The sequence below is a fragment of the Desulfallas sp. Bu1-1 genome, from assembly GCF_015594625.1.
In the GTDB taxonomy this organism is placed as follows: domain Bacteria; phylum Bacillota; class Desulfotomaculia; order Desulfotomaculales; family Desulfallaceae; genus JADNRQ01.
Genome location: NZ_JADNRQ010000001.1, coordinates 346,030 through 403,700, shown reverse-complemented (window position 1 = coordinate 403,700; position 57,671 = coordinate 346,030). Strand labels below are relative to the sequence as shown.

Annotated in this window: 57 protein-coding genes and 1 other RNA gene (2 of these 58 only partly in view); 9 read left to right on the top strand and 49 right to left on the bottom strand. The window is 51.9% G+C overall.

What is annotated here, in order from left to right:
- Together IT084_RS01840 and IT084_RS01835 are read left to right on the top strand one after the other, a co-directional pair.
- On the top strand, positions 1-75 hold the end of the coding sequence (locus IT084_RS01840) for a hypothetical protein (protein WP_195710552.1). Its footprint begins 300 nt before the window's first position; the window shows 75 of its 375 coding nt (coding positions 301-375); its start codon lies off the left edge, out of view; it ends in the stop codon at positions 73-75.
- 161 nt (positions 76-236) lie between these two features.
- Positions 237-590: a hypothetical protein gene (locus IT084_RS01835; protein WP_195710550.1), complete on the top strand. Its 354-nt coding sequence runs from the start codon at positions 237-239 to the stop codon at positions 588-590.
- Positions 591-664: 74 nt separating this feature from the next.
- Here IT084_RS01835 and IT084_RS01830 read toward each other — a convergent pair whose 3' ends face one another.
- The 3 genes from IT084_RS01830 to IT084_RS01820 all read right to left on the bottom strand — a co-directional run bounded on the left by IT084_RS01830 (position 665) and on the right by IT084_RS01820 (position 2,126).
- On the bottom strand, positions 665-1,015 hold the full coding sequence (locus tag IT084_RS01830; RefSeq protein ID WP_195710548.1) for a DUF86 domain-containing protein: 351 nt from the start codon (positions 1,013-1,015) through the stop codon (positions 665-667).
- A complete protein-coding gene (locus IT084_RS01825) occupies positions 999-1,301 on the bottom strand; it encodes a nucleotidyltransferase family protein (RefSeq protein ID WP_195710547.1) in 303 nt (100 codons plus the stop codon). The genes IT084_RS01830 and IT084_RS01825 overlap by 17 nt, the downstream gene beginning before the upstream one ends.
- A 570-nt stretch (positions 1,302-1,871) precedes the next feature.
- Positions 1,872-2,126 carry a hypothetical protein gene (locus IT084_RS01820; RefSeq protein WP_195710546.1) on the bottom strand — a complete coding sequence of 85 codons (255 nt, stop codon included), beginning with the start codon at positions 2,124-2,126 and terminating at the stop codon, positions 1,872-1,874.
- Between the two features lie 70 nt (positions 2,127-2,196).
- On the opposite strand from IT084_RS01820, the gene IT084_RS01815 reads away from it, so the two are divergent.
- Positions 2,197-2,364 (top strand): hypothetical protein, encoded by a 168-nt coding sequence (locus tag IT084_RS01815; RefSeq protein WP_195710545.1) that lies wholly within the window; start codon positions 2,197-2,199, stop codon positions 2,362-2,364.
- A 16-nt stretch (positions 2,365-2,380) separates the two neighbouring features.
- On the opposite strand, the gene IT084_RS01810 is transcribed toward IT084_RS01815, so the two are convergent.
- From IT084_RS01810 to IT084_RS01775, 8 genes are all read right to left on the bottom strand, one after another.
- Complete coding sequence (locus tag IT084_RS01810) at positions 2,381-2,725, bottom strand: RusA family crossover junction endodeoxyribonuclease (RefSeq protein ID WP_195710544.1); 345 nt, start codon at positions 2,723-2,725, stop codon at positions 2,381-2,383.
- Positions 2,725-3,111 (bottom strand): hypothetical protein, encoded by a 387-nt coding sequence (locus IT084_RS01805; protein WP_195710543.1) that lies wholly within the window; start codon positions 3,109-3,111, stop codon positions 2,725-2,727. The genes IT084_RS01810 and IT084_RS01805 overlap by 1 nt, the downstream gene beginning before the upstream one ends.
- Positions 3,112-3,127: 16 nt before the next feature.
- Positions 3,128-3,766 carry a hypothetical protein gene (locus IT084_RS01800; RefSeq protein WP_195710542.1) on the bottom strand — a complete coding sequence of 213 codons (639 nt, stop codon included), beginning with the start codon at positions 3,764-3,766 and terminating at the stop codon, positions 3,128-3,130.
- A gap of 79 nt (positions 3,767-3,845) precedes the next feature.
- Positions 3,846-4,205 (bottom strand): hypothetical protein, encoded by a 360-nt coding sequence (locus IT084_RS01795; protein WP_195710541.1) that lies wholly within the window; start codon positions 4,203-4,205, stop codon positions 3,846-3,848.
- Between the two features lie 172 nt (positions 4,206-4,377).
- The gene (locus IT084_RS01790) at positions 4,378-4,722 is read right to left on the bottom strand and encodes a DNA replication protein (RefSeq protein ID WP_195710539.1); all 345 of its coding nucleotides are present in this window, start codon (positions 4,720-4,722) and stop codon (positions 4,378-4,380) included.
- A 150-nt stretch (positions 4,723-4,872) separates the two neighbouring features.
- Positions 4,873-5,475, bottom strand: coding sequence for a hypothetical protein (locus IT084_RS01785; protein ID WP_195710537.1), 603 nt, complete (start codon positions 5,473-5,475; stop codon positions 4,873-4,875).
- Positions 5,400-6,074, bottom strand: a complete 675-nt coding sequence (locus tag IT084_RS17970; protein WP_243276647.1) for a hypothetical protein — start codon at positions 6,072-6,074, stop codon at positions 5,400-5,402. Before IT084_RS17970 ends, IT084_RS01785 begins: the two co-directional genes overlap by 76 nt.
- Positions 6,075-6,115: 41 nt before the next feature.
- Positions 6,116-6,562, bottom strand: coding sequence for a hypothetical protein (locus tag IT084_RS01775; protein ID WP_195710535.1), 447 nt, complete (start codon positions 6,560-6,562; stop codon positions 6,116-6,118).
- 118 nt (positions 6,563-6,680) lie between these two features.
- Here IT084_RS01775 and IT084_RS01770 point away from each other — a divergent pair, with 118 nt between their 5' ends.
- On the top strand, positions 6,681-7,154 hold the full coding sequence (locus IT084_RS01770; protein ID WP_195710533.1) for a hypothetical protein: 474 nt from the start codon (positions 6,681-6,683) through the stop codon (positions 7,152-7,154).
- 192 nt (positions 7,155-7,346) lie between these two features.
- Positions 7,347-7,544 carry a hypothetical protein gene (locus IT084_RS01765; protein WP_195710531.1) on the top strand — a complete coding sequence of 66 codons (198 nt, stop codon included), beginning with the start codon at positions 7,347-7,349 and terminating at the stop codon, positions 7,542-7,544.
- Between the two features lie 548 nt (positions 7,545-8,092).
- Here IT084_RS01765 and IT084_RS01760 read toward each other — a convergent pair.
- Together IT084_RS01760 and IT084_RS01755 are read right to left on the bottom strand one after the other, a co-directional pair.
- Entirely contained in the window at positions 8,093-8,404 is a 312-nt protein-coding gene (locus IT084_RS01760; RefSeq protein WP_195710529.1) for a hypothetical protein, read from the bottom strand.
- A gap of 255 nt (positions 8,405-8,659) precedes the next feature.
- A complete protein-coding gene (locus IT084_RS01755) occupies positions 8,660-9,601 on the bottom strand; it encodes a toll/interleukin-1 receptor domain-containing protein (protein WP_195710527.1) in 942 nt (313 codons plus the stop codon).
- An 816-nt stretch (positions 9,602-10,417) separates the two neighbouring features.
- On the opposite strand from IT084_RS01755, the gene IT084_RS01750 reads away from it, so the two are divergent.
- On the top strand, positions 10,418-10,669 hold the full coding sequence (locus IT084_RS01750; RefSeq protein ID WP_195710525.1) for a hypothetical protein: 252 nt from the start codon (positions 10,418-10,420) through the stop codon (positions 10,667-10,669).
- Entirely contained in the window at positions 10,666-10,809 is a 144-nt protein-coding gene (locus IT084_RS01745; RefSeq protein ID WP_195710523.1) for a hypothetical protein, read from the top strand. Before IT084_RS01750 ends, IT084_RS01745 begins: the two co-directional genes overlap by 4 nt.
- Before the next feature lie 165 nt (positions 10,810-10,974).
- Here the strand turns inward: IT084_RS01745 and IT084_RS01740 are convergent, their stop codons facing one another.
- From IT084_RS01740 to IT084_RS01660, 17 genes are all read right to left on the bottom strand, one after another.
- A complete protein-coding gene (locus IT084_RS01740; protein ID WP_195710521.1) occupies positions 10,975-14,760 on the bottom strand; it encodes a hypothetical protein in 3,786 nt (1,261 codons plus the stop codon).
- Positions 14,761-14,939: 179 nt separating this feature from the next.
- Complete coding sequence (locus tag IT084_RS01735) at positions 14,940-15,107, bottom strand: hypothetical protein (RefSeq protein WP_243276645.1); 168 nt, start codon at positions 15,105-15,107, stop codon at positions 14,940-14,942.
- Between the two features lie 88 nt (positions 15,108-15,195).
- Positions 15,196-16,143 (bottom strand): HD domain-containing protein, encoded by a 948-nt coding sequence (locus IT084_RS01730; protein WP_313885405.1) that lies wholly within the window; start codon positions 16,141-16,143, stop codon positions 15,196-15,198.
- A gap of 37 nt (positions 16,144-16,180) precedes the next feature.
- Complete coding sequence (locus IT084_RS01725) at positions 16,181-16,483, bottom strand: hypothetical protein (protein ID WP_195710517.1); 303 nt, start codon at positions 16,481-16,483, stop codon at positions 16,181-16,183.
- A 162-nt stretch (positions 16,484-16,645) separates the two neighbouring features.
- Positions 16,646-19,600: an AAA domain-containing protein gene (locus tag IT084_RS01720; protein WP_195710514.1), complete on the bottom strand. Its 2,955-nt coding sequence runs from the start codon at positions 19,598-19,600 to the stop codon at positions 16,646-16,648.
- Positions 19,601-19,652: 52 nt separating this feature from the next.
- Positions 19,653-19,895: a hypothetical protein gene (locus IT084_RS01715; protein ID WP_195710512.1), complete on the bottom strand. Its 243-nt coding sequence runs from the start codon at positions 19,893-19,895 to the stop codon at positions 19,653-19,655.
- A 24-nt stretch (positions 19,896-19,919) separates the two neighbouring features.
- Positions 19,920-21,596: a DUF262 domain-containing protein gene (locus tag IT084_RS01710; RefSeq protein WP_195710510.1), complete on the bottom strand. Its 1,677-nt coding sequence runs from the start codon at positions 21,594-21,596 to the stop codon at positions 19,920-19,922.
- 23 nt (positions 21,597-21,619) lie between these two features.
- A complete protein-coding gene (locus IT084_RS01705) occupies positions 21,620-21,844 on the bottom strand; it encodes a hypothetical protein (protein WP_051273674.1) in 225 nt (74 codons plus the stop codon).
- A gap of 12 nt (positions 21,845-21,856) precedes the next feature.
- Positions 21,857-25,846 carry an Eco57I restriction-modification methylase domain-containing protein gene (locus IT084_RS01700; RefSeq protein ID WP_195710508.1) on the bottom strand — a complete coding sequence of 1,330 codons (3,990 nt, stop codon included), beginning with the start codon at positions 25,844-25,846 and terminating at the stop codon, positions 21,857-21,859.
- Positions 25,847-25,856: 10 nt separating this feature from the next.
- Positions 25,857-28,676 carry a helicase-related protein gene (locus IT084_RS01695; RefSeq protein WP_195710506.1) on the bottom strand — a complete coding sequence of 940 codons (2,820 nt, stop codon included), beginning with the start codon at positions 28,674-28,676 and terminating at the stop codon, positions 25,857-25,859.
- Between the two features lie 20 nt (positions 28,677-28,696).
- Positions 28,697-33,280 carry a helicase-related protein gene (locus IT084_RS01690; RefSeq protein ID WP_195710503.1) on the bottom strand — a complete coding sequence of 1,528 codons (4,584 nt, stop codon included), beginning with the start codon at positions 33,278-33,280 and terminating at the stop codon, positions 28,697-28,699.
- On the bottom strand, positions 33,268-33,891 hold the full coding sequence (locus tag IT084_RS01685; protein WP_195710501.1) for a DEAD/DEAH box helicase: 624 nt from the start codon (positions 33,889-33,891) through the stop codon (positions 33,268-33,270). Before IT084_RS01685 ends, IT084_RS01690 begins: the two co-directional genes overlap by 13 nt.
- Before the next feature lie 168 nt (positions 33,892-34,059).
- Positions 34,060-34,395 (bottom strand): nucleotide pyrophosphohydrolase, encoded by a 336-nt coding sequence (locus IT084_RS01680; protein WP_195710499.1) that lies wholly within the window; start codon positions 34,393-34,395, stop codon positions 34,060-34,062.
- Positions 34,396-34,815: 420 nt separating this feature from the next.
- Positions 34,816-35,658 carry an N-acetylmuramoyl-L-alanine amidase gene (locus tag IT084_RS01675; RefSeq protein WP_195710497.1) on the bottom strand — a complete coding sequence of 281 codons (843 nt, stop codon included), beginning with the start codon at positions 35,656-35,658 and terminating at the stop codon, positions 34,816-34,818.
- Positions 35,655-35,846, bottom strand: a complete 192-nt coding sequence (locus IT084_RS01670) for a YvrJ family protein (protein WP_195710495.1) — start codon at positions 35,844-35,846, stop codon at positions 35,655-35,657. Before IT084_RS01670 ends, IT084_RS01675 begins: the two co-directional genes overlap by 4 nt.
- 97 nt (positions 35,847-35,943) lie before the next feature.
- Entirely contained in the window at positions 35,944-36,177 is a 234-nt protein-coding gene (locus tag IT084_RS01665; RefSeq protein WP_195710493.1) for a DUF2922 domain-containing protein, read from the bottom strand.
- A gap of 35 nt (positions 36,178-36,212) precedes the next feature.
- On the bottom strand, positions 36,213-36,440 hold the full coding sequence (locus tag IT084_RS01660) for a DUF1659 domain-containing protein (RefSeq protein WP_195710492.1): 228 nt from the start codon (positions 36,438-36,440) through the stop codon (positions 36,213-36,215).
- A 355-nt stretch (positions 36,441-36,795) separates the two neighbouring features.
- On the opposite strand from IT084_RS01660, the gene IT084_RS01655 reads away from it, so the two are divergent.
- Positions 36,796-37,653, top strand: coding sequence for a zinc ribbon domain-containing protein (locus tag IT084_RS01655; protein ID WP_195710491.1), 858 nt, complete (start codon positions 36,796-36,798; stop codon positions 37,651-37,653).
- Here IT084_RS01655 and ssrA read toward each other — a convergent pair.
- The 5 genes from ssrA to IT084_RS01630 all read right to left on the bottom strand — a co-directional run bounded on the left by ssrA (position 37,632) and on the right by IT084_RS01630 (position 39,911).
- Positions 37,632-37,987: a transfer-messenger RNA gene (ssrA, locus tag IT084_RS01650) on the bottom strand. The two genes, IT084_RS01655 and ssrA, sit on opposite strands and share 22 nt — an antisense overlap.
- Positions 37,988-37,997: 10 nt before the next feature.
- Complete coding sequence (gene smpB / locus IT084_RS01645) at positions 37,998-38,456, bottom strand: SsrA-binding protein SmpB (RefSeq protein ID WP_195710490.1); 459 nt, start codon at positions 38,454-38,456, stop codon at positions 37,998-38,000.
- Positions 38,457-38,574: 118 nt separating this feature from the next.
- Positions 38,575-39,126 carry an HD domain-containing protein gene (locus IT084_RS01640; RefSeq protein ID WP_195710489.1) on the bottom strand — a complete coding sequence of 184 codons (552 nt, stop codon included), beginning with the start codon at positions 39,124-39,126 and terminating at the stop codon, positions 38,575-38,577.
- A 22-nt stretch (positions 39,127-39,148) separates the two neighbouring features.
- Positions 39,149-39,481, bottom strand: a complete 333-nt coding sequence (locus tag IT084_RS01635) for a PaaI family thioesterase (RefSeq protein WP_243276643.1) — start codon at positions 39,479-39,481, stop codon at positions 39,149-39,151.
- 199 nt (positions 39,482-39,680) lie between these two features.
- Entirely contained in the window at positions 39,681-39,911 is a 231-nt protein-coding gene (locus IT084_RS01630; protein ID WP_195710487.1) for a hypothetical protein, read from the bottom strand.
- Between the two features lie 158 nt (positions 39,912-40,069).
- On the opposite strand from IT084_RS01630, the gene IT084_RS01625 reads away from it, so the two are divergent.
- Complete coding sequence (locus IT084_RS01625; RefSeq protein WP_195710485.1) at positions 40,070-40,249, top strand: hypothetical protein; 180 nt, start codon at positions 40,070-40,072, stop codon at positions 40,247-40,249.
- Between the two features lie 179 nt (positions 40,250-40,428).
- Here the strand turns inward: IT084_RS01625 and IT084_RS01620 are convergent, their stop codons facing one another.
- The 14 genes from IT084_RS01620 to yvcK all read right to left on the bottom strand — a co-directional run.
- A complete protein-coding gene (locus IT084_RS01620; RefSeq protein ID WP_195710813.1) occupies positions 40,429-42,501 on the bottom strand; it encodes a sodium-translocating pyrophosphatase in 2,073 nt (690 codons plus the stop codon).
- 249 nt (positions 42,502-42,750) lie between these two features.
- On the bottom strand, positions 42,751-42,984 hold the full coding sequence (secG, locus tag IT084_RS01615) for a preprotein translocase subunit SecG (protein ID WP_313885404.1): 234 nt from the start codon (positions 42,982-42,984) through the stop codon (positions 42,751-42,753).
- A 483-nt stretch (positions 42,985-43,467) separates the two neighbouring features.
- Positions 43,468-44,754 (bottom strand): phosphopyruvate hydratase, encoded by a 1,287-nt coding sequence (gene eno / locus IT084_RS01610; protein ID WP_195710480.1) that lies wholly within the window; start codon positions 44,752-44,754, stop codon positions 43,468-43,470.
- A 41-nt stretch (positions 44,755-44,795) separates the two neighbouring features.
- Positions 44,796-46,340, bottom strand: a complete 1,545-nt coding sequence (gene gpmI / locus IT084_RS01605; protein WP_195710478.1) for a 2,3-bisphosphoglycerate-independent phosphoglycerate mutase — start codon at positions 46,338-46,340, stop codon at positions 44,796-44,798.
- Between the two features lie 170 nt (positions 46,341-46,510).
- Positions 46,511-47,278, bottom strand: coding sequence for a triose-phosphate isomerase (gene tpiA / locus IT084_RS01600; RefSeq protein WP_195710476.1), 768 nt, complete (start codon positions 47,276-47,278; stop codon positions 46,511-46,513).
- Between the two features lie 82 nt (positions 47,279-47,360).
- Positions 47,361-48,545 carry a phosphoglycerate kinase gene (locus IT084_RS01595; RefSeq protein ID WP_195710475.1) on the bottom strand — a complete coding sequence of 395 codons (1,185 nt, stop codon included), beginning with the start codon at positions 48,543-48,545 and terminating at the stop codon, positions 47,361-47,363.
- A 122-nt stretch (positions 48,546-48,667) separates the two neighbouring features.
- Positions 48,668-49,702, bottom strand: coding sequence for a type I glyceraldehyde-3-phosphate dehydrogenase (gap, locus tag IT084_RS01590; protein WP_195710474.1), 1,035 nt, complete (start codon positions 49,700-49,702; stop codon positions 48,668-48,670).
- Between the two features lie 192 nt (positions 49,703-49,894).
- On the bottom strand, positions 49,895-51,298 hold the full coding sequence (rpoN, locus tag IT084_RS01585) for an RNA polymerase factor sigma-54 (protein WP_195710811.1): 1,404 nt from the start codon (positions 51,296-51,298) through the stop codon (positions 49,895-49,897).
- A 112-nt stretch (positions 51,299-51,410) separates the two neighbouring features.
- The gene (locus IT084_RS01580) at positions 51,411-52,013 is read right to left on the bottom strand and encodes a DUF1405 domain-containing protein (protein ID WP_195710473.1); all 603 of its coding nucleotides are present in this window, start codon (positions 52,011-52,013) and stop codon (positions 51,411-51,413) included.
- A 281-nt stretch (positions 52,014-52,294) separates the two neighbouring features.
- Positions 52,295-52,801, bottom strand: coding sequence for an acyltransferase (locus IT084_RS18465; protein ID WP_195710472.1), 507 nt, complete (start codon positions 52,799-52,801; stop codon positions 52,295-52,297).
- On the bottom strand, positions 52,798-53,775 hold the full coding sequence (gene whiA / locus IT084_RS01570) for a DNA-binding protein WhiA (RefSeq protein WP_195710471.1): 978 nt from the start codon (positions 53,773-53,775) through the stop codon (positions 52,798-52,800). Before whiA ends, IT084_RS18465 begins: the two co-directional genes overlap by 4 nt.
- A gap of 6 nt (positions 53,776-53,781) precedes the next feature.
- The gene (gene thiI / locus IT084_RS01565; RefSeq protein WP_195710470.1) at positions 53,782-54,966 is read right to left on the bottom strand and encodes a tRNA uracil 4-sulfurtransferase ThiI; all 1,185 of its coding nucleotides are present in this window, start codon (positions 54,964-54,966) and stop codon (positions 53,782-53,784) included.
- 175 nt (positions 54,967-55,141) lie between these two features.
- Positions 55,142-56,320: a cysteine desulfurase family protein gene (locus IT084_RS01560; protein WP_195710469.1), complete on the bottom strand. Its 1,179-nt coding sequence runs from the start codon at positions 56,318-56,320 to the stop codon at positions 55,142-55,144.
- A 66-nt stretch (positions 56,321-56,386) separates the two neighbouring features.
- Positions 56,387-57,671, bottom strand: the 3' portion of a protein-coding gene (gene yvcK, locus IT084_RS01555) for a gluconeogenesis factor YvcK family protein (protein ID WP_243276641.1). It continues 53 nt past the right edge of the window; 1,285 of the gene's 1,338 nt are visible here — the last part of the coding sequence; its start codon lies beyond the right edge, outside the window; it ends in the stop codon at positions 56,387-56,389.

Sequence of the window (57,671 nt, the reverse complement as noted above, 5' to 3'; positions counted from 1 at the left end):
AGAACGGCCTTAAGTGGAGGGCAAGAGGAAGGCGTTAGCTGGGATGAATTTAAGCGAGAACTCGACCACCTATAAAGTGCAGCTATTAACCCAGCCCCGGAGCTATCTTAAACGCGTTGATCGGGCCACTCAAAAACGCATTGCGACTGCAATTGAGGCCATTTCCGCGAACCCAATAAGCGGACCAAATATAAAGCCATTGCGGGGCTTTAGTCAGAAGTTCAGGTACCGGGTTGGTGACTTACGGATTATTTATACGGGCCTTAACCGATAAACTAAAAACCTTGGAAAATAAAAAAGCCACCCTGGAGAGCCTCTACCAAGAGTGGCATATTAAGCAACAAGAACAAATTATATCATTGGAAAAGATAATGGAAATCTTAAATAGCTACAAACAGGCACTACATAGTGATAACCCGCTTGTGGTCAAACAAGTCATCGAACAGTTTGTTAAAAAAGTTATAATAAAAACAGACACAATCGAAGTTAACCTTGCGGTGTCTGTGCATACGACTGGTGGAGGCGGGGCGTACCGGTTTAAATCCACAGCTAATAAGAAAGTTTTGAAGGAATTTTATTCCTCCCAATAATACCTAATCTGGCCCCTGCAACTCAACGGCGAATTTATGATTGCAGTGGGGCCAGTTTTTTAACTAATTTTGTATTAATCACTTTGACTTATAATGGTATAAAGAGCTAGGATATTCTTCTTTAGTACCGGGATTTTATTCTTAATAATATCCCAAACAATAACCACGTCCACTCCGAAATAATCATGAATTAAAATATCTCTAAGACCTGCTATCTTTTTCCATTCAATATCAGGCTTCCGCCTTTTGATATTGTCGGGAATTTTCTTAACAGCCTCACCGATAATTTCTAGATTTCTTACTACACCATCCTGGACTAGTTCATTTTGCAAAAAGTCTTGAAACGACATGTTATTTGTATAACGCTCAATTTTATTAATCGAGTCAATAATATCGCTAAGATATGCCTTATAATCCCTGGGCATACCGTACACTCCTTGTAATGTTAGGCTTTAAATCCGGCTTTATTGTTTCAGCTATAACCAAGTCCACTTTACGGCCAAATAAATCTTCAAGATAGAATTTTAAATCCATGTAGTTATCGAACGTTTTCTGGTCTTGATAAAATTCCACCAGTATATCTATGTCACTTGTATTGGTTTGCTCTCCCCGAGCAAATGACCCAAACAACCCTATTTTTTTTACCCCAAAGCTTTTAATTCTCGTCATATTTGTTTCGATTTTCGTAAGTATTGCATTTTCGTTATACATTATTAAATCACCTTTTAGACTTGATCTCATTTTTTGCGTTTATTCTATTTGGGAAAATTCCTTTTGCCAAAAACCAGGTTTTTATATGGACATATCCAGAATATTTTAAGATTCTTTTTTGTATTTTATCTTATACTTTATTCATTGGCAATAAATTGTAAACATAATAAATGTCTAGGGGACTAACGATATATTTGGCATCATGTTATTTTTAATGATGCAATGATGGTTAACCTTCCGCCGGGTTGCGGAAGAATATTGAACATAAAGACCCGCTTCCAAAATAAAAAGTAAACAGTGCGGGTCAAAGATAACCTTGACATCAGCACTAGAGAAAACCGGGCACCGAATTGCCAAGCCAAGCTTGACCAAGGCGCTCGGTAGATAACACTTGCGCCGGGCACCGACCCCGTGCCCTTCGTGCGGTTCCAGGTGGTGGCAAAGCGGGCCAGTTATGTTAGGGCAATGCCCCGGCCACTGCCCCCGAAACCTGGGTGGTGGTACCGGCACTACCAGGCCGGCTACGACCGGATACCGGGAGCGGGACAAAAAAATACCCCTGCGAGGGGGTTATTTGTCTTTGCCCTTTGTTTCCCTGGCCCATTCCCGGGCTATCCTGTCGATCTCCCGGTCCGCGCTAACTTCGTTGGGGTCGTTTTCGTCAACGGGCGCAAACTGGTACAATTCAATTACTTGTCCATTACCTTTAAGTCTGGCTTCCCGCTTACTTAGTAGTTCCAGGTAATTTCGCCTGCCAAATTCGGTCATGTGCTGCAATGCTACATGAGCGTGGATTTCGCCGGCGCTGGCCAGCAGGTCATGCACCTGCTGCGCTTCCCTGGCCCGGCAGACCTGGTTTGATAGAATTGCATCACAAAAATAGGAGGTGTAAGACTTGGCAACAAATGATAACCTTATAAAACAACTTGCCAGCTTGTCCCCTGATGAGCTCGAAAGTATTCTGGAAGCTTTAAAAAAACGATTAGAAAAAAACAAACAGCTAAGAGTTGCCGAAGAAATTATTGAAAGATATAAACCGGCGTTAAAGGAGCTAGCCAAGTGAAATGGTTGGAAACGGATCACAACTTTTGGATCACCACTTCCGCCCGCTCGGTTTCGCCGGGGCGGACGGTTTTGCTAGCCTTCAGCCGGGTGATCTGCCGGTCGTCCCGCCAGGCGATGCCGTTTAACCCGTCCTGGATGCTCTTGACGTAGTTGTCCAGGTCGCCCCCGGCTTCGGCCAGGTAGATCCGCACCTGCAGGCTTACCGGGCCGTCGTAGGGGTTTTTGAACACCTGCCTGGCCGTCCAGCCGACCGCGCTTTCGTAGTCCCGGCATTTTTTCGGCGTGTAGATATTTCCTTTTTTGCCCATCCTCGGCCGTTGCTTGGGCACCGGCCGGCCCGGGATGGTAAAGGAAACCATTATATCACCCCCGCGTCTTTCAATTTTTTGAACATAAACTGGCAGGCCCGCGGCGTCCTGGCCAGCCGGGCCGCCGCCTGCCTGTAGTTTTGTTTCTGCAGGCCCATGAGCACGGCCAGCCGGTAAAGCTCGGCTTCGCTCCAGGCGTTTTTATGTTTGCGCCGGCGCCGGGCGGTGAACTGCCGCACCCGCACCCGGAGAGCCTCGTCTTGCGGGGTGCCGGTCCGGGCTTGGGGGGCGGCGGCCGGTTCCGGAAGGCGGCGGCATGTCGTCCGGCGCCCCGCTTCCTCCTGTTCCGCGCCGCACGGCTGCCTGCCCCAGAATTCCCGCAGGTTGTTTTCCAGCACCCGGCCGGTCTGGATGTCCACTTTAACCAGGTACCCCACGGTATCACTCCCGGAATTAAAACGGTATTTCTTTGGCCGGTATTTCCTCTGCCTCCGTGAGCAAAGTGATCCCGGCCCGCCTGCCGGTACGCTTTTCCCACTCCCGGCGGTTCTTCATGGCCAGGTAATCCAGGCTGCAGATATTGTCCACCTGGTCCACCCGCGGTAGCCCTCTCTCGCCCCGCTCCTGCCCGGCCCGGCAGGTGCAGCGGGCCACAAAGTCGTACACCAGCCCGCCCCGCTGTTCCTGGTAAAACACCAGTCCCCGGTCGCCGCAGAGAAAGCAGTCCGGTTCCCGTTCCCCTTGCCGCCGCTCCATTACCGTAAGCCCCGTAATGGTGATGACCAGGCCGCACCGGCCGCAGGTTTTGCGCCACTGCCCGGGGGCAAAGGTCACCTCGCGGCCGCAACGCCTGCACACCAACCTGTCCGCCCGCACGGCGGCGGGCAGGACGTCGGCTACGCTTTGCATTCCGTTTGGTGCTCCGGCGGCCGCCGCCCCGCCGTTCCGGCCCGCCGCTTGGGCCGGCGGGGCATCAGCGGGGCTGTTTTTTTGACCCGTTGTCACTTCGATAGCCCGGCCCGCCGCTTCAGCCGGCGTGGTTCCGCTACTGCTCTTCATTTGAGTCTCCAGTCTTCTACGTAGATAATTCATGATGACACCTCAATTTAACAAGCGCGCTATAACCGGGGCCGGCAGGTAAACAGCGGCCGGCCCAGCTGTGTTACAGGCATTAAAACAACAGGGATTTAATTACAGAGATTGCTACGTAAACGCCGGCGGCCGCCAGGATAAAGTATCCCAGCGCCAGGGTCAGGGGCCTGTCTTCGCCCTCAGCCACGCCTGCACCCGGGCGATCAGCCCGCCCGCCGCCCGGGCCGGCTGTTTGGCCGGGTACCAGCATATCCTCGGCCGGCCCGAGTTTGGCCGGTACGTTTTCTGCAGGTGTTTCCCGGGCCCGGGCGTGCTCCCGTTCAGCCGGACCCGGCCCGGCAGGGACTTTTTGTACCTGTATTTCCCGGACCTTGACATGGATCCGCCCGGCCCTGTCAGGTGCACTATGTTTTGAAAGCCGCACCCGTGGTTTCATCATTACACCACCTTGCCTTGTAGGCACCCGCCGCTACTGCTGAAGGGAGGTGCGCTGTTGCATTTGGGTTTTCTGTCTGCACAGCCCTGCAAACCATACCGCCGCCCGATGCCCGCCGCCCGCACCTGCGGCGGCCACCCCGCGTGGCCGGCGGGCGCCGCGCCCGCGGCGCCGCTCACTCATCCCCGGGTACCAACTCAAGCCGCCGGTTGAACCGGCGCTGCGCTATCTTTTCCAGCGCCCGGGCCCGGCGGAAGATGGCCCGCGCCCGGGGCACCAGGTGCCTGGTGGCCACCTCCAGGTCGTCCTCGTTCTGGATGATGAAGTAGCCGCCGGCGCCCGGTTCGGTGCTGCTGCCGATGGGGACGCCCCGGTGGACCACCAGGTCGTAGATGATCTCCCGGACGTCCCGCTCGCCCAGGCCGGCAAGACAGGCCAGCTTATGCCTGCGGATGGCTTTGCGGTGGCCGGCGGGGATCAGCCCCAGCACCAGGTGTTCCCTTTCAGTTAATCCTTCCACTTTTTCCCACTCCTTCCGGGAGGTTTGTGCCCCGCATTGGAGAGCGGGGCGGGCGACTTACAGCCGGCAATTACTCTATGGGCGCGCGTTTGTGCCCGCCCCCGGGCGGCGGGCCGCCGCTTAGCGGGCCAAAGTTGACATTTAACCCTTTCAGGGCGGCGGCCCGGGTTTTGGGGTCGCACATCGCCCACGGTGCAGAACAGCAGCACCTGGTCGAACTGGTCCATCCAGCACCTCCAGCAGGGTACCTGTCAAGAGATCACGGTTATCCTGGTCCAGCATGTCCACCTCGTCCACGGCCAGGAAATTAAGCCCGGTGGTTTTAGCGATGGCCGCCTGGACCGCTATGCCTACCCGCAGTTGTTCGCTTTTGGAGAGCAGTTTCATCGGCAGGGCGTGCCCGTCCCGGGTGACCAGCGGGGTGAAATCGTTCTGCCAGATTAATTGGTAGCGCCCCTCGGTGCAGGCTGCCAGCAGGCTGTTCAAATGGTTGGTGAATGCGGACAGCCTGTTGCCCAGCAGGTTTTTCCTGACGCCACCGGTGCCCAGGGCTTTGACCAGGTGGTCGGCAACGGCCACTTCATGCTGCAGGGTTTCCAGGTCCTGCTGCAACTGGGCGGCCTGCCGGCGGCCGTGTTCGGCAATTTCCAATCTGCGCAGGATCTCCCGCCCCCGGGTTATGCGCTCCTGCAGGCGGTCGGCCGCCTCCGGGTCCGCGCCGCCTTTCTGCAGTACCTCCTCCCAGGCGGCCACCTCCTGCCAGGTGTTTCCAGTTCCTTTCGCCTGCTTTCGATGGCCGCCTCCAGGCTGCGCAGGTCCCGCCGGGCGGCGTCCCGGCCGGCCAGGGCTTTTTCCAGGCCGGCAATCCGATCCTGCACATCCTTGCCCTCCAGAATGCCGGGGTCGCCGTTGATCCCCTTGGGCATTAATGACCGGCTGCGCCGGGCCGCTTCCCGGGCCAGTTCTTCAGCGGCTCCGGTCCGGCGCACATGTTCAGCCACGGCGGAGGCGATTTCATCCGCCGTGAAGGAAACACCGCACAGGGAAAATAAGAACGCCTTCTGTTCGGCCGGGGGCATGCCGGTGAAAGCGCCGGCGTTCAGCACCAGCTGGAGCAGGCTTTCGTCCGTCCCCAGGTGGTGGTAGATGGCGGCCTGGCCCTCCTGGACGCTGCGGTACCTGCCGGCGGTGAGGGTGTGGGACGGCGTGGCCCGCACCACCCCGCCGAAACCTGCCATTTCCAGCCCCACCTGGCAGTATTTCTCCCCCCGGGTGACCAGATCGCCGGCCCCCCGGCCCGCCCGGTCCGTCCACATGTTTCGCCCGGTGAGCGCCCATTCGATGGCGGCCAAGATGCTGGACTTGCCGCTGTTATTGCGGCCGACGAATATATTCAGCCTGTCCAGCTCAGGATCTGCCCGAGCATTGCATCATCCAGTCCGGTTTCTCCCGCGGTGGTGTGTATCTTTCTGATCTGGGCCTGGGTGGCCGGGGCCTGGCTAGTTGTTTTGGGCGGTCGGGCAGTCCGGTCTACGCCGGTTTGGGCGGGAGTACGGCCCGGACGGTTTTCCTCCTGTGGACCGTGCGCCGGATTCCCAACCCTCTCGGTTTCTCCCCTCAAGGGCGGCGGCTCCTGGGCGGGAATGCCTTCCGCGGCCCCGTGCCCGCGGCCCGCCGGGCTGCCGCTCCCGGCGTTCTCGCCGGTATTAAAAGGCTCGTGGTATTCCGGGGTACCGCCGCCGGCGCCGCCTCCGGCGGCCTGCCCCCCGTCAACCACCACCAGGTTTTTCTGCCGCCCGTCCCGGGTTTGCACTTCCACCCCCGCCTCCAGCCATTCCAACAGTTTTCTGCCAATGTCCGGCGTAGGCTTGAACAGCTGCCCGTCGAAAAGGCCGGTCCTGTCTTTGCTGACGCTAGCCGTGTGGTTATAATCCAGGTCCAGGAAGACTGTGAATTCGTTGGTACGGCCAGCACTGGTTGAAAAAATATTTGGTTTTTATAACCAGTTATCCAGCCAGTCCGATGGTGAAACCAAATACCTGGAAAAAGAATTAAAAAGGGTCCAAATGGCAATAAACAACCTGCTGAAGTTAATAGAACAGGGGCAGACATCAGAAGCGCTGGTGGAGCAGTTATCCAGGCGGGAGCGGGAAGCGGCCCTTTTAAAGCAGGAGTTGGACAGGCTGACCGCCAGGACGGCCATCACGTTAACCAGGAAAGATGTTAACCGGTATCTTGATGACCTGTATGAGCGGTTCAAAGATAAAGAAAACGAGGAGTCAATAAAACCCCTCGTCCAGCAGTTCGTGGATAATGTAGTTGTCTTTGAAGATGAGATCAAGATTGTATTGAAAATATTTTTGGTTACTGATGGTGGAGGCGGGCCGTACTTTATAATAACCAAATATGTTCCTCATCTACCACATAGATAATATATGAACACAATTGGTAAATCAATTCCCTTTGCAGTTATAAACAAGATAATTAAGCTTCCGCAGCCTGGCGGAAGGGCGCGCGGTAGCGCGCGTGGGGCCGCAGCTGCGGCCCCCCATACCCGGGGCGCAACAACGCCCACCCGGCGGCAGAAAGCCCTGCGCGTACGCTAGCCTGTACGCGGGGTGGGTGTGCGGGACGATGCCACTACCGCGCGTTGGAAGGCCGCGGGCGAAGCCGGCGGCCTGGTGGATGAAGCCGGGAGGTGCGCCGGACCCGAAATGAAAGCATTCATATCGGGCGCACTTCCGGCCGTTCATTATGAGAACCCTAAAGAACAGCCCGTGAACTGGGACCCCATAGCTGGCTGCACTCCGGGCCGGACCTAAAGCCGGTCCCCAAAACTCGGCCCGGTGTGCGGCCGACATGCACAAAATGCCCGCCGCCCGGGTTTTGCCCGGGCAAGGTGCGGCCGGTGTTGGCCCGTGAGGATAGCCCTAAAATCCGGTCGCACTTTGTCCGGTGGCACAGGGTTTCGCCGTAATTCGCCTGCCACTAGAACATTCGGTTGCGGCACCCAGGTAAGGCGCACTTCGGAGCGGGTCAGTAAAATTTTCCGCTGTTTGTAGCCCCGCTCCGATGTACGCGGGCCGTATAGGTGATCAGGTGAACATAATCGCTCGACCAGGCACATGACGGCCCGGGGCGAGACCCCAGCAACCAGACCCTTTAGCGGCCCAGGCCGTGGTGTGCACGGTGAAAGCAGCCCGGTGTGAGCCACAATTTGGGCAGCCACCCGATTGAATGCGGTCCGCAGCCGCGTCCGCCAGAGTAACCGTATATGCGTTAAGGAGCACAGCCGCGCCCTAGTGGCCGGGGAGCGGGACAACGGCGCGACCAAAAAAAAGCCGGGCACCTAGCCCAGCTCCTTTTAGTGTTAATAATAAGACTGTAGTCGTTTTAAAAAAGCAATAAGCTTTCCACCTGTAAAATCGCGCGAATTAAGACCCATCTGTTCCCAAAGCATAAATACCTTCTTCTCATCATCATTCGGCGCACGCCCACCACCACCGGAGGGTTTTTGACAAGTGGGAGTAGAGAGATGCATATTTAAATTACCTTCTTGAATTTTGACTTGAACACAAACCTCAAAACCATCTTGTCGGCGTTTATTGATTTGCTGATTGACCCAACCCTCATCTAGGTCTTTTAAGTCTATCTCGTTATCTTCAATTATAATTTTAATCATCCCTAATACCTCCTTTCGTAATACCATCTAAAATAAATAAGCAACGCAAAACATGGTGCCCATGCCTACGTTGCTTAGTCAAAGATTCGACATCCATATTGGATATTCCTGCATTTTAAGTTTAATAACATTAGATTTTTTAAAAGATACGGATTTACCAAATATATGTATTACCAGGGTAAAATGCTGGGAATTTATGCATATTGCATTTTTGTATTCACTCGGCAATGAAAACGGTGGGTGGCTTAATTATTATTAATATCGCAAATGTTCCACCAAATCACTCCAAATAATATTAAATATGCTTTCTATATCATTAGCTTTATCAGATTTAAAGCTAAAAAGCATTTTTAAATACATTTTATCTTCCTTTACCTCACAGTTTATTTGTTCATTATAGCTATTATCATAATTCACCTGCACTCTTCTACCAGACAAAATTTTTATAGAATCTGTACCAAAACCAATTTCATTATCCATCCAAATTTTTATACTATTTTTCAAGTTTCCATCAAGGTATAAACTAGCGAAAATTTTTCGGGGATTTATTTTTTCCAATGTGTAATCAAAATTTGGGTTTTTAATTTTTGTTTCCGATAGAGCATGTTCCAACAATTTAGATAATGCATCAAAGTTTTCTGCAATGAATTTATTCTTATCCAGGTCTGTTATCTTTTTAAAGTTGGGTATATCTATAAACGATTTTTTATTGTCTTTTCCCTTCTTATTTTCAGGAAATGTTGGTTTAGGGTTTATTATGTCATTCCCTCCGGGGAATGCTGGTGGTTTTGTAGGCTTTTGTCGCCCAATTTTTATCTCGCTCAGTAATTTATCCTTGGCTTCTGCTTCGCTACAATTTACTAAATCTATATATACTACTTGTGATAAAAGCCCACTAAGCTTACAATCTTTTACCCTAACCGGTATTAAATTTCTGCCTGTACCTGTCGGGTCCTGTGCAAATGCTGTGGCCCACTCCGGATAAGTATAAAGAGCATTCAAATAATCCGGAGACAAAACTGCAATTACCCGTCTTGCTTCCTTTAAAGCCTTATCCATTTCTAATACAAAGTTAGAACCAGCCTTAAAGTCCCATGCTTGAATAATTGTTGAGTAACCTTCTTCTTCTAATTGCCAAGCTATCCATTCTGCCCAAGAACGATCAGCTTTATTATAACTAATGAAAAAATCTTTCATTGAGTAATCTCCTCTCAAATTCCTTGTAGAATATTTCCATACCATTTTCAGAATTCCTTTCTGAATCTATACCTTAAATCTATAACCCCAAACAGTAATAAAACTCCAAGGGTTAAATCATTTTGCAGCTTATCAGGTTCCGCAGCCGCGTCCGCCAGGGTAACCGTATATGCGTTAAGGAGTACAGCTGCGCCCTAGTAGCCGAGGAGCGGGAACCACCGCTACCAAAAAAAGAGCCGGGCACCTAGCCCAGCTCTTCCAGCTGCCGGTGCGCACTGCGTGCTGCCGCGGCGGCGGCCAGCTCCGCCATAGCCGCGAAAGCGATGTGCTTGCACAGCACCCCGCGTGCCACCGCATCGTCACAGCCGCACCGCGCAACGCAGCGGGCGCCCCGCTGCTCGATAGCCACCCGGTACCGCTTACCGCCGTAGAGAACCAGCCCCTCAACCCGATCCGCGCGACGGACCTCACACTCCCACTGCCAGCCGGCCTGCAGCCCGGCCAGCGCCCGGCCAAACCGCCCTGCTTCAACCCTGCTAAGCAACCTGTGCAACACGAAAACCACTCCTTTTTTCTAAGGCAGCACCGCTGCCGGTGCCCGAAGTCAAGGGCCGGAGCAGCGCGGAGGGCGCAACAAAATTTTTTCCGACCCCAAAATTAAACCCAAAAAAAGGAAAAAATTTTGTGGAGCGCACCCTTGACGAGGGCACACCGGGCGGGCCGGCAACTGTTTGGCGAGGCCGCGGCCCAATCTTTGCTGTCATCCTCGCAACAGTGGCAGGTCAAACCAAACCCGCCCGGTGAGGCAGCGGTATAATGGAAGGAGCGGGAGCGGTGCGGGGCGGAACAGGCAGCCAGCCCCCGCCCGGCAGCGGCGAAGCCCTTAAGGGGGTCCAGGGGAGCATCGCCCCCTGGCGGGGGGTGTCCGAGGGGGGGCGGCGCCCCTCCTCGGAAGGCAGGCGGTTGAGCGGGCATACTAAATGCCGGTATCGCAACCGGGCAGGCGCGTTGCCGACCCCAAAGCTGGCCAGTGTGCCGGCCAGGGCAACCCACAGGCCCGACCCATGAGACCGGCCGGCACTCTGGCCGACATGCACGGGACCCGCGAGGAAGGCATGCATGGTACAATAAAAGCCGCACATGACCAGGCCCGACCCGGAAGCTTGACCTATCAGCTGGACCTGGTGATGTGCGGCATCCTTTTTTAAAATTTGGCATGAGGACTTTTCAGTACAAATTCTCTAATAAAGGACCAAGGATTTCAACTTGAGGAACGAATCCATACGCTGTTTTTTTTCAAAGCCCAGGCACTTAGGGTATAATAGGTCCACCATTAGTACCGTTCAGAACCAGCATTTCCCTTGCCATATTGTCTAATATCCTTCTCTTTCCTCTTCAATTTTGGATTTCTCTATTTGGTATTCCAGTGAGCAAACATATTCTTCAATCCATTTTAAAACATTTGAGTTAGTTTCCTCTTTTTTATAATCAAGTAGCAAATTTTTCTTTTTTTCGAAATGAATACTTGCCGGTCCGGACCAACTTTCGGTAGAAAAATTTGCACTAAGATTTCTACGAACGTCATCGCGTTCTCCATATCGTACTAACAGTTCTCTTGCAAAGCATGTTTTCTCTCCCGCCCTAAATAAAACCGGAGGTACAAAAGTTGCTAAGTACCATGCTCTTTTTTCGATATTTTCTTCAACCCACTCCCATATGTCCTCAGGATCAAATAAAGTAAGGGAGCCTCTTTCAACCACACCACCCCTTCTAATATTGCCTCTCAACCAATGTGTAATATAAAAGGCTCTGCCATCAATAGGTGGCCCAATATATGAAATTATTTTTTTCCATATTTGTTTAGGATACCTCTGGGCAATCTCGTTTAATACTTGTATTGCTTCGGAGTAATCACTCGAAATAATACCACCCTCGTTGCCAAAATAAGTTAAAAGTTTTTCCCCGAGAATCATGCCGGTTTCCGGATACTGTGCAAATAAGGCAAGAGCTATTTTCGTCCAACAATATTCTACCATTTGATTTCTTTTAACTTTGCAGGGGTTTTCAAAAAAGAAATAATGCAAAAGTAAGTTTAGCGCAAGCTCTTTAGGAATTTTTCCTCCTTCTTTCTGGTAGCAATAGTAAAAGTAAAACAGATCCAACAGTATTTGAGCGCCCTGGCCCGTTGGTTCTTGTAATAAAAAATTCGCCCATTGAAAAAAAACCGCCTCCGATAACTTTCTGATTTCCCCGCCGAATCTAAACATCCCAAAATCGTTTATTTCTATATATCCCTTTTGCGCCAATTCCAGAAGGCGTACGGCAGCCCGGTCAGTGATACCGGAGCGCCAGGTAAGCTCGGGAATCAACCCGCGAAGGTTATCATCAGAGGCTGCAGTATCAAGTATTTCCTCCCACAATTGAGGGTTTTTCTCAAATACTGCCTTAAAATACCCTCCTAAAAAGAAAGCGCTTCCTTTTTCTCCGGCTTTAGCCTGTTTTGATAAAATGGTAGGTAGTAAAGAAAAACCAGCATCCGCTTTGCCCAGTTCATAACCAAAAGCGTGACCTTTTTTAGCCCGCTCAGTCATCAACCAGGAAAATTCGGGTACAAGAAGGCCTGGGTCCTGTGCTGCTTGTAAAGCAAGCTCCCGGATTTTTAACTCTGCTTGATCTGTTATATTACCATCCTCGTCAAAATAATCTTCTAAAAGATCCATCCCAACAAAGCGCCTCAGAAGCTCTGAATAGCTGGCTCCGGTCAAGTTATCTCTGAAAGTAATCCATTCCTGCCGCTCTTCCGGTGGCATTTCTTTCCCGTCATAATGAAGAATACTAATAACGACAGAAAGTATTTCTTCCTTATCAATACATGAATTGGCAGCCAAATTTTTTAATGTATTCATTACCATTTCAGAAAGGTTTCGTATGGAAACCAAGCCTCTTGCATTGTTTAATAAAATTCTAACTGCATCCTTTCGGATTTCTTCTGGCAGTTTTTCAAGATTTTCTTCAAGGCATTGCCAGACCCTGCGATAGGCATCAAATAACTCACCGTATGTTTTAGGTTGCCAAAGTTCGGGCGGCTTCCTTCCTCCTTGATACTCCGCACCTACCATACGACTAAAATGTCCAGAATGCAATGCACAATCAAATGCACGTAAAGCCAGCTTTTTTCGTTCCATAGAGCCGCAGCTTAGCGCTTCTACTAAAATAGGAAAACGCTCTTCAGGCGATGCTTCCGTCGGTGCTACCTGACCAGGTCCCGGCGAAAACAAACCTGCGAAAACACCACTCGCATTATTGGCATATGCTTCATTTTCAGCCTCGCCAAGCGCAAGCAGTAGTCTGGCCGCATCAGCAAAGAGGTTCTTCCATACGGCTATTTTCTCCAGCGCCCAAACAACCTCCCGCCGGCCTGTGGTAAAATTAAGCAATTCGTCTTTATTCCATGTTCCAATCGTCCTTTTAAGACAAATCAAAGCTGTCTCGGGGTCTGCTTCTGTAAGCTTTAGAAAAAACTCCGCTCCCAGCTTTGTTTTCAATAAGGAACCATCGGCAAATAAACCCCTTTCACTAAGTAGCTTTTTAACAAGTTGTCGCCCCGGTTCAGTCGTACTGATATAGGGAATGCGGACAAAAAAACGGAGCATAAGATCATGTCTAAATTCATCAGGCATTCCGTCAATAAATTGTTCAAAATTAAGCTCATTGCCGTAGGTTTCCCACCACTCCCTGACAAGATGGACAGCAAGTAAAAAAGGCGTTACATATAAATAGTGTTCTCCCTGAATTATCCCCCTTTGCTTTTGCTCTCTAACAATTTCTTGAAAATCCAACCAATTAATATTCATCCATTCAGAAATCCATTTTGCTTCCACCGATAAATGCCCATTGTAGCCAACTTTTTCAAACAACGCCAAACCCATTAATACCCTTTTTTCTTTTTTGAACTGCTCTGAACTTACATCCTTTCGTCCTGCTATTAAGCGGTTAAAAAGGGCGTCGTCACTAACAGCCAAAAGGTCACCAGCTGAAACTCCTGGATTTGCAAGAAAGTTTTCAGCCAATAAAGTTGCTATTCTGGGATAACCATCAGCAAATTCGGCAATTCTGTCGGCTACACTTTGAGGAAGCCCCGGACATTCATTTTTTAGAATCTCTTTTATATTTTCTTTGCTCAGGGGTTTTAGTCTATAAGTTAAAGTAGGGGCAGCAACATTTCCCGGGTCATATGAAAGCGTAATCAGCGCAAGCCTGGCACCTCGATTTGAAAAAAACCTGACAAACTCTTCATGCTGCTCCAGATCACAATCATCAATAACAATAATGGCCGATAAACTACTATCAGATTGCAGGGCATGGCAGAGTTCACTGTTTTTAAACCGATCGGCCTTCACATAAATAACTCTATTTTTCAGATCATCGGAAGCAAGCGCTTCAAAAACGAGTCTGGTTTTACCAAGACCGGATAACCCAGTTATCCGTAACACCTGACATTTACCTTCCGGGTAACGAATCTTATCCTGAATTTCCTTCATAATTTTCTGTCTGCATTCATCTTGAACAAATACCTCGGGGATGCTCACATCTCTGTTCAGGGACCAGGCACTATAAGCTAAACACTGGTTGCGTTCGTTCTTTAACAAAGCAACAAGGGAAGGAAAACGCTCGGTAAAACCCACCAGTTGACTTATGGTATAAATCCGTACCTTAGGTTCGTTATATCCATATTTTTGGAGTTCGTCTTGTATTGCTGATAGTCGCTTCTTTTTATTTTGTACCGTCAAGTCACCAAAAAGAACAAGGACGTAAGTACCATTATTATCTAGCAGCTTTTTAACCTCTGGTTTTAATGGATTATCCAAATTATTGTTTTGATGAACCTCTTTTCTGCACTGTGAAGGTTGTAAATCAGAAGCTTTTATCTGGTAACCGGTTGACCCCTGGGGAATAAGATCATCAAATATAGGAGTAGCATTTTCAATAAAAGCATCCAACCCTCCATCGCCTACATTGATGCATTGAGGTACATCAATTAGGTTAAGACTTACGCCGGTCCTCGCAGCCTCTGCCCATAAAAGGCGTCTGAAAAAATCAACTGCCCGCTCTGGAGTCAAATTTTTAAGGTCGTTATCACTTATTGAAAAGACATACAAGATGATCGTACCCCCTTACAGTGGAACCCAATGGTCGGTATAATTAACGATTATCATCAATTTTTAAAGCGTTCTTACCAATGCAAAGACTGTTAGAATAAAAAGATGAAGTTCTTTTTCCGGAATTTCACATTTTAACGACTAAGTTTTCCAATACATTTAAAAAATCCGAATCATAATCATCGAAAACATTGATCCCGGTGGATCTGCCGCTCGGTGACTTCGTATTTATCCGCCAGCTCTTTTACGGTTACCCCGCCATAGGGTGTCCGCTTGTTGATATGGTCAATGATCATGTTCAGGCGCAGGCCCCGGCTGGCGTCTTTTTTGGGTTTTCCGCCCATCATAAAAACCTCCGGCCGCATTGATCATGCGTTCATATCCATATTTTTCTTTTCGCCGGGCAAACCCAAAAACCTGCAATTAATTACAAAATCAACCACAAAAAACATATCTGTCTAGACTGCGGACCCAGCCGGTCCAGTTATCCCCGGGGGCCCGCCCGCTGGAGGTTGCCGCGCCGAACATATCCACCTGGGCGTCAATCATGTCCAGTTGGTGTAGTATGGCCGCTTCAAGAAACTTCGGCCGCTTGGGCGACTGCCATTCGTAGTGCCCGTGGTGGCTGACAATCATGTGCAGCAGTTTTAAGCGCAGCACCGCGGGAAACCCGGGCACCCGGGCGATGTACCGGTCCACCAGGCCGGCCCCCAGAACAATATGCCCCAGGAGCCTGCCCGCGTCGGTGTAATCTATATCCGCCCGGACCCGGTATTCTTCTATTTTACCGATATCGTGCAGTAAGGCCCCCGTGACCAGCAGGTCCCGGTCAACCCGGGGATAAGCTGCCGCCACCCCTTCGGCGGCCTTGACTATACCCATGCTGTGCTGCCACAGCCCGCCCAGCAGGGCATGGTGATTGTGCTTGGCGGCCGGGCTCCCGGCCATAGCTTCCATCAGGTTTTGGTCATTGGCCATCAGCAAAAGCAGCTGCTTTAAAGGTGGTGTTTTGATGGTGGCCGCGATGTTGAGCCAAGTTTCCCATACTTCTTCCCTGGTGATGCCGGTAGACGAAATAAACCTTTCCGGCACCACCTGGTCATCCGGGCACTTTTCCACGGACGCCAGGTTCAGCTGGATGGCCCCGTTGTATTCGGTGACGCGGCCGGTCACTTGGACCACATCACCGGCCCGGCAGCATTTGTTGATTTCTTCCGCCTGTTCCCATACCAGGCCTTCCACCCGGCCCGTTTTGTCTGCCAGGGTTAGCCTGATGAAAAACCCTTTTCCATCCCGGTAAGGCAGTAATTTCTTGCCGCGCAGTGCATAAGCGCCGTTTACCTCGTCCCCGGGCTGCAGGTTGTTAATAGTTGTGCCGTCCACTGTCATTCCCCCTCCCTTTGGAGTTTGCCCACTGAAATTAAATGGCCCTGGCGTAGACTCCCATCTCCTTCCGGGCCTGCCTGTTATGCCACAGAATAGCCTTAACCGGTTCCCAGCGCAGGGCCGGGTTGGTACTTTTTCGGCCTATAAAAGTTTTCACCACCAGTTCCCCGTCAACCAGCGAGCCGCAGAAGATAATGTCACCGGCAGCGCAAAAGATACCGGGGTTTTGTGGGATCAACCATTCAATTTGGTCGGTAATTAAATACAGCCAAAGCAGAAAGGCAATTTCTTCAGGTGCCGGTTTGGCCCCGGGGTCGACCCGCTGGGACCACCGCATGGCGGCGTGGTCGGAAACACGTCTCTCCCCGCTTGCAGGTTTGATTTCATTGTACCGGTTCGCATTGACAGCAGTTTGTCATAAAGAAAAAATCGCCCCGCAATTGGAGCGATAATAGTAATTATTTCTACGAATGTTTTGTGCATTTTCCCCCTGCAGAATTTAAGCTCTGCCCCTGCGCGATAAGTTTTCCGTATAACGACACTCCGGGAACGATGAACAACCCAGAAAAGTACCATACCTTCCCTTTTTTATTACCATTTCACGCTCCAATCCCTTTTCCAAACAACGGGGACAAAGTTTTTTTATAACATTGCCCACCACTTCATCCTGGTCAAGTTCAAGGTTTCTAATTATTTCTTTTACAGCATTTTCACCCTCAAAGCGGCGCATTTGTTCGTGAGTATCTCTGTGGCTTAAAATATTCAAACTACCTTCCCAGGCTATACGATCATCGATAATGGCAACCTTTTGGTGCATGCTTTTTCTTTGAACAACCTTGGCGCCAATAGCCTCCAACTGGGCTATTACCTGCTCCGCGTGTTCCGAAAGGGTGCCGCTTTGCTGGCCCGGTGGCCTGGTATAAACGCGTATCTTGATACCGTTACCAAGCATCACCCTGAAAAACTCCATCATCCTGCCAGCCCTTCCCAGAGAAGCAAAGGGACTCATTATTACAAGGCTTTCTTTTGCCGATTGAATATCGCTTATAAATGCAGGCCAGAAGTTTTTCTCTGTAAATAAAGCGGTACCATCAATATCAACGCGGCTCGCTACGCCCAGTGCGGCACTGGCGTATTTTTCGAAATCATTGGCCAGGTAATTATCAACCAACATCTCAGAAGATATTTCAATCCCTTGTTCGAGAAAGTAATCTATAACCCGGATTATAATTGAATCTTTTTTTAGTGAAGAATAAATATATTTTTTATGTGCAATTAAAAAAACCTTATACTTGGCGCGGGTAAGGGCAACATTTAGCAACAGAGGAGCATCGGAATCAGGACGCTGGTCATCCAACATTGACCATTTTGAAACGCCAGGCCCTTCAACACAATCAAGTACAATTACCGGCTCTTCGCCACCCTGGAAGCTATGCACGGTGTTAATGCGCATCCCGTCGCGGATACCCCAGTCCCTGGCAATCTTGTCAATTAACCTGGCTTGTGCCCTGTACGGCGTTACTATACCGATACGGTCAACACTATTTTCTTCAAACAGTTTTCGGGCCACTGAAGCTGAAACAAGCGCACTGTAAATATTAAAACGTCCACCGATTGAAAGGCGGCTACACCAGGGGTTTATCGTTGATGTATCCACAACAACCAGGGAATTCTCATCACTTAAAGTATCGTTCAGAATAAGCTCTTTTGTGCTCGGGGCATCCGACAGCAAACCCTCATAAAAGAACCTGTTCGGAACACCGGCAATTTCAGGAGCCATACGATACTGGGTATCCAATAATGATACCCTGTTGTCGTCCCTGGCCTCCTTTACTGTGTTTATGCCCAACACATTAAAAATGCTCCGACCCAACCACTTTTGCGCCATTGCATCTTCCGAAACACATATAGGTGGAAGCTGTTTAAAGTCGCCGACAATATTCACGCTAAGTGTTGCTTTGCTGGTCGCCCAATACAAGTGCGGTAAAGGCGCCATACTGGACTCATCTACAATCAGTACGTCAAAGGGTTGGTCGGGGAACTGCTTCGATGTAAAGGTTTTGGTGAGGGTTGTAGCCACCAACTTGGCCTCGGCCAACACCTGCTTTTGTATCTCTTCCAGCGCCTTATCTATCTCAGAAATCCTGCTGTTAATGGTATCGCGACGTTTTTCCCGGGCTTCTTTCTCTGTTTTTAGTTTCTCAGAAGATAAATCAAATTTAGCAAGGAGTTTTGTAAAACTATCGGATAGTAGTCTGGCATCCCTCTGTTTTTGTTCGAAAACAGATTGGGCTTCTTTAAATTTTTGTTCCAGTTCAGCAATGGTGCGCTTCTTGGAATCAATGGCAACACTAAGCCGGTCTATTTCTTTTTGAATCTTTACGGGGTCCAGTCCTGTAAATAATCTCTTAATTATACCTGCATTATTGGCTTTAATTAACTTTTCCCGGTTTACCCGTCGCCGGTTTTCGTCCTGCTGCAAGTCATTTTTTGCGGCGCTTACACGTTCGGGTATTTCAATAAGTAACTCTTTATAGGCATCTCGATCCTGAATAGCCTTGTCCAACCTGGACTTAACACTTATTATCTCTTCGAAGGACTGCAAAAAACGGTCAATCTGGTTACGTTCTTCTAAAAGTTTTCCTTTTTCAAGGGCTAGGGATTCACCCAGCTTGGCCGCTATATTGTCGAGAATTACCAACGGGTATTCTTTTTCCAGGGTGGTTTTATGGGGTACCCCTAAGCGTATTAATTTACCTTCTTGGTAAAAAGGTGTTGACTTTAATTGCTGGGCGATATCTTCAAGGGCCTCATCCACCGCCGTATTGGCATGGGAGACAAGCAGAATGCGCCTGCCCGCGTTAAGGTGGGCTTCAACCACTTTGGCAATGGTTTTAGTTTTTCCCGTACCCGGGGGTCCCCAAGTGATAGCCAAAGATTTTTTAAAGGATGCCAAAATAGCAGCCTTTTGGGATGGATTTGGCGGTGACGGTATAAGTGTATATTCCGGCTCTACATGATCTGTATTAATGTCAGTGGCAACACCGGAGAAAAGTGTATCACTCATTTTAAACTTAGTGCCGGCGTTAGCTAAGGATTCCTCGTATTTTTTGCGCAGCATTTCCAGTAGAAACCACAAGTTGGTCTGTATTTTTGCTTCGGCTATATACTGGCCAAAACTGCGCTCCAGGGCTATTTGCACTTCCATGCCTTGTACGGAAATAATCTGACACGGGCACCTGGTTCCGTTAACCTCAATCTCCGCAGGGGTATCGTCTATTGCCGTCAGGAAGTTCTCCAGGTGAAATAAATAAACAAACAGGCCAGAAGTTTCCCGAAGCAACCGACCGTTAAAAACCTTGACGATATTGCCACCTTTGCCCTTTTTCAGGGCATCAATTTCTTGTTGTAAAGCCTGAATAAACTCAGGTATCAATTTTGTGGATTTAATCATCTTATGCAATTAACCCCTAAAACATATGTACTATCTCATAAAATAATGCTTTTCAGCATAAAATCCATAATCCTTGTGGGCAAGATTTAGCATCACACATTATCCCTTGCCTGCGCAGCTCTGTTGCAGCCCATCTGATATCATACTGCCAGGTATAAAACAGGTCATTGGAGTTCCTCAATTCATCTTCATAATGTTGCCATATATACTTACATACTTCAACAATGGTAGCTCTTCCTCCGTATTCCTTTAAAGCTTCAATTAACCAGTTCTGTAAGTCAAATTTGTTTGCCACACTGTTACCCCCTCCACAAAAACATTAATTTTCCTTTATTATTAAATAACTGAATTTCTTTTCAATTAACTTCTTTCTTTCCTCAATGAACTTTTCATAATTCTCCAGTTTCCACAATTCCCTGTCCTTGGGTATCAAGTGCATATCAAGATAGTCATCTGATTTGTCTTTAAACCATTCCTCCGGAGGCGTGTCGCTTTTACCGCCTGCTCCGTTTTCCTGTTGGGTTAGTAGCATTAGATTGGCAATTTGGTCCCTGTCCCACCATTTGTACTTAAGAACATCTTTTCGGCCGGTATTGGGGTTCCTAATTTTTACTGATTTCAACAGGCTTTGCGGGAAAATGTGGTCAACCTGCGGGGTGTTGTTTTCAAATGATGGGTGATAGTTAAAGTCCTTATACCAGATGTTAAAAATCAAATGTATGTTCTTGGACCCGTAATATTGATCAAAAATCGTTTCCCTGGCGATTTCCAGGCTGCGGCCATCAGCCCTGATAACTCCAAAGATATCATTAACTACAAAATCTTGCTTGGCGTCAATTTCCCTGGTACACTTATCGATCAGGTTGTCGGGGTTGCCGCTAAAGGCGCCGGAAATTAAAGTCCTTAAAATATAATCATCTATACCTTTTGCATGACGCCACTTATCTTCATAATGGTACCGGAAATAAATTACAGGTATTAGCACCAGGTAAGATGGTAATGCCTTGTCCGATCTGATATATGTTTTTCCATACAAATAATCCTTTACATCCTTTATGGCGCTGGCTATATGGTCCCAGTTGGCGACAATGCTCTCTCTGGTTGCTTCATCTCTGAATTTGGTTATATTATAGGCGGCTCCCTTGCCCAGCAGAGTTAAACAGGTTTTAAGGATAAAATCACGGTTGAACCCATAACCGGTTCTGTTTAACTCATCCAAAAGTTCCTGCATCTTTTCGTCGGCGTCTTCCCAGCTAACCGTTAAAAGGGAAAACAGCAGGTCCGACTTGCCCAGTACGGTGCCGCCTGAATTTGCCCGGATAAAGATTTCAACTACATCATCCTCAGTGTATAGGTTGGGTTTATCAACGCTGTCCAGTTCCTGGTAGACTATATTTTCTTCCGTCTGAAAAACCCTGACAATCCTTGCCACATTCTTTCTAATGGTTTTCTTTTCGTCAGTAGTTAATTTCCGGTCAAAGCTGGTGATAATATTTTCGCTTATCTCGTCATACTCATCTGTGCTAAATACCAGGTCTTTGAATTTCACCCAAGGCAATTTTGCTTTTTGGCTTTCAATAAATTTGAACCGGAACCTGATATCTTCAGGAGCAACCAGCTCTCCACTTAAAATATCGAAATATAATTCCTTCTTCTCATAACTACCTTTCAGGCCGATAAAAAGACTCTGGAGGCGTTGCTGGCCGTCCAGTACAAGCATTTTTGTTTTGTCGTCGGCGGGGACATAAAAATCGGTCAACCTTAACCCGTGTTTGTAATTGTCAATAAATTTACGCCGGCGAATTTTACTTTTGGTTTTCCAAACCAACAAAGTACTGATGGGGTATTCCCGCATTATTGAGTCAAATAACCGTTCTATTTGCCCTTCGTTCCATACAAAAGGCCTTTGGATATTGGGCAGCCAGAAACCGCCATCTTTTTCCGGGTTATTCAAGTAACCCACCATTTTCCTAATAGTTTCCTTTTGGTTTTTCATGGGTTCCTCCCTGCGGTAATAATCTAATCTTTGATCAATTTAACGGTATATCGGTCAATAAGTTCGAATAAGTGTGGGTAATTCTTCGCCCGGAGAAAAATTTGGTATTCCTCTGCTTTATTGCCGTCCTTCTTACGATATAGATTTTTCCTATAAATCTCGTCGCTAATTACCCGGGTGGATGCCCTATAATTCGGCTGTTCCAATAATACACGAACCATCGCTTCGTGAAGAGTTAACTTTTCCATAAAACCACTCTCCTACTTTTCATCCCGCGGCGGGTGAATATGACTCGGCCAGGGGTGGCCGGGTTTCGGCGGCCACTCGGCAGGCGGTCCAGGTGGCGGGTCCAGCACAGTTTGGTAGGGTTTACCGGTATACATCGCCTTTTTCATTTGGTCGTAGATGTCCAGAATTACTTCTTTGGTGCGGTATGTGCCGTACTTAGCCTCATCCTTGCGTTTCACGATGGGGAAGGTTTCCATAATATAGTCCACATCGTCGCGTTCTATGCCGTAAAGGTGGAAGTAGGCGGCATCCAGCTCACAGCGGATCAAGAAGCGGCGCTCTTCGTCCCAACGGAAGGGTGGACCGTAGTAGTCACAATCTTTGGCAAAGCCTTTTATAGACCAAGATGTAAAGACAAGCTCAAGAACCCTATCCACATAAAAGTTTAATTTTAACGGTAGTCTATTAATCATGTTAGGAGGGATTACGGGAAGCTGGTAGATAATGAAATAACTTAAGTGCATTCCCCCAACTTTCTGCCGAGCTACAAAATCAAGCGCAAAACTATTAAAAACACCGAGCAGAAATGCCGATAATTGTGCATCACCCTTAATTTCGATATATGGAGTTACTTCACAACCAGCCGCTCTTGGAATTATTGTACTTATAATGGTACGCTCATTAGTTACGTTAGTAATGTTACGAACTGTTAGGAACCATTGTTTCTGACCTAATTCTTTGGGCATCCGTTCACAGAAATATTGTTCAGTAATATAGTAACGTGCACTAACCTCAAATTTTGAGTCCACTTTTTGCGCCCCTGTGATTTCGCTAATTTCAACAGACCCTTTACTGTTTGTTATAAATGTTGCAAAGCGATGATCAAATTGGTGAATTGTCTTAGCCTCAATCACAGGTATAAGAGTTTTGCAATTTGTTTCTTCTTTTTTAGTAATGAATCTCGAGCTGTCGTCAGTTGTATTAATTAATCTCCATATTTTTGGTGAGTAATAATTTAAAGATGAAAAATTCTCGTTCATAAATATCGGAATCTGGCGATAAATTAATTTGGTAATTTCAGCGTCTTTTTGGAAGCGAAATATTGGACAGGTAAGTGTGTTTGGGTTCACTAACTCCAAATCACTAGCAGTTAATTTAAAACGTCTTTCTTTCTCGTAAATTTGGTCAATTTTTTGAGCGAAAAAGATGAACTCAGCACCGCTTTTAGCTGAGTTAGCAAAGCCGGTAAGGGTTAATAGACAAAACTTGTAACTTCGATGCACTCCAGGAAAAATTGGAGCCTTATTTTCAAAGTCATATAGGCTAACAAGTGTTTTTGAATACATTAAGTGTTTAAAGAAGTGCTTAGTAGTATCATCAGTTGCAATTCCGGAGGGAACAACGCAACCCACGTAGCCTTTAAGTGATACAATACGACTATTTAATTCAGCAAACAACGCAAATGTATTGAATTTCCCGATACCTGTTAATGGAAAAATGCCTGAGTTTCTAATAAATGCAATGGTAGCAGAATCAGTTCGTCGTTGCTTCTGCCATGCTTCTGCCAATATCGTATCTGTTTCTTTTAAGGCTGAAATGGCAGATTTCCTCTTAACACCTTTCAAACAAGCTATTTCAGGATCCCTTAAAGCAAAGAACTGGAGTTCTTCGGTTTGCATTTTTTCCCACGGCGGGTTCCCCAGCACCACATCAAATCCACCCGACCACCCAGCCTGCTCGTTTTCCGGTTTTTCCCCATCGTCGGGCACCCGGAATACATCCGGGAATTCCAGATGCCAGTGAAAGAACTGGTACTGTTCAGCCAGTCGCTGAATTTCCTGGCGTAACCAGTCCGGAGTACCACCGGGGTACTTTTCGATTTTGCGAAATACGTCCTCGGTTATGGGATAGGGCAGTTCCTTAGTTTTTACTTTCTTCCACACAAAGGCGGCACACCAGGCGTCGGCTAAAAGACGGCTGTTGCGGTAACCGTCACTATTTATGCACTCCCGGTACCGCTCCTGCTTACAGCGGATGCCATCAATGGAGCCGTCGGCAATGGCGTCTATTCCGGTCAAACAAGTGGTCAATTCACCAAGCTGCGGCCAAACCTCCCCGGCGTCGTCGAACAGGCGATCCTGCCTGTTTTTCCTTTCCTCCTTGTTAATTCTTTTGTAATCCCTGCAAAAAGCTTTATCATCGCCCTCGATGGGTTTAAAGGCATCGTCTGGAATACCGTTTTTCAAAAGGGCCGGGGTGGCTCCAAGCAAACTGTTGCCGCACTTGATACGGTGGTCCAGGAAGCTAAGCGGCTTACCCGGCTCCAGTGCTTCCATCCACAGGCTCACTTTGCAGAGTTCCACCGCCATTTCGTTGACATCCACGCCGTATATACACCGGCCAATGACATCCCGCAAAGCGCTGCGCTGTGCTTCCGGCGCCGGCTCGTCGTCGCCGGTACGCACTGCTGCCAGGCGCTTGGCCACGCGGTGGGCGGCGGCAATGAGAAAATGGCCGCTGCCGCAGGCCGGGTCGCATATTTTAAGGTTGAGAATGGCCTGTTCCGGGTTTGGTTTCTTCACGGCTTCGTCCAACACCGGGTCAAGGGCCGAATCCAAAAGGCAGTTAATCAAGCTGGTGGGTGTATAGTAACTGCCGGTGGTCTTGCGCTCGCTGCCGCCCGCAGTTGTGAGTGTAAATGTACCGGCGTCCGTGTCGAGGACCGGGTGCAGTTCCAGCAGGGATTCGTAAACGCTGCCCAGTTCGTCGGAATCCAGGTTTTTGAAATCCACCGGCCGGCGGGCGTAACCATCAGTGGTAAATGCCAAGGCCCGGACGGCATCCAGCAGGTCGCGGTTGGTTATTTCGCACCCGGCAAGGTCGGGCAGCGCCTGGGCGGACCACAGGAAACTGCCCAGGGCTGGCAAGCCCAGCTCGGGACATCCTTCATCGCTCCCCAGTTTCTCCATTACCAACCGCAGTCCTTTGAACAGGTCGGCATGTTCGGTGCCGCGGCGGCGCTGGGCCAACCGGCGCAGCCTGCGGGTAGAATAATAAAGATTATACCGGTCACGGGAGGTCGATGGTGCTTTGGGGTCCAGTAACAAACCCCTGTCCTCGGCCACAAACAGGAACAACAGGCGGTAAACTATGCGCAAGAGCTGGCGGTAGTAATCTTGTGTTTTTAATTTTCCCGACCGGAGTTTTTCACGCAGCTCCAAGTTGGCGGGATGGGTTAAAAAGCCACGGCCAAAAGCCGTGATAGATTCTTCAACACCGTTACGGAGTTGATCCAGTACCCGCGTGCCCTGCTCCCCGGCGGCCCGGAACCATTTCTCCAGCCAGCACTGTTCCGGTCGGGCCGCTTCCACCCGGGACTGGTGGCACAACAGCCACAGCAGAATAAAGTCGGCGTATACTTCCCCTTCCATCATGCCGGCCAGGTCAAATTCCACGTAAGCCTGCCGGGTAAGGCTGGCATTGTCGCGCAGAATGCGCAAGGTATAGCCGTTGGATAAGAAAGCCCAGAGGTGATCGTCGGAGCGGTTTAAAAATTCCTGCACCAGGCTGTGCGGGCTGGTGCGGGCCGCCCCGGCAATACCGGCAGTGCGCCGGTCCAGGTCGACACGGCAGCCCACCAGGTGTATTGGCGTATGCTGCCAGCAATGGGATATGGGGTAACTCTTGCCATCTATTTCAGTTGCTTTGGCGGTCAGCAGGCGGCCGTAGCCCAGTTCCTGGAACAACACCAGCAGCCAGCGTTCACGAGTTACAGTGGTGGCGGGGTCATCCGGGGGCAGCTTTTCCAGGGCTGCTTTAAAGGCGGCCCAGACACCTTGCAGGCGGTTCCATGAGCGGTTGATTGCCTCGTTGAGCCTTTCTCCTTTGGCCAGATGGTAATCTTCGGGAGCAAGACCGTCCAATTCACGGTCACCTTTGACTATGCGCTGCAGCAAATCCGGGGGCAGGATGGCTCCCTCAGTGCGGATTGTTGTAAAAACATCTTTTTGTTGCGTTTGCATAGTTACCTCCTCAAATCTTCGGCAGGTAAATATAAATACCCAGCAAATCAGGCGGCAACTGCGGCACGATGCTATAAGTTACACCCTTCTGGCGGGAAGCCGTGCGTACCCGCCGGTGGGCTTCCAGCAATTCTCGGCCTTTTTGCCGGGCTACCTCATCCAGGTGGGGCCTCAATACATCAATGTCCTCAATTACCCGGCTCAAAAATTCACTGGCCTGATCAGGATCGACATTGGCATCCGGTTGTGCTTGCAATAATGCTTCCGCAACATTAGCATCAAGCCATTGGGCTTTCCGGGGGGAACCGGAAAATGCCAGCAACCGGCAATCTTCGGCCAGCAAAGGTATCTCCCTTCCGCCCCGTTTGGTTATTATATGATAACGGAACCGTGCCAAGAGCACTGTAGTGCGGCGGTCTACCCGGCTGGTACGGATAACACCGCAACGCCGTGCCGGGGCCTTAACGAGGGGATCCAGCGCCGTATTCATTATGTAGGAGGCCAAGTTTTCCACCACCGGGTGGGTGCGGCTCAAATATAAAACAGTGTCTTCTACCGGCGGCTGGAATCGAGCTGTTATTTTGTTTACATGGCCCATCAGATCCCTTAATGAAGCAGGTGTCTCACTTAGATCAAAGCAAACCGTATCGCTGCCTTGGACAACAGCGCCACAAGACCGAAAAGCTTCTTTAACAAACCATTCCACATCCACACCGGAGCCAATGGCATCCCGCATAGCCTTTAATTCCCGGGCCACCTCGTCAACCTTGATGGATTCCTGGGCGAACATGGTGCGGGAACGTTTTTCACGAACAGAAACTTCATCCCACTTGGAAAAAAGCTCTTCTTTGGTGGGCGTTAAATAATCGCCAAAGTCAAGGGTTAGCTGGACGTATTCGGTTATTTTCTGTTCCTTGAGCAGCAGCCCTTCAAAAATGGCTTCCGCCACCGAGTTGGCGTCTACGGGTACGGGGACGGAAATTCCCAAAGAATTACGGATTTTTTTATGTTTCCTGATCAGTACATCAAGCACTATACCGTCAATCTGGTTATTGATGCCATAGTACGTCAGAACACGCACTTTCTTTTTCAGCTGGCCATAGCGGTCAACCCGACCCTCGCGCTGCTCGTGCCTGGTAGGGTTCCAACTGAGGTCATAATGAAAAACAGCATCAAAATAGTTCTGCAGGTTGATGCCCTCGCTCAGGCAGTCCGTTACCACAAGTACTCGCCTGGGTGATTCAGCCAACTTGAGAATGCGCTCCTCGCGCTCGCCATGCGGTACGTTTCCTGTGACCACCGCCACATCCACATCCTGTGGCAGCTGCTTGCGAAGCTGGTCAGCCAAATATTCGGCGGTGGGTATGAACCGGCAAAACACAATGGGGCGGTATCCGTCATCCAACAGTTCACGAATTAACTTGACCGCTTTGTTCAGTTTGTTATCTTTTTTTCCGTATAACTTCTCCGCCGCCCTGGCCATTTCCAGCAACTGGCGACGGATTCTTTTATCTTCTTCGGTTTCTTCACCGGGATCGCTGCCGGGAATAATGTCTGTACCGTCGGCTGCCTCATCAAGATCCATGTCGAGCACGGTGCGGCGGCCGATCTCGTCGGCCTCTTCCACGGTTTCGGATTCAGCGGCGGCAGCCCGGTTCCTTAAAGTTGCAGCAGCGGCGGCCGGGCTGCTGGCCAGGGAGCGCAACAGGGCCAGGGCCGACCACCAGCGTACCCGCTGGCGGTGGCTTTGATTATCCAGGTGTTTAACAGTTTCCCGCGCGTAACGCAGAACACGTTCAAACAATTTTTTATAGTCATCGGATAAATGGTAAGTTTCTTCGGCTTCCTGGCGTTCGGGGAAAGGTGTTTCGGTTTGCATGTAGTGCCGGATGTCCGCCCGCCGGCGCTGCACAAAATGCGCGGCCAGCCGGCGCCGGTATTGCTCGTTTTCCTTGCCCAGCAAGCTGTCCGGCAGGTTGATAAAATCTTTGTTCAGGAAGCTCAAAAGTGATCTGAATGCATCTTCTTTACCGCTATGCGGCGTGGCCGTAACCAAGATCAGGTGGCGGTCCGGGGATTCGGATAAACCTTTCAACAGCTGGTACCGCTGGTGTCTTGAGCCGCGGCCATGCTCAGCATGGGCGAAGGTGTGGGCTTCGTCAACGATAACCAGTTCCGGGCAAGTGCGCAAAAACTCATCGCGGCGGCGGTCGGATTTGATAAAATCAGTTGAAACCACTACATAAGGATAAACATCAAAAAGAGACTGTCCAAAACCACAGTTCTTCTCAAGGCGCAAAGCGGTACTGGACAATACCAGTTCAGCTTCAATATGGAATTTTTCTCGCAGTTCCGCCTGCCACTGTTCGGCCAGGTGTGGGGGGCATAGAACAGCCAGCCGCTGCACTTCCCCCCGGTCTAAAAGTTCCCGGGCAATCAGGCAAGCTTCCACCGTTTTACCGATACCAACGTCGTCAGCAATAAGAATGCGCACCGGGTCCAGTTTTAGCGCCATGAGCAGGGGCACCAGCTGGTATGGCCGCGGTTCAACGGCTATGCGGGCAAAGGAGCGGAACGGCCCGGCGCTGGAGCGGAACCCCAGCCGCACGGCATCCCGGAGCAGGCGGCAGGACCGGTAGTCCCCCACTTGCGCCGGGTTCGGCAGGTCAAACTGCGCCTGTTCAACTTTTTCAAGGGACAAGCAAATGCCGGTGACCTCGTCTTCAGTTCCTCCCAGGGGACGCAAAACGACAAGGTTATCTTCCGATTCAGGCAGGACAACCCATTCCCGGCCCCGCGCTTTAACCAGTGATCCCACAGCGAATTTCATATTCTCCTCCTGAAATACTCTTAATTATTCTTAATTCTCCCGAAAATAGACGGGTATCTGGCAATAAGCTCAGGCCAGTTTTCTTGGTGATTGAACCGAATAACGAGGTAACCCATGTCTTCCAGGCACTCGGTTTGGTCCCGGTCCCGCTGGCGGCGCTCCGGGTAGTCGTGCGGTGGTCCGTCGATATATATAACAGCTTGTTTATCGTCATAAATAAAGTCCGGTCTGGTATTACATTGAGGTATAAGAACCTGGGATCTGGATGGCAACCGGCAATCATTATCTTCTAGGAACTTTAGCCATTCTCGTTCCAAATTCGAACCGGCTTGTCTCATTAAATTCTCCAAGTGAGCCGACCTTGGCAACGCCACAGGTGCTCCCGCAACCTGAGCGTTGGCCAATCTTAAAAGATATTCCTTGATTAATTGGCGATCCAACAGGCTATGATCTCTCTGATTGCCATAACTCATCAAACAGTTATAACAGGCGGCCTCGCAGTCTTCTCTGGCACCCGGCGCCCGCCTCATGTCGTTTCCGGTGTCCGGGTCGAAATGGCAAAGCTGTAGCGCCTGTCGAGCCACCGCGGCAAGATCACGCGGTTCATCCACCAGGCGGCGCAGCACTCCGGCCCCACCTTCGGCGGCCTCGTAGAATAGAATATAGTTGCGTTTATCCTCGTTTGGCAGGGGCTCGGCGGCCAGTTCGTTATCTTCAAGTTGATAATGTATTTGAATGGCATTCTTAAGCGCAGCCTGCAATGACGCCATTACATTGTGCTCTAAACGTTCCACGGGTTGTAAAATGAGGCAGTTTTTTCTGTCCTCGACATATGGAATTACACGGGTAGTGTGATTACTAAGGCTATCTTGATTATCGTCATCAGACAAGTCCATTTCATTTTTGGCCCAGTAACCGCGCTCGATGTCCAAAACAAAACCGTATTGATCTTTGTTCCTGCGCCGGCGCCAGCCGAGATTTATTCTCCAAAGAGTGGCTGTATGGCAATAAGATAGTTCAGCAAGCTTTTGGCCGTTTTCTTCTACCGAAGCGGTACGGTACGTCGCCTGGCCGTCCCGTTCTTCAAAACGCACCACGGTTCTGATTTCATAACCCCGGCGCAAGCGCTCCTCTTCATCTGAATTAATCCGTTCCCGCCTTTTGGTTGACACGTTTTGGAGACGGAATAATTTTTCCAACGGCGCATCCAGTGAATTATTGCAGCGCTGGCAGAGGTCCGGGCCGGCACCGCCGGTTAAGGGGTGCAGGTAGCCGCAGGCGGGGCATAGTTTTGCCTCGGTGGTTGGCAGCTCCCCCTCTGCGGTTGGGCTGACGGGTAAAATAACTTTATTGATTTGATAACGTGACCCTTCATGATAAATAAAGTTTTGAGGGCCAAATTCGGCAATGGCAAGAAAACGCGCCCGTGACAAAAATTCATCACGATTGTTCACCCGTCGACGCCCCGGAATGTAAGCGGAAAGAGGCAAACGCGGGAAATTGTAGCCCGGCAGGAAGCCCTCGCTGGCAAAATAGCGGTAGCTGTAAAAATCGGACTGCATGATATTATCGGATTGCAGCAACAGTTCCAGTTGAGATTCGGCTTCCTGGCGCAGCCGCTTGGCCATTCTTTTATCTTCAGCGCTGCGGGATGCGTCACCAATTATCCTATTCTGAACTTCCCTCTGACCCAATGCGGCCCGGTAAAGGTCGCGCCAGCGGTCGCAAGCACTCTCGAACGTCCTTGGAATGCGGTTTAATACATCACTAATCCAGTTGTCACTGTACCAGCCAGCAGTAATTAATTCATCTTTAATATCGGCCAGTACTTCGTGCGCTCTAACCAGCGCCTTTTGTCTTGGAGTTTGGGCATTTAATCTATCTTTGATCGATGGCAGCAACTCTAAAGTTGGTTGGGTTCCATCCAAATCAAGTATATCTTTCAAGGAAGTGCCAAGATCCAAATCCGCTTCTTTTAACCATATAGCCTGGACGTGGGATTGAATAAGGTCCTCGTTGGCAATATCCAGGCGGGGCGGCGAAACCGCACCGGCCACCATAAGCTGCGGGCGCTTGAAGAAATACTGGTCATGAGAACTGCCGGTGGAGCAGTAACTGAACACCAGTGCCGGCTGGCCGCTACGGCCGGCCCGCCCGCTGCGCTGAGCGTAATTGGCAGGCGTGGGTGGTATGTTGCGCATATTGACCACATTTAATTGAGAAATATCCACACCCAGTTCCATTGTCGGTGAACAGTATAAGATAGGAAGAGTGCCTTCTCGGAATTTCTGTTCACGCTCAATCCTCAGCTCATACGGAACCTGGGCCGTATGCTCGCGGGCCTCAATACCTCTGGTTTCAAAGGCCATTGTTTTGTAGAATTCAACGAAAAATGGATTGGTACGGCTGCCTTCTTCCGGTATGTTGGGTACGCGGATGGGATCGTGAAAAGCTCTGGTCCCATCCCCGCAAACCCAAATCAACGATGATGCAGTTAACTGGTAACCGGGCACATCATCCCGGGGCTCATCCACCACTTCTACAAGACCGCCAATGCGTAAAGCATTTAGTATTTGCTTGATGATCTCCTTGGTATGATCCCAGCCAATCTTTTCTTTATATTGGGGGAAAGTGGTGCGCCGGCGCAGGTATTGTCCGAAACCGCTGCGCTCCGACAGGTAAATATTACCCCTGAAGTCTTTTTTGGACCTTGAACGAGACCTGGGGTAAAGTATAGTGGCAAACTGCATTTTTTCATTCTCATCAATGGCCCAGGGAAGTTTTAAATGCTGGTTGCTTTGCTGTTGAATCCGTTCCTGAAATTCCCGGTTTAAATAATCCACTTTGATGGCCAGTTCCCGCCGCATATAATCCAGCAAAACTTTGGCTACTTTCTTTCTGGTTTCCGGGTCGGCCGTTACCAAGGCCGGGTGGCATTCCTGCCATAGGTCTTCGGCCTCGCAAACTTCATCGAGAGAGGCATACTTAATTTCCAAGAGGCCACACTGTTCCAAATTAGGCGAAGTAATACGCCAGCCCCGTTTTAGATCCAGGTAAAGCCGGTATCCTAAGACATTGCGTAAAGCCCGCTGGGTATCGGCCAGGGCCTGGAAGCGAACATTGGGATCAACTGCGTAAAGTTCCAAAGGCAGGTTAAGGGTGTTAAATACTTTTTGAGTTAATTCATCGTGCCGGAGTCCATCCGGACCTGCTTCATAAACTGCACGGTACAGAGCGGATCTTAATAACCCGATTTCAATAAAATCGTTAAAATGCCCGGCTTGCAACGACGCATCCTGGCGGTTATCGGTAAAACTTAAAAGTTTTCTGGCTTTTTGTTCGAGAGTTTCTTCTTGTTGAAGGTGCCGGACCGCTGACAATGTTAATATGGTTGTAGCAGTACTACGACCTTCCGAGCCCAGTGTGGACAACTTGGCAAAGTCATTAGACTGCCGTGTTCCATAGGACACGCCGCAGTGCAAACAAAACCGGAAAGGAACCGGGATAAAAAAGAATTGTTCCCCATCCTTATCCTCCCGTCCATCTGGTTTTATGTAAGTTACCCCGGGCAGATCTTTCACGCGATTGCTGCGAATTCGTCTAACCCCTTTATGTTCTTCCACCCAATCATCAGGTACCTTATTAATAACTTCTGCATCATCTACAGGCCAGGGATTTGCAGAGTTGCGAAATAGAAAGCCGGATGTATTTTCTTCTTCATCGCTTTGGTTATCATATGGGTCTCTAGGGGTAAATATCCTGAGACCTGTTGATTTATCGGTAATAAAGTTTACGCTGTAATATTCCTGTCCGCATTCGCGGCAAAAGGCCAGGGGGAAAAGTATCCGGTTACGGTCATTGGGTACAAATTGCTGGCCCTCAGTGGTAATATATCTATCCCGTTCATTCTCTAAAGAGGCATAAACTGTGTCGCCCCGGCTGATAAACTGGTGTAAACGGAAGGCAAAGACGGGGAAACCTGTTTCGGGGTGTTTACATTTATACCCGGCAAGCAGCTTATCTTGAATTACCTGAATACAGCTATTTTCACCGGTTCCGGTTAGCTTACTTAATTCTTTGGCAGCGCCTTCCGGACCCGAAATGCAGCGAGGGGTGCTACGAATCAGCCGGCCGCTTTCCGGTTCCGTGGTAATGCCAAAAGTAGTTTCAATCCAGATGGATAGTGGATCATTAATAAACTGGTGGTAATCATCCTCGAACATTGTGCCAGGGTTTTGTATTCTTTCTTTGAGTTCTTGTACAAACCTTGGATCTGTAAGCTCCTTATCGGGTGTAGCTCGCTTTAATGTTTCCATAATAACTTGCTCCGGATCAACCCGGGAGCCAAAAAGAAGTGATGCCACTGCACTAACTTCGGTCCTCTGTTGATTATAAGTGCCTGTTCCAGCCAAAGTGGCGGAGGTACCGACACACTGGAGATTTTGGCCGCCGCAATAATTCCGAAGCCTGCGAATAAGCATGGCAACATCGGCATCCTGACGGCCACGGTAGGTATGCAATTCGTCCAATACAAGAAACTTAAGGTTTTTCGCTGCATTAATCAGGTTTTTATCCTTTACCCTGGTTAAAATCAATTCGAGCATGACATGTTTGTCAGCAATATATCGGGCGGGTTTTCAATAATCCGCTGCTTCTCCTCTTCACTCTCCTGTCCAGTGTATTTCTCAAATGTAACAGGATACTGCCCTTCCGGGTATCCGTAACAAAGAAATTTCTCCAATTCACCGTACTGGCTGTTAGCCAGGGCATTCATTGGATAGATAACAATGGCCTGGATTCCCCGGCCGCTGCCATGTTGAAGTATGTAGTTTACTATGGGAATGATGTAAGCCAAGCTTTTACCGGAACCGGTGCCGGTGGTGAGGACATAGTTCTTTCCCGACCGGGCGGCCTTGATGGCGTCGACCTGGTGTCTGTGCAACCGCAGTGGTTGCCCTATTCCATCTAAATCTTTATTGCTTCGAAAGATTTTACTGCATTCCTGGTGTAAAGTGCCGTTGTTTACCAACTCGTCCACCCATTCACCGGGTTCGAATGAAGGGTTCAGCTGAATTAGCGGTTCAGGCCAAAGAAGCCCGTCATTTAAACATTTCTCCGTGTAATCATGAATTCGCTTGTCACGAATTTGGATAAAGCTGCGAATATATGATGAATAATCGTGAATTAAGCGGCGGTTTAATTCGAAAACGTTCATCGTTGACCTCCTTTGTTGTTAGAGTACCGGTCAATTTTTAGTTTATTTTGAGGTATTTAAGTATTTTGATTCAATAATTGCTTATATGGTTTTAGTTTAGATAATCGACTAAAATTTTACTTTAATATTTTTTTCAAATATAGCCTAATTCCTGCAAAAAATGCTATTTTATTTATATTTCCCTTTAAACCTGTCAACCGGGTATTTTTTTGCGTTAGCGATCACTTTAGCCTTAACCGCCGTGGTTAAATCCAGTTCCAAAGCATTGGCCATTGACAGGCAGTAGATTACTACATCAGCCAATTCCTCTCGTACCCTGTTCATTGAAATATCATCAATATCACCCTCATTAGACCACTGAAACAATTCCATTAGCTCAGCGGCTTCTATTGCTATGGACATGGACAGGTTTTTCGGGCTGTGGAACTGATTCCACTGGCGCTCTTCCACGAAGGCTGCCACAATGTCTTTAAGTTCCTGGATGTTCGTTGTTTTATCTGACATATTAATCCTCCTTTGATTTACGGCCTACACACCCGGCAGGGCTCGTAACCCGCATCGAGGGCCTCATCTACGGGCTTGTTCCCCTGCAGCTCCGGATTTTCCAACAACCTGTTGCCCTTGTGTCCCACCCGGCAAAAGTGCAGCCTGTTCCGGGTTCTGTTGCTCTTGCTGCAGCTTCACCCCTGTATTTTCCGGCCCGCTTTTTTCTTGCTGACCGCATCCTGAAGCGGCAAAAAGCAGGAAAATTGCCAACAAGCCAACCATAAGTGTGTACCTGCTTAATTTGAGCACCTGTACTCACTCCTTAATACATTTTAGCTATATATTACCACTAATAAAGGACGAGGATTTGTCACGCGGGCAAAAAAAATTCAGGCCCGTTGCTGCCTGGTGATTAATGAAGCTTGATAGAACCCACAATTATTCTTCCCCATCCCTTTTAACAAAAGCATCTACGCCCCGCTCCCTCAACTCCCGCGCGTAATCTTCGGCCCGTTCCCGGGTGGAGAAGGCCCCCGCCTGGACGATCCAAAGGCCGGTGCCGGTTTTCTCTTTGCCATAATCATGCTCTGCCCGGGGCAAGAGCTGATCCGGATCGGCCGGCATTTTGGCAGCTTTGTGTTGGTTTTGGGGTGGCGCCTGATCCGGGCCGGCCGGCACTGTGGAAGCGTTGTTGTGGTTTTGTGCCGGCGCCCGGTCCGTGGCAACCGGCATTTCGGCAGCGTTACGTTTATTTTGGAGCGGCACCTGATCCAGACCGGTTGTTGTTTCGCCCGCCGCGTTCCCGGGCGACGCCGGGGCCGGGCGGGCCTGCCTGTTACTATCGCCATCCTGCGTTACAGTTTGAGCCGGGCGCTCCCGCACTTTTTCCCGCACCTCCGCCAGCGGGAAGTACCTTCCCGGGCATGCTGTTGCCGCACCCGGCACCTCCCGGTGGCCAAGCACATTTTGTGCCGGGATATGGTATTCCTCCATCAGTTGAGCCAACAACTCAACAAGGGCATACACCTGCTCCGGCCTGGGCGGGTGTTCCTCCAGGTTGCCGATCAGCGCAATGCCGATGCCCTTGGTGTTCATGCCGGCCGCCCGGCAGTGGGCCCCGGGCTGGTCCAGGGACCTGCCCGGAACCACCAGGCCGTTTCTCTCAATCACAAAGTTGTAACCGGTATCCCGCCACCCCAGGCTTTTGTGGTAACGCCTCACCTGTTCCGCATCCTTTTCTTCCGCGCCGGTGTGGTGGATGATCAGGTACTGCCAGTTCAAGACCCTCCACCCTCAATCAGCCGCCGCGCATCTTCATAATCCACGCCCCCCTGGCGGGCCACCACCACGGTGAGCAGGGTGATGGACTTCTGCAGCTCCTTGATCAACGGCTCCAGCCGCACCAGGAGGTAGCCGGCCACCACCATCGGGAAACCGTAGTTGGCCGCCAGTTTCATAATTTCTTCCATGATAATGTCCCCCTTCGCTGAAACGGATTTAGATCATACGAACTCCGCCAAAAACAAAATAAGGTGGGGTCTACCTCCCCACCCAATCCCCGGGCCGTTACTGCTGCTGCTCATAGATAACACTTACAGTCCTGTCGATGATCCGGGCCTCTTCCTTCGCCACCAGGTCGCCACCGCTGGTGGTAAAGATGTTGCTGGCGATGATCAGATCCATCGCCGAAGTGACATCGTTCCCGGTAAGGGTGTCCCGCGGGTCGGTCAGCGATATGGTCACCCGCCCGCCGGCCTGGTTGCGAAAAGTCATCTGCAGAGTTTTCGTGGTTTCAGCCATATTGTCACCTCCCTTTTAGGGATAAATATTAAAGATTATACGGATTCCTCCAGCCGGTCGACCTGTTCCCGCAGTATACTGATCAAAGGATGCACCTGCAGCAGGGCCAGCGCCTGCATCACGTTATAGACGTCCACTCCCGGCGCCTCGGGCTTGATGTTCCGCAGGATCTTCCTCCTGTATACGGGGTTGCCGTCGTTGTCGACGCCGGTTTGCAGCACCAGGGTGCCGGATACTTCCACCGGAACGCTGTTGACAGCCATGTTCTCACCTCCAGGTATTTGTTTTTTGGCGGCGGAGGGCGGCCGGTGCTCCCGCCGCCAAAAGGAAAAGGCCGGAATTTTCCGGCCATTTTCAAACTAACACAGGCGGTTACAGTAATCAAGTGATTTTTTGATTAACCTGTAAAAATCCACAGCGGCAAACGACCAGGGGGTCTTCCGGAGCGAACCGGGCGCCCCGGGTGCGGCGTTTGGCCCCATAGCGCAGAAAGCCACGCCCGGAAAGGGAAGATGGTATTGCCCGCGCAGGACTTTATTAGCTCTTACATGCGCACATTTGGACCGCTGTGCAGGTATTTATTGGGTCACATTCTAACCTGGCACTATAGTACAACTTTTGGGCGCATACCTGGCCCACTGCACAGGAAATTGCGCTAAAGAGCGGGGTAATTCGCCGGCCCCATACCAGCTTCGCCACCACCGCTATAATGATAGTAAGAGCAATTGCGCGAAAGAGAGAAATAATCCTACCGGAACGCCGGATACAAATACCGATTTTAACAGGCATGGACCAGCTCGCTCCAAATCTAAAGTCAACTATTTATTATCAGGTATAATTTGGTGCGGAGAATGCAACCACAAAATGACCGGCGCATCATCCAGTTATTTAACCAAAAAAAGTAAGGAGTATAAACAAAAGCATTACTATACCTGTAATTTCGGCAACAGAACCAAACAATGTGATAACGAAAAAATTAATAAGGAACTGGTTGAGTCTCATGTACTAAAAGAACTGGAACAGAAAATATTCAATGATTCCGTTGTCCCTGTTATAGCGAAAAAAATATATCGTTTTTATCACCAGCAGCAAGGGGAATACGCGAAGGAAACCCGGCAAATTGAAAAAGAACTTGACAATATTAACAAGCAGGTTAATAACCTGGTTAACGCTTTAGCAGTTGGAGGTATCGCGATCCAACCAATTATAGAACAATTAAAAACGCTTGAAAATAAAAAAGCAATCCTGGAAACCCAACTCCGCGAGTGGCAGATTAAATCACATAAAGATATCATCAATGAAGAATCAATTATTATGTACCTCGAAGAGAAAAAACACCTGGTAAAAAATAAAAACCCGGAAACTCAAAAAAGAGTAATCCAGGAGTTTGTGGAAAAAGTTATTGTCTCCAAAGAATGCATAGACGTTCTCTTTAAAATAACTGTTGATTTGAGTGGTGGAGGCGGGGGGAGTTGAACCCACCGTCCGAAAGAAGAGCCACAGGACTTTCTACGAGCGTAGGTTGTGTTTTAGGCTTCGCTCCGTTGGCGCCCACAACCAGGCTCCGCTGGAGCTATCTCGATGAATGTCCCCTTATACCTCCGAGAATTGGCATAAGGGCGAGCCTGTTAGGTCGACACCCCGGTCCCTTGCCACAGGCGGGCGCGGGTGGGATGGGCTGCTTTAATTAAGCAGCCAGTGCGTATTCTTCGTTGGCAGTTATTTTAACTGTCCATCGTTTGACGGGCTGATGGAACCCCGGCTCGCTTATCCTGCCACTAACTTCCCCCGTCGAAACCATTTCGCCCCCATATCTTAAATCATTGCCTGTTCCTGTTTTTCATGGCCCGGTCCATTTCGCGCTTGGCGTCGCGGGCAATGATGTCTTCGCGTTTATCGAATTTCTTTTTGCCCCGGGCCAGTGCAAGTTCAACCTTGGCCCAACCTTTGTTGTTAAAGTAAATCTTCAGAGGGATCAAGGAAAAACCCTTTTCCCTGGTTTGCCCGAATAACCGCATAATTTCCCGCTTGTGCATCAGAAGCTTGCGCGGGCGCTTAGGTTCGTGATTAAACCGGTTACCCTGCTCGTAAGGGCTTATATGCATATTATATAATACCAGTTCACCGTTTTCAACACGGGCGTAGCTGTCCTGAAGGTTCGCCTTGCCCGCGCGAATGGACTTTATTTCAGTCCCGGTCAGGGCAATGCCGGCCTCGTAGGTTTCTTCAATATGGTATTCATGGCGGGCTTTACGATTGGTAATTGTTTTAGCCGGCATTAGTCACACCTCGACAATCAAAGCCCTGCTACCTGTAATAAGGAGAGGGCTTTTGGTAAGCATTATAACAAGGTTGGCATTGTATAATTATATCACTAACAATTTATTTGTCAATAGGTTACAGGCCCATCTCTCCCGCAATGCCTTGCATGGCTTCCAAGCCCAGGCCGAGGAATTGTTCCAGTTCGAGGCCCATTTCCGTGCATGATGTGATGATTTCCCTGTTGGCACCCCGGGCAAAAGACTTTTCACCGAACTTTTTCAGGAGAAATTCCACGTCGATGGCGGAGAGCTTTTTCTCCGGCTTAATTAGTGCTGCGGCCACGATTAAACCGGTCAACGGGTCAGTGGAATACAGGGCTTTATCCATTAGCGATTTTCGTGGTAAGCCGTGTGCTTCATTGTGCACCTTTACCGCATAAACCACATCTTCGGGTAGCCCCAACTCAGCCAGGAGCTCGGCTCCTTCCAGGCTGTGCCGCAGGGGATCGTCTTTGGTACGATCGTAATCGATATCGTGCAGCAGGCCGGCCAACCCCCATTTTTCCTCATCCTCGCCAAAGTGCCGGGCCAGGCGGCGCATTACCGCTTCCACGGCCAGCGAGTGTTTAATTAGATTTTTTGTCTTTAAATGTTTCTTTAACAATTCGTATGCTTGGTCCCTGGTCATAGTCAACCTCCACGTTAAATGTTTATATTTGCGCCGGGTCAATTTTTAAAAACTTGGCCCTGGCGTTAACGGCAGTTTTGCCACCAGGCAGAACAATCCGGCCGGCCATTAAAAAAAGCCTGTTCCTTTTTTCTTCCTCACACCAGGATTCTACCGTGATTTTAGTTTTCACCGGCACCCCCAGGCTGTACCTGGTGGTCATTTCAGCGGTCATAACGGAAATCCCTTTAAACCAGAGCCACCAGGCCATAGTTTCATCCAGAAGGGCGGCAATCAGGCCCCCGTGCATGTACCCGTTCCAACCCTGGTGCTCTTCTCCCGCGGTAAATTCAGTGCGACAAATGTCGCCTTCCATGACAAATCTCAGCTTGAGCCCAATGGGGTTCTTATCACTGCAGCCAAAACACATATGGTTACCTTTTCCGGTGTTATTAAACAGATGCATTCACCCCCGGACTCTATTTTTACATATTATAACCCATTATGGCAAGGGTTACCTATAAGTGGTTAATACCTGCATTATCGAAAAACATGAAAAACCGGCCTTCAGCCGGTTAAACTTCAACACCGTGGATGTCTTCCTGGACCTGTTGCAGCAATTTTTCTCTTTTGCTAATCCGGTCCTCCAGTTCCTTAATTCGACCGGGTTCACCACCGGTCCGCTTAATCTCAGCCAGTTCCTTTTTATTTTGAACAACCTCCCGTTCCAGCTCATAAGCAAAATTTGTCTTCTCACTGAAATTCATGCCCTTTTTATACCGCTGTGCGGGATCGCTGTAATCCAAAAATACCCCTCCCTGTACCGTGTTTAGTTTAAATATTGCCCCGGGGCGGCAATAATATGCGCCGCTTGAGAGCAAGTAAACAAGGGCTGGCCTTTAAAACCCCGGGCGTTTATAATAAACAAAATAGAACGAATAATATTTGCCGGGAGGTTAAAGAGGTGAATAAGTTACAACTAGCCGTGGCAATTCTGGCGTTTATTTTTGCCGCCAGCTTGATCCCCATGAGTAAAGCGAAAGTTAAAGGCAAGGGCGTGCGCGTATGGCGTATAATCACCCTCACCCTGTTGATGGTCGCCGCCGCGCTGGCGATGTTTTCCCCGGCTTTCAGCGGAAAATAACAGTTTTGTAAATAAGTTATCTGTTTGATTTTCGCAAACTAACTGTTGGCGATAGATAGCGATAAAGACTCAATTGAAATTATCCAAATATATTGATTATATAGTTATTACAGTTACGACAGGCCTGACCCCAGGCTGTAAAGAAAAAAAGCCGGGTTGTTATACCCGGCTTTTTTTCTTTACAGCCTGGTGAGCAGGGGACCAAGGATCAGGGAAATGGTTCCCGCTACCTTGATCAGCGGGTTCATGGCCGGACCGGAGGTGTCCTTACAGGGGTCACCTACAGTGTCACCGATGACGGCGGCCTTGTGCGGCTCGCTCTTCTTGCCGCCCAGGTTACCGGCCTCAATGTATTTCTTGGCGTTGTCCCAGGCGCCGCCGGCGTTGGCCAGGAACAGGGCCAGCAGCACGCCCACGGTGGTCAGGCCGCCCAGGAATCCGGCCAGGGCCTTGGCACCGAGCAGGAAGCCCACCAGAGGAGGCACTACAACGGCGATAATGCCGGGGAAGATCATCTTGCCGATGGCCGCCTTGGTGGCGATGTCCACGCAGCGGGCATAATCGGGTTTGCCGGTACCTTCCATGATCCCGGGGATTTCCCGGAACTGGCGGCGAACTTCTTCCACCATGCCGAACGCGGCTTCACCCACGGCGCGCATGGTGCGGGCGCCAACCAGGAACGGTACCGCGCCGCCAATGAACACACCTACCAGAACCATGGGCTCGGTCAGGTTGACGATAAACTCATCCAGTCCGAACTTGTGCTTGACTCCGTCAACGTAAGCGCTGAACAGCGCCAGGGCGGTCAGAGCGGCGGAACCGATGGCGAAACCTTTGGCGATAGCCGCAGTGGTGTTACCCACGGCATCCAGCTTGTCGGTTCTCTCACGCACTTCCGGAGGCAGTTCAGCCATTTCAGCGATACCACCGGCGTTGTCAGCCACAGGACCGAAGGAGTCCATGGCCACAACCATACCGGCGGTGGAGAGCATACCCATGGCGGCCATGGCAATACCGTAAATGGCCCACATGGCGCCCTGTCCTTCCGGAGCGTTGGCCGATACGGCCCAGAACGCGAAGTAAATGGCACCGGCAAACACCAGCATGGGGATGAAGGTGGATTCCATACCTACAGCCAGGCCGTGAATGACGTTGGTGGCCGGACCGGACTTGGAAGCCTCGGCAATCTTGATCGCCGGGGGTCTCAAGTTGGATGTGTAGTACTCGGTGAGGTAACCCACGGCCACGTTAACAATGAGACCGGCCAAAACAGCCATAAAGATACCGGTGGAAACGTTACCGAAGCTCGGGTCCGCAAAGATCGCCTTGGCAATAAACCAGGTGCCGATAGCAGTCAAAATATTGGTGGTCCACAGGCCGACGTTCAAAGCAGCCTGCGGGTTGCCGCCTTCACCGGTGCGCACGGTAAAGGTGCCCAGAATAGCGGCGACGATACCGGCTGCGCCGACCAGCATCGGGAACACAACGCCCGGGAAACCGAACAGCGTGTTGCCGATCAGCATGGCGGCAATGGTGGTGGCCGCATAGGACTCGAACAGGTCGGCGCCCATACCGGCGGTGTCACCGACGTTGTCACCGACGTTGTCCGCGATGGTGGCGGGGTTGCGCGGGTCGTCTTCCGGAATACCGGCTTCAACCTTACCCACCAGGTCGGCGCCCACGTCGGCAGCCTTGGTATAGATACCACCGCCGACCCTGGCGAAGAATGCGATCATGGAAGCGCCGAAAGCAAAGCTGTTGATGATCAGCGGGCTTTTAAAGATGATATACAGAACGGAAACACCCAGCAAGCCCAGGCCGGCAACGGAAAGACCCATTACAGCGCCGGCGCGGAAGGAAACCTGCAGGGCCTTGCCCAGGCCGTGGCTGCGGGCGGCCTCGGCGGTACGGGCGTTTGATTTGGTGGTACTGTTCATGCCCAGGTAACCGGCAATGGCGGAGCAGATAGCACCGACCAGGAAGGAAATGGCGGATGCGGGACCTACGGGCAGGTGCCCGCCCTCGGGAACTTCAATAACATACTGGAGAGCCCATAATATAATGAAAACTACGATTGCAAAAGGAGCAAGCGTTTTATACTGGCGATTCATGTACGCCATGGCACCCTCTTGGACGGCCTCGGAAAGCTGCTTCATTTTGGGCGTGCCCATGCTTTCCTTGAGCACCTGGGACATGGTGAACAGGGCGAACAGCAGCGCCAGAGCGCCGGCCCCGGCGGCGTAATACGCCATACTGATCCACTGTTGTTCCACTTAATTTTACCCTCCTCTTCCCCAAAAAATAGTTTTTTCACAAGCAACTCCATACTCCCTTACATGCTACATCAAAGGTTTGAAATTCACCTCCTCACCCTACATGTCCAAAAAAATTATAGCACAGGGAGTAAAAATTGACAATTCTTCAATCATTACTAAAAACAGCGAAATTTATTATGCCGGGATTAAATTTTGGCGAACAAAAAATCCGGGCTGGCCCGGATTTTACCTTGATAATATTACAAGTATCAACGACGTTGCAGCAAAGGCGATGGCCACGTACACCGTTATTTTGCTTAAGAACTCATCCAGGCCTTTTTTCTTGCCGAAGAAAGTTTCCGCACCGCCCGCTATTGCCCCGGACAGCCCGGCGCTTCTTCCCGATTGCAATAGTATTACGGCGATAAGCCCCAAGCAGAGTAATACATGTAATATTGTTAAGATTATTTTGCCAACCACGTTATTCTCCTCCTCATTGATTAAAGACATTTTAATATACCTGGGCGGAGAAAGCAAGTATTTATTAGTCGCCGGGCACCGCAGTAAGCAGGCGCCGGAGAAAACAATTCCAGCAAGGGATTATTCGCAACTACGCAAGTATAAAAATTTGATTCAACTGCAAAAACATCGCAGCTACAGGCGATCCGGCGGATTTCCGGAGTGAGTGGAGCACTGGATGCGGTCCCTAGCCCGTCATATCCCCAAACCATGACCCCTTAGCGGCGTGAAGAAGTAGTTGGGCAGTATGTTGCAAGCGTTAACTAAAGTTGCTCCAGCCATAAAAGTAAAATTGCGAAACAAACGGAGGAAACTGCCGGATCGCCAGATTCAAGTACCGGTTTTTGCAGCAAAATCACCAACACAAAAGCAAAGCAAAAAGCCGCCGGGGCACATTATCTTACAGGTAAATGCGCACCTGGAAACGGTGAACGCCCGGTCCAATTACCGCAAGTTATAGAACACCTTGCGCCCCTTGAACAGCGCCGTTCCCGCCAGTTCCTCCTCAACCCGCAGCAACTGGTTGTACTTGGCCACCCGGTCGGTGCGGGATGGAGCGCCGGTTTTGATCTGACCTGCATTCACAGCCACGACAAAGTCGGCGATGGTGGCGTCCTCGGTTTCCCCGGAGCGGTGCGACACCACCGCGGTGTAACCGGCCTGTTTGGCCATTTCAATCGCCTCCAGGGTTTCAGTGATGGTGCCGATCTGGTTCAGCTTGATTAAAATGGAGTTGGCCACCCCCGACTCGATTCCGCGAGCCAGACGCTCGGTATTGGTGACAAACAGGTCGTCCCCCACAAGCTGCACCTTGTTACCCAGGCGCCGGGTCAACAGTTTCCAGCCTTCCCAGTCATCTTCGGCCAGGCCGTCCTCAATGGAAATGATGGGGTACTTCTCCACCAACCGGGTGTAGCAATCAACCATCTCGGCCGCTGTATAGGAAATGCCCTCCCCGGCCAGCACATACTTGCCGTCCTTGTAAAATTCCGTCGATGCCGCGTCAATCGCCAGGGCCACATCCTCCCCGGGACGGTAGCCGGCGGCTTCAATGGCTTCAACCAGTACCGCCAGCGCCTCCTCGTTCGAGCCCAAATTGGGGGCAAACCCGCCTTCGTCGCCCACCGAGGTGCTCATGCCCTTTTGTTTCAGCACTCCCTTCAAGGTGTGAAAAACCTCCGCGCCCATGCGCAGCGCCCCGGCAAAATCCTGCGCCCCCACCGGCATAACCATGAATTCCTGGATATCCACGTTGTTGTCGGCGTGCTTGCCGCCGTTCAGGATGTTCATCATGGGCACGGGCAGCAACCTGGCCCCGGCACCCCCCAGGTAGCGGTACAAGGGCATTCCCAGCGAAGTTGCGGCGGCCCGGGCCACGGCCATGGAAACGCCCAGAATGGCATTGGCGCCCAGCTTGCCCTTATTTGGGGTGCCGTCCAGATCGATCATGGTCAGGTCGACCCCCACCTGGTCCAGGGCATCGAAACCGACAATTTCCGGCGCGATCTGCTCGTTGACGTTTTCCACCGCTTTAAGTACCCCTTTCCCCTTGTAGCGGGCAGGGTCACCGTCCCTCAACTCCACCGCCTCGTAGGCACCGGTGGAAGCCCCTGAAGGAACCGCCGCCCTCCCGAGGGTGCCGTCCTCCAACAGCACGTCCACCTCGACAGTGGGATTACCCCTGGAGTCAAGAATTTCCCTGGCTGTAATATCAACAATAGTTGTTGACATGGTCAAACCTCCTCACAAAATGGAATTTAAATTGCTATCTTTTACCGTTCAATGAGACTCCGCCCCGTCATTTCGGGCGGTTTCTCAATCCCCAGCAGGTCCAACATGGTGGGCGCAACATCTTGTAAAGTGCCGGGATGCAGCTTTACGCCAAGATGCCGGTCGCTGACCAGGATAAAGGGCACCGGGTCGGTGGTGTGCGCGGTGTGCGGTTCCCCCGCCTCGTCCCGCATTGTTTCCGCATTGCCGTGGTCGGCGGTGATAATCGCTATGCCGCCTGCTTCCCGCACGGCCCCAACAACCCGGCCCACACACCGGTCCACTGTTTCCACGGCTTTGACCGCCGCCCGGAAATCTCCCGTATGTCCCACCATGTCCGGGTTGGCATAGTTCATGATCACCACGTCGTAAACCCTTTCCCGCAGTTTGTTGATTAAGGCATCCGTTACTTCATTGGCACTCATTTCGGGCTGCAGGTCATAGGTGGCCACTTTCGGTGACGGAATCAGCACCCGGTCCTCGCCCCGGTTGGGTTGCTCCACGCCGCCGTTGAAGAAGAAGGTGACGTGGGCGTATTTTTCGGTTTCGGCCAGGCGCAGCTGCCTTAAATTGCGGTAGCTGAGCACCTCGCCCAGCGTGTTCACCAGCACCTGGGGCCGAAAAGCCACGGGCGCCTGGATGGTCTTGTCATACTGGGTCATGCAGACGAAGTGCACCCGGGGATGGTCCTCGGGCCGCTCAAAACCGTCGAATTGTTCATCCACAAAGGCCCGGGTGATCTGCCTGGCCCGGTCCGGCCGGAAGTTAAAAAAGATCATCACATCGCCGCCGGACACCTTGCCGACAGGATTGCCCCGCCCGTCCACCACCACGGACGGCTTGACAAATTCATCGGTTTCCTCCCGCCCGTAGGCCTGCTCCACCGCCGCCAGGGCCGATGGAACCCGGATCCCTTCGCCCCTGACCATGGCCAGGTACGCTTCCCTCGTGCGTTCCCAGCGCCGGTCCCGGTCCATGGCGTAGTAGCGCCCCATCACCGTGGCTATCCGGCCGCATTCCATCTTTTCCATGCGTTCCTCCAGGGGAACGATATACTCTTTCGCGTTGGCCGGGGGCACGTCCCGCCCGTCCAGGAAGGCGTGGACGAAAACGCGGGTCAGCCCCTGGTCCCTGGCCAGATCCAGCAGAGCATACAAGTGGTTGATGTGGCTGTGCACGCCGCCGTCGGACAAAAGCCCCATCAGGTGCAGGGCGGACCGGTTTTCCCGGGCTTTTTCCACCGCTTCCAATAGCACCGGGTTGTCGAAGAAAGTCCTTTCTTTGATGGCGCGGGAAATCCGTGTCAATTCCTGGTAGACGACCCGCCCGGCGCCCATGTTCAGGTGACCCACTTCCGAGTTGCCCATCTGACCTTCGGGCAGGCCCACATCCTCGCCGGAGGTGCCCAGCACGGTGTGGGGATAGCGGGCCCAAAGCCCGTCCATGTTGGGCGTCCGGGCCATGGCTATGGCGTTTCCTTCCTCTTTTTCGCTCAGACCCCAGCCGTCTAAAATAACCAGCACCAGGGGCCGTTTTTCAGAAGCCAAAACAGTTCCTCCTCTTAAAGCTGTTTGTATCAAAGTTAATATTCTCGCCCGGGCTTGCACCAGGCGTTACCGTGTTTTTCTCTTACTTCGCAAATCTTGCTTGCTTTATAGCATTCTATTCTATTCTTAAAATTTTACCCGGTACTCGTATTTGGCGCTCCGGCGGTTTGTCACTCTTCCGCCGGTGCCGAATTCTTCACAATTTCCGCAAAGCTTGCGGCGTCCAGGCTGGCGCCGCCCACCAGAGCCCCGTCGATGTCGGGCTGGGCCATTAGCCCCGCGGCGTTGCCGGGCTTGACGCTGCCCCCGTACTGAATGCGCACCGCGTCCGCGGCGTCGTCACCGAAAAGTCGCCGCAGGATGCTGCGAATGAACGCGTTCACCTGCTGGGCGTCCTCCGCCGACGCCGTGCGCCCGGTGCCGATGGCCCAAACAGGCTCGTAGGCCACCACCAGCCCGGCGACCTGCCGCGACGCCAGCCCCGCCAGCGCGCCCTCCACCTGCCGGCGCACCACCGCTTCCGTTTGGCCGGACTCCCGTTCCTCCAGCCGTTCGCCCACGCACACGATGGGCGTCAAACCGTGCTCCAGCGCGGCTTTCACCTTTTTATTCACCAGCTCGTCCGTTTCGCCGAAATATTGCCGGCGCTCGGAGTGGCCCAGGATCACGTACTTGCAGCCAATTTCCCTTAACATGCCCGGCGCAATCTCGCCGGTGTAGGCACCCTCGGGTTGCCAGTGCATATTCTGGGCACCCAGTTCGATACCCGAGCCGGCCAGCCGTTGGGCCACCGCAGCCAGCGCCGTGAAGGGCGGGCACAGGACCATTTCCACCCCGGACACTCCGGCCGTTTTTTCCTTGAAAGCGGCAACAAAATTGACCGCCTCGCCGACGGTCTTGTACATTTTCCAGTTCCCCGCTATGATGGGCTTGCGCATAAACCAAACTCACCCCGTAAATCAAAGTATATCTTAGGGAGTTATATTTAACGGTGTTTCCCGAAAGTGTCCAAAACAAAAGCTATTTATCCTGAAGCGCCGCCACGCCGGGCAACTCCTTGCCCTCGAGGAATTCCAGGGAGGCGCCTCCACCGGTGGAAATATGGGTAATCTTATCCGCCACCCCGGCCTTTTTCACCGCGGCGGCCGAATCCCCGCCGCCGATCACGGTGACGGCGTTGCTTTCGGCCAGCGCCCGGGCCACGGCCACGGTTCCGCCGGCAAAGGGTTCCATTTCAAACACGCCCATGGGACCGTTCCACACCACGGTGGCGGCGTCCTTGATGCGAGCCGCAAAATTTTGCACCGTTTGCGGTCCGATATCCAGGGCCATAAATTCCTCCGGAATTTCGCCCACGGGCACCACCTTGGACTGGGCATCCGGAGACGCGGCCGGGGCCACCACCACGTCCACGGGCAGCAACAGCTCCACGCCCCTGGCCCTGGCTTTTTGCACAAGCCCCCCGGCCATGTCCACCTTGTCGGCTTCCAGCAGGGATTTGCCTACCTCGATGCCCTCGGCCTTCAGGAAGGTGTTGGCCATCCCCCCGCCGATCAGCAATGCGTCAACTTTTTGCAATAAATTATCGATTACGGCAATCTTGTCGGAAACCTTGGCGCCGCCGATAATGGCCACAAAAGGTTTGGCCGGTGCGGTCAATACCCGGCTCAACATGCTGATTTCCTTTTCCATCAGAAAACCGGCCACCGCCGGTAGAAATTCCGCCACGCCCTCGGTGGAAGCATGAGCCCTGTGGGCCGCACCAAAAGCGTCATTAACATAGATATCCCCCAGTTCCGCAAGCCTGCGGGCAAACTTTTCCTCGTTTTTCTCCTCTTCGGGGTAGAAACGGACGTTTTCCAGGAGCAGCACCTCGCCGCCGGCCAGAGCTTCCACCGCCCGCTGCGCTTTTTCCCCGGTGCAGTCGTCCACGTAGCGCACCGGGGCATCCAGCAACTGCTTAAGGCGCTCGGCCACCGGAGCCATCCTGTACCTCTCGTCCACCTTGCCCTTGGGCCGGCCCAGGTGCGACATTAAAATCACCCTGGCCTTCTCGTCGACAAGATATTTGATGGTGGGCAGGGCCGCCACGATCCTGGTGTCGTCGGCCACTTTGCCTTCCCGGTCCAGAGGCACGTTGAAATCAACCCGCACCAGCACCCGTTTGCCGGCCACGTCAATGTCCTTCACGGTTTTTTTGGGCATATAATCCCCCTCCAAGAGATATCTGGTAAAAATTCATACAGTAACTATTATAGCATTTAAATTATTATTGTGAAGCGTCTTTCATCCCCGCCTTCACAGATGGGAACTTCCCTGCGGAAAAATTAAAAACCTTTCCGGGCCATGTATTCAACCAAATCCATCACCCGGTTGGAGTAACCCCACTCGTTATCGTACCAGGCCAGCACTTTAACCATATCGTCGCCCATAACCATGGTGGAAAGGGCATCCACAATGGAAGAATGGGGGTCGCCATTGTAATCCGCGGAAACCAGCGGTAGTTCACTGTATGCCAGTATACCCTCAAGTTCCCCTTCAGATGCATCCTTCAGGGCCGCGTTCACTTCATCCCTGGTTACTTTTTTCTCCAATTGGGCCACCAGGTCCACCACGGACACATTCAGTGTGGGCACCCGCATGGCCATACCGTTCAACTTGCCCTGCAACTCGGGCAGCACCAGCCCCACCGCTTTGGCCGCACCGGTGGTCGTGGGGATAATGGACATGGTGGCGGCGCGCCCGCGGCGGATATCCTTGCTGGGCATATCCAGGATTTGCTGGTTGTTGGTTACCGCATGTACGGTGGTCATCAGGCCCTTGACGATACCGAAATTCTTCAACAGCACTTTGGCCACCGGCGCCAGGCAGTTGGTGGTACAGGAAGCGTTGCTCACCACGTGGTGCACGGCGGGGTCATATAACTCCTCGTTGACTCCCATCACCACCGTCAGGCACTCCCCTCCCTTGGCGGGCGCGGTAATAACCACTTTTTTCGCTCCCGCTTTCAGGTGGGCCGCAGCCTGATCCGGGTTGTTGAATTTGCCGGTGGATTCCACCACGACATCCACGCCCAGGTCGCCCCAGGGCAGCGCGGCGGGATCCGCTTCCGAATATACTTTGATTTCCTTGCCGTTTGCCGTAATAACATCGTTATATCCTTGAATATCCTCCTCCATCCTGCCGTGGATGGAGTCATATTTCAACGTCATGGCCAGTTTGCCGGCAAACTCGTCATTAACCGGCAATCTACGGGATTTGTGATTAACGGCCACCACTTCAATGCCGGGGCGGCGCAGCGCCACCCGCAATACAAGACGTCCTATTCTACCGAAACCGTTAATCCCCACTCGCACCGCCATTATTACTACCCGCTCCTTTCAATAGTATACCTTAGTAGGCAATATTTATTTAATTATGATATACTCTATTCGTCAATCTCCAAATTGTTTCCTCCTTTTTTGTATACAATTTATATCTAATATCAACAAAAAAGAGGTACTCGCTGTAATAGCGATACCTCTTTTTTGGTCGCCGGTGGCCGGTCGCCGGTGTTAGTACCTCTTTCTCTTCCGTATCGGTGGTATGCCCAGTTCATCCCGGTATTTGGCCACCGTGCGGCGGGAAATTTTAATCCCCCGGCGAGCAAAGATGTCTGCGATCTGCTGGTCGTTCAGCGGGTTTTTGGGGTTCTCGGCATCCAGGATCTCCTGCATGGTTTTCTTGATGCTTTCGGCTGAAACCATTGATCCCCCGGTGTTGCTCAGGCCGGATGAAAAGAAGTACTTCATTTCAAAAACGCCCTGGGGAGTCTGGATATACTTGTTCGAGGTGGCCCTGGATACGGTCGATTCGTGCAATCCCACCATATCCGCCACCGTTTTCAGGTTGAGGGGTTTTAGATATTTCACCCCGTGGTCCAAAAAATCGCGCTGCAGATCAACCAGACACTTGGTCACCTTGTACAGGGTCAGGCGGCGCTGCTCGATGCTTTTAATCAGCCAGGCCGCCGCATTCAACTTGTGCTCCACAAATTTCTTGGTTTTATTATCGCTCTTTTCCTGGCTCAGCACGGCACGGTAAGTATTGTTGATGGTCAGCCGGGGCACGGTCACATCGTTGATGATGATTACATACTCGTCATCCACTTTGTTCAAGACAATATCCGGAGTAATATACCTGTTTTCACCAATTCCGCTGAAATTCCGTCCCGGTTTCGGGTCCAGGGTTTTAATCAGATCGGCCACCCGCTGAATTTCCTGGACCGGCACACCGAACAGCTGAGCAAGCCGGTTGTATTTGCCGTCGGCCAGATCCGCAAGGTACCCCGCCACCACGTTGTTTGCCAGTTCATCATTGATACCCAGGTGGTTCAACTGCAGCAACAGGCACTCCTGCAGCGAGCGTGCGCCCACCCCCGGGGGATCCAGCGACTGAACAACCTTCAGCGCCTCCATCACCTCGCCGGGTCCGGCATCAAGTTGCTTGACTATTTCTTCAATTGAACAATTGAGGTAACCATTATCATCTATATTGCCGATAATATACTCGGCGATTTCGTGCTGGCGCTTACTGCACCTGCTCAGGTTGAGTTGAAACAACAGGTGCTCCATCAAGGAGGGGGAGCGGGTCAAAAAATGCTCGTAGCCAAAGTCCTCATTTTCCCTGCGCACCTCCGAACGGGGCAAGCCAAGATCGCTGCTGTCATGGAAATAATCCTGCCAGTCAATATCATAATCCCTTTCCCGGTCATTTTCCTGGACGGGCTGTTCCCAGGTTTCCCCCTGGCCGGGTTCTTCCTCCCTTATTTCCAGCAACGGGTTTTCCTGAAGCTGCTGTTCAATATACATACCCAATTCCAGGGATGATAACTGCAGAACAGCAATGGCCTGGCGCAATTCGGGGGTCATAATTAATTTTTGGGTCTGCATCACGTTCAGTCCATAACCCATGCGCATAGCCATAGATTCCTCCAAATTTAAATGAATTTACAAAATTATTTTTATTTATAATTTATAAGTTCTACAACCCCTTGCAAAAATCCTGCCTTTATTTTTAAATCCAATATATTCAGTTAACGGTTGGATGATTACTAATCCGGGCCCGTACCAGGGAAAAAATTGCCAGCAAGGTCAGCCCGGCCGCCAGCCAAAAGGCGAAACCCTCCTGGCCGGGTGCGAACAGGTAAGGGTGCAGCCCCCTGACGTAGTCCATATAGTCGTTAAACACCATCCAAAGCAATGCGCCTGGCACCGCCCGGGCCGGCAATGGTGACTTGCGCAAAAAAATAAATCCCTCCAGGGCCATGCCCAGGTGCGACAGCCAAAGCATCCCCTCGGTAAAAGTAAACTGCCCGCCCAGCGCCCAGTAATGAGTGATTACGCCTACCGCCCACAGACCGTACTTGATGGTGGTGGCACAGGCCACAGCGACAACCAGTCCCGGGCGGCGACCGGCCAGCACCAGCAGCAGGCCCAGGGCGAACAGCGTGGTGGAAAGGGGGCTGTCCGGCACCAGGGGCCACAGATACCGTGGAGTTTCCGCCAGCTGGGCGCGATACCAGTAAAAGCCGTAAACGGAACCGGCTATATTGATAATAATGATGGGCCAGAGCAGGCTGGAGCGCCATGGGCGGTGCCAGAGCTCGGCCAGCAATTCAGCCAGTATATGCAAAGGATGTGCCTCCTTTAATGGTCGTCGGTGGTCGGTGGTCGATACAAGCCGGTCAAACTTTGATTTCGCTGCAAAAACCAATACTTTTATCTGGCGCTCCGGCGATTTCTTCCGTTCGTTTCGCAATTTTACTCTTGAGGCCGGTGAAGCTAGTAGTTAACGCTTGCAACTTACTGCCTATCTACTTCTTCACGCCCTAAGGGGTCATGGCTCTTGGGATATGACGGGCTAAGCACCGCATCCAGTGCTCCACTCACTCCAGAAATTCGCCGGATCGCCTGCTACTGTGATGTTTTTGCAGTTAAATCAACTTTATTCTTCACCCTTGCCGGTACGCCGCAGGCCAGAACGCCCGGGGGGATATCCCGGTTGACCAGCGACCCGGCGCCGATCACCGCCCCGTCCCCGATGCGCACACCGGGCAGCACGGTGGAATTGGCCCCGATCATCACGTTAGCCCCTATTTCCACCGGGCCGAGACGGTATTCCGGCACGAGAAATTCATGGGCCAGCAATGTGACATTATAACCAATGACTGTGTTTTCCCCAATGGAAATGTACTGGGGATAAAATATGTCCATCATGGCCATCAACCCCACCGACACGCCACGGCCCACCCGGATGCCCACCAGCCGGTAGAAAAAGTTTTTCAAGCGCAGCGACGGCAGGTACCGGCACAGCACGATGATGAAAAAGTTGAACACCACCCGGAAATAACCGGCCCGCCGGCAACATCCCCGCATGGAATTGCCTGCACCGCGGACCGGGTAACGGTTGATTTTTCTCATTCCGGCCCCCTCCCGGTAATATCAGACAGGTCCGCTCCGGATCCCGACCGCAGCTTATCCGCTATTCTTTCCAGCTTGCGCAGGCGGTGGTTCACGCCCGATTTGCCCAGCGGGGGGTCCGTCATCTCACCCAGTTCCTTGAGACTGGCGTCGGGGTAGTTCATCCGCAACTCGGCCACTTCCCGCAACGACGGGGGCAGTTTATCCATGCCGATCAGTCGGGCGATGAGGCGGATATTCTCGGCCTGGCGCAGGGACGCGTTGACGGTTTTGTTCAGGTTGGCGGTTTCGCAGTTGACCAGGCGGTTGACACGATTGCGCATGTCCTTGTAAATCCTGGCATTCTCAAATTCCAGCAAGGCCGAGTGAGCGCCCATGATGTTCAGGCACTCCACGATTTGCTCGCTTTCTTTCAGGTAGACCACAAACCAGTTTTTGCGGATGCTGGCCCTGGCCGGCAGCCCGAACTTTTGCAGCAGGAGGCAGATGTCGTGCGCCAGCCGCTCCTTGCTGGTGATAATCTCCATGTGGTAGGTGCCGCCCGGGCTGTTCACCGAACCGCCGCCCAAAAACACGCCGCGCAGGTATGCTCTCCGGCAGCACTCGTTCCGCAGCAGGTCACGGGGCATCCCCTCCTGCAGCGAGCCGTCTTCCCGCAATATACCCAGTTTTACAAGCATCTCCAAAAGGCCGTCCTGGGGCGGCATACGTACCATGTAAACATTGTTCTTGCGCAGGCGAACCTTTTTCCGCACCAGCACCTCGGTTCGAACACCGAACAATTCCTTGCTCAGCTTGAACAATTTCCGGGCCACGGCCGCGTTTTGATTGATGATATTTAGCGAAACCTTGCGCCCGCTGATCTGGAGCGAGCCGTCCATTTTAATCAGGGCGGCCAGCTCGCTTTGCTTGCAGCACTGCCGCGGCCCCACCACACGGGCCAGTTCGTTCTTGGTGATCAGGGAAAAACTCAAGGAGGCTCACCCCCTTATTTCCTCCATAACCGTCCACTCCAGGGCCCCGTTCAGCAACTCCTCCACGGCCAGCGGTTCTTCAGCCCGCTCCGCCTGATCCGGGCGGGGCCTGGTGGCCGGGTGCTTGGGCAAAAACAGGGTGCAGCAGTCTTCGTAGGGCAGTATCGAAAGATCGTAGGTGCCGATGTTCTGTGCCCGCTGGATGATCTCCAGCTTGTCCATGCCCACCAGGGGGCGCAGCACCGGGATGTCCACCACCCGGTTGATCACCAGCATACTCTCCAGGGTCTGGCTGGCCACCTGGCCCACGCTTTCGCCCGTCACCAGGGCCAGCGCCCCCCGTTGCCGGGCAATGCGGGCGGCCAGGCGGAACATCATCCGCCGCATGATGGTTACCCGCAGTTCCTCGGGACAATGCTTTTGAATTTCTTTTTGAATCTCGGTAAAATGCACGACGTGTAACCTGATCCGGGCGGTGTAGCCCGCCAGAACGCGGCAGAGATCGCGCACCTTTTCCAGGGACTTTTCCCCGGTGAAGGGGAAGCTGTAAAAATGCGCCGCTTCGATCTCAATGCCCCGCTTCATGGCCATCCAACCGGCCACGGGGCTGTCTATGCCCCCTGAAATGAGCAGCAGCGCCTTGCCGGCCGCCCCCACGGGCAGGCCGCCTGCGCCGGGCACTTCGGCGGCATAAACAAAAGCGTTTTTCTCCCTGATTTCAACCCCGACCCTGACCAGGGGATTATGCACATCCACCTTCAGGCCGGGGTAATTTTTCAGCAAATAACCGCCCACCAGCCCGTTCAGTTCCGGCGACGTCCGGGGGAACGCCTTGTTGGAGCGCCTGGCCTCCACTTTGAAAGTAAGGGGCGATCCGGCGGGCGGCTGCACGCGCCCGGCTGCGTCCCGCAGAACTTCCAGCGCGCCCGCGCAAATGGCCTCCTCGTCCAGGGGCAGGCGGAGCACCGGGCTGATGCCCACGATGCCGAACACTCTGCTTAGCCTTTCCAGGACCCGGGCCGGGTCGGCCTCGCTTTCCACCACCAGGCGGCCGTAGACGCGTTCCACCCTGGCGGGTCCCACCTTTTTCAAGGCCCGCTTGATATTATCCATTAAACGGCGCTCGAATTGAGGCCTGTTTTTGCCCTTCAGCCCTATTTCTCCATAGCGGATTAAATATGTATTGTACATGGTTCACCTCGTATTCGTCGTCGGTGGCCGGTGGACGGTATTCGCCGGCGGCAATCCGTCCGGTGCACCATAGTCCCGCCGGCGTGAAGCATTCCGGACGCAGGGGAAACCACCGGCACCTGGCGGGAAAACCGCCAAGGCAATGGCGCCGGATACAGGCAAAGACCTGCCGCGATCAGCCGTACAGCGCTCTTAATTCTTCCACCACCGCCGCGGTGTTCTTCACCGCGTAATCGATTTCCTCTTCCGTGTTCGTGATGGACAGGCTGAACCGGATGGCTCCCTCCACTACATCCTCCTTTAACCCCATGGCCTGCAGCACATGGCTGCCGGGCTTTTTCCCGGAGGAACAGGCCGAACCGGTGGAAACGTAAATCCCCCGCCCTTCCAGGGAGTGCACCAGGATTTCCCCGCGCAGGCCGGGGAAAGAAATGTTGGCGATATGCGGGGCGCAGCGGGGGTTTTCCTTGTCGCACGCCGGCCCGTTCAGCACGGCTCCCGGCACGGCCGCCAGAATTCCCTCCACCAGTCTCTTTTTCAGGGGCCGGAGTCTATCCGCCGCGAGGTGGCCCTCCCGGGCGATCATCTCCGCGGCCACGCCGAACCCGGCAATACCGGGCACATTCTCGGTGCCCGAACGCAGCCCCCACTCCTGCCCCCCGCCGGCCACCAGAGGCTGCAGCGGGGTGTGCGGCGCCACGTACAGCGCCCCCACGCCCTTGGGGCCGTGCACCTTGTGGGCGCTGATCGAAAGCAGGTCCACCCCAAGCTCCCTGGGGCGCAGCGGCAGCTTACCGTAAGCCTGCACCGCGTCGACATGCCACAATAGCCGTCGCCCGGCCTTGCGGGCTGCTCCGATCACCGCGGCGATTTCAACCAGTGGTTGCACCGCCCCCACTTCATTGTTAACATACATTATTGATACCAGGTAGGTATCGTCCCGCAGTTCCGCCGCCAGACGCTCCGGATCCACCACGCCCGCGGCGTCCACCGGCAGCACCGTTACTTCAATTCCCTGTTCCTTGAGCTGCGCGCAGGCGTTTAAAACGGCGTGGTGTTCCACCGCGGTGGTGATGACATGCCTGCCCCGCTTGCCGGGCCGCGCGCCCTTAATCGCCAGGTTTACGGCTTCGCTGCCCGCGCCGGTAAACACAATTTCAGCCGGCGCGACACCCAGGCTGGCCGCCACCGCCTCCCGGGCCCTGGTCACCACCCGCCCGGCCTCAACTCCCTTGCGGTGCAACGATGACGGGTTGCCGTAATTGTTTTCCAGTGCGTCCACCACGGCCCTGACCACTTCCGGCAAGGGCCGGGTGGTGGCGCTGTTGTCCAAATATACTTCCCGGATCGCCATATATCCTCCTTATGCGCCTTCGAATTACCAACCAGTCTATATTATCCCATGTTTTATTATATATCATTATAAAATGGCGCTGTCCCGCCCGTTTTGGTTCTGCCGCCGGGCGAGATAGTTGTTCAGCAACACCACCCGGTCCGGGTGACGGTCGCCGATCAGCCGCATCACCAGGCGGGCCAGCTTGTCGGGGTGGTGCCGCACCAGTTCGCCCTCCTGCACCAGTTTTTCCGCCACGGGGATTACCCCCATGTCCCGGATGGCCTCCAGATCGGCCTCCACGGGCGCCGCCCCCTCCTTGCGGTAACGGGTCAGTAACCTGCCCGGGATGGTCCCGGTGTTGACAATCATATAATCAACTATTTTACCGGCGTGGTCAAATAATGCCTGCAAGTGGCGGGAAGCGGTATAACCTTCCGTCTCACCGGGCTGGGTCATCACATTACAAACGTAGATTTTAACGGCCCTGGAACCGGCGATGGCCTCGGCAATACCCGGCACCAGCAAATTGGGCAGTATGCTGGTGTAGATGCTGCCCGGCCCCATGATAATGGCGTCGGCCTCACGGATGGCTTCCAGCGCCTCCCCGGTGGGCCGGCAAGCGCCCGGGTCCAGAAAGACGCGCTTAATCCTGCCGCCGCTGGCCGGAATCCTTGATTCACCGTGCACCACCGTTCCATCTTCCATTTCAGCGCATAGCCGGACGTCGGCCAGGGTTACGGGCAGCACTTGCCCGCGCACCGCCAGCACCCGGCTCAGGCTGCGCACCGCCCGGTCAAAGCCGCCGGTGGCGTCGCACAGGGCAGCCAGCAGCAGGTTGCCCATGTTATGCCCCTTCAATTCTCCGGAAGGGAAGCGATACTGCAGCAGTTCCTCCATCAGCGGCTCGCGGTGGGCCAGCGCCACCAGGCAGTTGCGGACATCACCCGGCGGGAGTATGCCCAGGTCCCCCCGCAGCCGGCCCGAACTGCCGCCGTCGTCGGCCACCGTGACAATGGCCGTGAGGTTGCCGGTATATTCCTTGAGCCCTCTCAGCAAAACCGGCGCTCCGGTGCCGCCGCCGATCACCACCACCCGCGGCCCTCTTTCCAGGTACCGGTTGGCGTAAATAATATCCACCAGGCTGTTCTCCCCCGGCATCACGGGCGCCACCACCGCCCGGAAGGCCCGCAGCGAACCGAACACCGCCAGGGCGGCGCCCGCCAGCATCACCAGCGCGGCGGGGATCCACAGAAAATACCCGCCAATAATGCTGTAATAAAATGTTCCCAGCAATTCCCGGGCGGCTGTAAAAAGCGAGCCGGCAAGCAGAATACCGCCGGCGGTCACCAGCAGAATACCCAGCAATGCC

Excerpts from the sequence above, each read along its gene's own strand:
- IT084_RS01830 (WP_195710548.1), bottom strand. The coding sequence starts at position 1,015 with ATGCCCAGGGATTATAAGGCATATCTTAGCGATATTATTGACTCGATT.
- IT084_RS01825 (WP_195710547.1), bottom strand. The coding sequence starts at position 1,301 with ATGTATAACGAAAATGCAATACTTACGAAAATCGAAACAAATATGACG.
- IT084_RS01810 (WP_195710544.1), bottom strand. The coding sequence starts at position 2,725 with ATGGTTTCCTTTACCATCCCGGGCCGGCCGGTGCCCAAGCAACGGCCG.
- IT084_RS01800 (WP_195710542.1), bottom strand. The coding sequence starts at position 3,766 with ATGAATTATCTACGTAGAAGACTGGAGACTCAAATGAAGAGCAGTAGC.
- IT084_RS01795 (WP_195710541.1), bottom strand. The coding sequence starts at position 4,205 with ATGATGAAACCACGGGTGCGGCTTTCAAAACATAGTGCACCTGACAGG.
- IT084_RS01760 (WP_195710529.1), bottom strand. The coding sequence starts at position 8,404 with ATGATTAAAATTATAATTGAAGATAACGAGATAGACTTAAAAGACCTA.
- IT084_RS01755 (WP_195710527.1), bottom strand. The coding sequence starts at position 9,601 with ATGAAAGATTTTTTCATTAGTTATAATAAAGCTGATCGTTCTTGGGCA.
- IT084_RS01750 (WP_195710525.1), top strand. The coding sequence starts at position 10,418 with ATGGAAGGAGCGGGAGCGGTGCGGGGCGGAACAGGCAGCCAGCCCCCG.
- IT084_RS01745 (WP_195710523.1), top strand. The coding sequence starts at position 10,666 with ATGAGACCGGCCGGCACTCTGGCCGACATGCACGGGACCCGCGAGGAA.
- IT084_RS01735 (WP_243276645.1), bottom strand. The coding sequence starts at position 15,107 with ATGATGGGCGGAAAACCCAAAAAAGACGCCAGCCGGGGCCTGCGCCTG.
- IT084_RS01725 (WP_195710517.1), bottom strand. The coding sequence starts at position 16,483 with ATGCGGTGGTCCCAGCGGGTCGACCCCGGGGCCAAACCGGCACCTGAA.
- IT084_RS01720 (WP_195710514.1), bottom strand. The coding sequence starts at position 19,600 with ATGATTAAATCCACAAAATTGATACCTGAGTTTATTCAGGCTTTACAA.
- IT084_RS01710 (WP_195710510.1), bottom strand. The coding sequence starts at position 21,596 with ATGAAAAACCAAAAGGAAACTATTAGGAAAATGGTGGGTTACTTGAAT.
- IT084_RS01705 (WP_051273674.1), bottom strand. The coding sequence starts at position 21,844 with ATGGAAAAGTTAACTCTTCACGAAGCGATGGTTCGTGTATTATTGGAA.
- IT084_RS01700 (WP_195710508.1), bottom strand. The coding sequence starts at position 25,846 with ATGCAAACGCAACAAAAAGATGTTTTTACAACAATCCGCACTGAGGGA.
- IT084_RS01695 (WP_195710506.1), bottom strand. The coding sequence starts at position 28,676 with ATGAAATTCGCTGTGGGATCACTGGTTAAAGCGCGGGGCCGGGAATGG.
- IT084_RS01690 (WP_195710503.1), bottom strand. The coding sequence starts at position 33,280 with ATGCTCGAATTGATTTTAACCAGGGTAAAGGATAAAAACCTGATTAAT.
- IT084_RS01685 (WP_195710501.1), bottom strand. The coding sequence starts at position 33,891 with ATGAACGTTTTCGAATTAAACCGCCGCTTAATTCACGATTATTCATCA.
- IT084_RS01680 (WP_195710499.1), bottom strand. The coding sequence starts at position 34,395 with ATGTCAGATAAAACAACGAACATCCAGGAACTTAAAGACATTGTGGCA.
- IT084_RS01670 (WP_195710495.1), bottom strand. The coding sequence starts at position 35,846 with ATGGAAGAAATTATGAAACTGGCGGCCAACTACGGTTTCCCGATGGTG.
- IT084_RS01665 (WP_195710493.1), bottom strand. The coding sequence starts at position 36,177 with ATGGCTGAAACCACGAAAACTCTGCAGATGACTTTTCGCAACCAGGCC.
- IT084_RS01660 (WP_195710492.1), bottom strand. The coding sequence starts at position 36,440 with ATGGCTGTCAACAGCGTTCCGGTGGAAGTATCCGGCACCCTGGTGCTG.
- smpB (WP_195710490.1), bottom strand. The coding sequence starts at position 38,456 with ATGCCGGCTAAAACAATTACCAATCGTAAAGCCCGCCATGAATACCAT.
- IT084_RS01640 (WP_195710489.1), bottom strand. The coding sequence starts at position 39,126 with ATGACCAGGGACCAAGCATACGAATTGTTAAAGAAACATTTAAAGACA.
- IT084_RS01635 (WP_243276643.1), bottom strand. The coding sequence starts at position 39,481 with ATGGAAGGCGACATTTGTCGCACTGAATTTACCGCGGGAGAAGAGCAC.
- IT084_RS01620 (WP_195710813.1), bottom strand. The coding sequence starts at position 42,501 with ATGGCGTATTACGCCGCCGGGGCCGGCGCTCTGGCGCTGCTGTTCGCC.
- eno (WP_195710480.1), bottom strand. The coding sequence starts at position 44,754 with ATGTCAACAACTATTGTTGATATTACAGCCAGGGAAATTCTTGACTCC.
- tpiA (WP_195710476.1), bottom strand. The coding sequence starts at position 47,278 with ATGCGCAAGCCCATCATAGCGGGGAACTGGAAAATGTACAAGACCGTC.
- IT084_RS01595 (WP_195710475.1), bottom strand. The coding sequence starts at position 48,545 with ATGCCCAAAAAAACCGTGAAGGACATTGACGTGGCCGGCAAACGGGTG.
- gap (WP_195710474.1), bottom strand. The coding sequence starts at position 49,702 with ATGGCGGTGCGAGTGGGGATTAACGGTTTCGGTAGAATAGGACGTCTT.
- rpoN (WP_195710811.1), bottom strand. The coding sequence starts at position 51,298 with ATGCGCATGGGTTATGGACTGAACGTGATGCAGACCCAAAAATTAATT.
- IT084_RS18465 (WP_195710472.1), bottom strand. The coding sequence starts at position 52,801 with ATGAGAAAAATCAACCGTTACCCGGTCCGCGGTGCAGGCAATTCCATG.
- thiI (WP_195710470.1), bottom strand. The coding sequence starts at position 54,966 with ATGTACAATACATATTTAATCCGCTATGGAGAAATAGGGCTGAAGGGC.
- IT084_RS01560 (WP_195710469.1), bottom strand. The coding sequence starts at position 56,320 with ATGGCGATCCGGGAAGTATATTTGGACAACAGCGCCACCACCCGGCCC.